This is a genomic window from Telluria sp. ZT3P26, from assembly GCF_059686035.1.
Genome location: NZ_JCASII010000002.1, coordinates 1 through 55,868, shown reverse-complemented (window position 1 = coordinate 55,868; position 55,868 = coordinate 1). Strand labels below are relative to the sequence as shown.

Below are 55,868 nucleotides of genomic sequence, written 5' to 3'. Positions count from 1 at the left end.
TTGTCGCTGTAGCGGCCGTCGTTCGGCACGCCGGACTGGTAGCCGTTGACCGGATCGCGCGGATCGATCTGCGGATTGAGCGGCAGTTGTGGCGCGCTGGCGTCGTACGCCCAGGTGTAGCCGCGGCCGCCAATGTGGACGCGCTTGTCGTGGGTGTAGCGCACGCCGCCGGTCAGGTGCCAGGCATCGGTGATGTTCCAGGTGGCCTGGCCGAAGACGGCCGAGTTTTCCACGGTCTGGTCAGGCTGGATGAACGAACCCTGCCATGCCACGGTGCCGTCTTCGGTGCCGTTCATGCCGCCGATGTCGAAGCGGATATTGTTCTTTTCCTTGCCGTAGTAGGCGCCGACCTGCCAGTCGATGGCGCGCGCGCCGACCGACTGCAGCAGCACTTCGTGGCTGTAGCTGCGGTAGTTGGAGTCGACCGTGGTGTGTTCCTGGAACTTCCCGCCCGAGATGATCGAGGTCGGGAGGACCGTGCCGCCGTCCTGGTCGAAGCGCATGTCGCCGCTGTACTTGGACCAGCCGGCCACGTATTGCAGCGCGAGGTCGGGGCTGATGTCCCAGCTCAGGCGGCTGCGCACATTGTCGCTGTCACGGTTGACCCATGGCGACGAGTCGGACAGCGTCGACCAGTGGTCCTGGCCCGCCCGCGGCGTCTGCATCAGGTTGGCGCTCGGGGTGCCGCGGTCGATGAATTTTTCGTAGGCGATGTTCCAGCGCAGGTTCGGCGCCAGGTGCCACAGCAGCGACATGCGCGCTGCTGTCTGGTCCTGGGCGCTGTACTTGTCGCCGCCAGAGACGTAGTTGTTCGGATTGATCGGGCGGAAGCCGGCAGCGGCGCCGCCGGCGGCCAGATAGGCAGCGCGCTGTTGCGCAATCGACGGGTTCGGGAATTGCTGGTAATCGACATAGCCATCATGACGCTCGTGCACGACGGCAAAGCGCAGTGCTGCGGTTTCTGACAGCGGCACATTGACCGCGCCGCGCGTGCCGATGCGGTTGTAGTCGCCGATACCGCCTTCCACATAGCCCGAGCGGCTGTTCAGCTCCGGCTTGACGGTCTGGATATTGACCGCGCCGACGGTGGAGTTGCGGCCCCACAGCGTGCCTTGCGGGCCGCGCAGCACTTCGATGCCTTCGACGTCGAACAGCAGGGCGGTGGCGCCTTCGGCGCGTGGCGAATACACGTTGTCGACGAACGACGCGACTTCAGGATCGGCGTATTCGGTCTTGGCGCTGTCGTTGCCGATGCCGCGCAGCGTCATCGTCGTGACGCCGTGGTCACCCTGGGCCGTGGCCTGGAAGCCCGGGACCAGCGCGACGACGTCGAGCAGGGTCTGCACATGGTTGTCGGCCAGCGTGGCGGCGGTCAGTGCGGTGACGGCGATCGGGGTGCGCTGCAGCGAGGTCGAGCGCTTGGTGGCGGTCACGACCACTTCGGCGATGCGGCCATTGTCGACGACGGCTGCCGGGGTGGCGGCAGCAGGCGACGCCGGATCGGCCGCCGATTGGGCGTGGGCTGTACCGATGCTGGCGAGCAGCGTCAGGATGGCCAGGCGGATGGGGGCGGACGAGGGCGTACGGACCCCTGCCAGTTGGGGCGTCATGGTTGTCATGCTTGTCTCCGATATAGTTTTATGGATGCTGCGTACTAACGTAGGGATTGATAAGAAATCGGTTTCATCAATCTTGAAAACGGTTTCATAGTAATTTCAACGGTAAAAAAATGTCAATTAGTATTTATGATAGGGAGTAGTGTGTTTGTTGCATGTCAACGACGGATTGTTTATGAAAGCGTTTCATAAGTATGGTTCAGCGACCGTTTTATCGGAAAGCTGCGTGATATACTTCAAGCAACAAATTGCCCCGGACCTGTCCAGAACGCTTCATGAAAAACATCGAGAGCGGTATCACCACGCTGTACCAGGTCGCCAGCCGGGCAGGCGTGTCGCCGGCCACCGTGTCGCGTTTCCTGAACGGCACCGCCAAGGTGTCGGACGACAAGCGGCGCACGATCGAGCGCGTCATCGACGAACTCAACTACAAGCCCAACCGCCTGGCGCAAAGCCTCAAGATGGGCAGTACCAACACCATCGGCGTGCTGACCCAGTCGCTCGAGAGCGGTTACTTCAACCGCGCCATGGTCGGCATCGAGGATGCGGTCAAGGCCTCCGGCTATGCGCTGTTGATCATGAGCGGCCACTGGCATGCCGACGAAGAAGCAGAGCGGGTCGAACTCCTGATCGGGCGCCGCGTCGATGGTGTGGCGATCCTGACCGGCAATATGAGTGACAAGCAGATCCTCGACTTTTCGCGCCGCGTACCGATCGTCGCGTTCGGACGCGAAGTGCAGGGCGAGCGCACGCAAGCCTTCTGCCTGGACAACTACGGCGGCGCCTGCGAAGCGGTGGAATACCTGATCAGCCAGGGGCACCGGCGCATCGCCCATATCGCCGGCCCGCCCGATCATCGCGATGCGCGCGAGCGCCTGGCGGGCTACAATGACACGCTGGCCAAGCACGGCATCGCAAGCGACCCGCGGCTGGTCGTGACGGGCGACTTCAGCGAGTCCAGCGGCCTGCTGGCGCTGAACAGCCTGCTGGTGGCCAATGTGCGTTTCAGCGCAATCTTCGCCGCCAACGACTTGACGGCCTACGGCGCGCGGCTGGCGCTGTATCGCCGCAATATCCGGGTGCCCGAAGACATTTCGCTGGTCGGGTTCGACGATCTGGAAAGCTCGATGTACACGACGCCGCCTCTGACGACCGTGCGCCAGCCGCTGTACGAAGTCGGTACCGGGATCGGGCGGCGCATGCTGGCGATGCTGGGGCACCAGCAACCGGCGGCCGATGTGCCGGGCCTGAGTCTGGTGGTGCGGGAGTCGGTGCGACTGGTGTAGGTGCGGTGCTGTCGGCATGTCCGCAACGTTCCACGATAAAATCGCTTGCTATTAAATAGCAAGCTATGTAATATGGTGTTCATGGCAGCGCCGAACGTACCCCACAACAGGGAAGCGGGTCGGCGGGCCAAGGCAACAACCCATTTAAATAGCGCGCTATCTAATAGCGCTTAATAATTGGCGGGCATCCGCCACCCTCTCAAGGAGTCTCATCATGGCAATCGAAAACGTTCTCTACCGCGCCAACGCCACCGCAACGGGTGGCCGCGAAGGCCGCGCCGTGTCGTCGGACAGCGCACTGGATGTGAAGCTGACCACGCCAAAAGAACTCGGTGGCAATGGCCTGGCTGGCACGAACCCTGAACAGCTGTTCGCTGCGGGCTACTCGGCCTGCTTCCTGGGCGCGATGAAATTCGTCGCCAACCGCGACAAGCTGAAGATTTCGCCGGACGTCGCAGTAGAAGGCACGGTCGGCATCGGCCCGATCCCGACCGGCTTCGGCATCGAAGTCCTGCTCAAGATCAGCCTGCCAGGCGTGCCAGCCGATGAAGCGCAAACGCTGATCGACCGCGCCCACATCGTGTGCCCCTACTCGAACGCCACCCGCGGCAACATCGACGTGACGCTGCAACTGGTATAAGCCGCGGTTGCCTGGGAAACCAGGACCATGCCATGACGAAACAGCCGGGGTCAGGTCTGACATTCGGACACGACCTCGACAGTCAGGTAGAGAAAGCCGGGGTCAGGTCTGACATTCGGACACGACCTCGACAGTCGAGTAGTCGAAACGGTTGATACCGGGCCAGTCTGAAACCGGACAAGGCACCGTTGGAAGTGGTTAAGGCTGAGGTCGTGTCCGAATGTCAGACCTGACCCCGGCTGTGACCTGTGCGAATGATTGAAGGCAAGGCCGCTTGGGAAACCAAGTCGTGCCGATGATGAAAAAGGCTGCCTGAGGGCAGCCTTTTTTCGTGCGCCCGCACTAAAAATGAATGTCATTTTTAAGTCAGGATTTAACAATTGGCCTGGACATTAGTTGGGGGTCTGCGCGATGCAAGGTAATTTCCTGAAAAAAACCTTTGCCGTGACACTTTCTTGTCTTTGGCAGGTCATCGGGCTGTCGCTTTGGCACCAGCATTTGCGCTTTTTGGTGCGACGCAGCAAATACTGAATGTGACTACCAACCCCTTTAATAGCGCAAGAGACGCAATAAATCGTTACATCTTTCACGATTTACAGGATTTTTCTGTGATTTTTGATATGAGATTGTTATTTGGTGATGTGTTCAAGCCAATGCTTTCATCATTTATGTGTGAATGCAAAACAACGCTTAAAAATATTTTTCCGTTTAGAAAACCATAGCGAAAAAAGGTGTTTAGAATTGCGCTCCATCAGATGCCTGAAGTAAATATTTCACGCGCGGCTGGCTTCTGAAGAGCACTTTGGCAATCCTTTGACACCTCAATAATTTAACAATTCACTGCTTTCATGCACACCCCTGTTTCCTCGCCGCGCCGTTCGTCGTTTGTCCTCGTCCAAGCCCAGCAATATTCCCTCCCGCTCGTCTTCGCACTGTTCGGCCTGATCATGGGATCGTGGGCTGGCCGTATCCCCGCGCTGGCCGCCGGCGTCAATGTGTCGCATGCGGCATTGTCGATGGTGCTGGTCTGCGGTGGCCTTGGCGCCGTGCTGTCGTATCCGGTCTCATCGTTCATGATGAAACGCTTCGGCGCCCGCAAGACCATCCTGCTCGCCGGCTTGGCGCTGCTGGGCGTGCTCGTGTCGATCGGCATGGCGCCGACGGTACCGCGCCTGATGATGTCGGTGCTGATGCTGGGCGTGACCGCCAGCATTTTTGACGTGGCAATGAATTCGGCCGCAGCGCGCCGCGAAAAAGTCAGTGGCAAGTCGGAAATGTCGCGTCTGCACGGCCTGTGCTGCGCTGGTGGCCTGGTCGGCGCCACGCTGGGCAGCCTGATGGCCAGCCTGAAGATTGCACCGGCAACCCACTTCCTGATGCTGGCCGGTCCGCTGGCTGTTGTGCTGTGGATGGCCCACAGCGTGCTGGAGGCTGATGAAGTCGGCGTCCATGTCGAGAAGAAATCGTTTGCACTGCCACGTGGTCCGCTGGTGCTGCTGGGCCTGCTGGGCTTCTTCGGTTCGATGGCCGAAGGCAGCATCGCCGACTGGAGCGGCATGTTCCTGAAAGAACACTTCGGCGCATCGGATGGCCTGGCGCCGCTGTCGCTGTCAGCCTTCTCGGTGATGATGCTGGTCTCGCGCATGTTCGGCGACAAACTGAAAGAGCGCCATGGCGCCAAGCGCCTGGTGAGCACCGGCGCCATGGTGGCGGCCGCCGGCCTGTTCTTCGCGGTGCTGGCGCCCAACGCCTACGTCGCGCTGATCGGTTTCGCGGTAGCGGGTGTTGGCCTGGCGCTGGTGTTCCCGTTCGTGTTCAGCGCGGCCGGCGCGCAGGGCCCGGCGGCTCTGGCCGCAGTGGCCAGCATGGCCTACAGTGGCAGCCTGATGGGTCCGCCGGCCATCGGCGCGGTCGCGCACTTCATCGGCATGCAGGCAGCCATCGCCTACATCGGCGGCCTGTCGATCGTGATCGCGATGGTGGCGTGCCGTACCCGCATGCTGAAGTGATTGTTGTGCGGCCCTGAACGGGCCGCTTGCCTGAAAAAACCAGACGCAGACGTATCCGCAAGGACCGTCTGCGTTGTCGTTTCTGGCTCAGCCCGCTGCTTGCTTGAGCCACTCGCGCGGCGACGCGCCCATCATGGTCGTGAAGGCGCGCGTGAACGTAGACGGGCTGGTGTAACCGGCGCGGCTGCTGACCTGCTTGACCGGCATGCCCTGGCGCAGCAGGCGGCTGCCGACACCGATGCGCCAGCGCGTCAGGTATTCGCCCGGCGGCATGCCCATCACGTCGCGGAAGCGTTCGGTGAACGCGGCGCGCGACATGCAGGCCACCTTGGCCAGCGATTGCAGGCTCCATGGTTCATGCGGACGCTCGTGGATGGCGGTCAGTGCCAGCGACAACTGGCGATCCGACAGGCCTGCCAGCAGGCCCAGCGACAGGCGCCCGCTGTCGAATTCGCGCCGGATCACCTGGATCAGCAACACATCGCACAGGCGATCCAGGATCACTTCGCGGCCCGGCTCGGTCTGGCTGGCTTCGCTGAACAACAGGTCGAGCGTCGAGCGCAGGCCGGGCATTTCGCTCAGCAGCATGACAAGGCAATTGGGCAGCACGCGCGACAGCGGATTGCTCATCTCGTCCTGGAACTGGATGTGGGCACACAGCAGGTTGGCGGTGTGGCCGGGATGCACCTGCAGGCGGTGGCTGGCGCCGCGCGGATAAAACAGCAGCGACGGTTCGGTCACCGTAATGACCTCACCATCTTCATGGATGAAATCGACTGGCCCCTCACGCACGACGTGCAGCTGGCCGGAGACACCGTTTTCGGTGAATTGATTGGTATCGCAAAACGCACCGTTATAGAAAATACGGGCGTTGAACGAATGGCGACCGACCAGTGATGACAGTTTGTCCATGACAGTACTATTTAGATAGATAGCTACCTATTCTGGACGAAAAGCGATATTTCTGTGTGGAAATTCGTTAGATTTCATCCGGAATACAACGATCTCTAGTCATCAAGTTCACACAATTTTCTCTAATAAATTAACGACTTAGACAATTATGACGTGTGGAAAAGGCCGCCCAGACCTTGGCATTGTGCAACATAACCTGTCTATACATATGTGGACGCATGTTCGCTGAAGCAACCGGTTCAACACCAGTTCACGATGTTCACGTACGCTCCCGGTTGATCTGGTTGATGACAGCGCAGGGCATACGTTTTCCTTGGACAGACAGGGCAGATACAGGAGCACCTGCCGCCTGATCCGGCCCGGTTCTCCAGCCAACGTGCCGGCAGCCGCCCCCGAATCCCGAACCATGAAAGGCGGTATCATTTGACGATCTCATTGACCGCCCATTCACCATGCTGCATACGCCTGCTTCCTTCACACCACTGTTTGCCCCGCACCCTGATCCGGCCCCATTGAACTTCCTGTTCCACAAGGGACAACTGCTGGTGCGTGAAGACGGGCCGACGCTGCCCGATGCCGCCGTCCTCGAACAGATCGGCGTCCTGCGCGAATATCTTCAGCCGCTCGGCCTGCTCGATGGGCGCTATTGCCAGACCGGCTGGCTCGATGCTGAACCGCTGCTGCCCGCAGGGTATGCCTGGCGTGGTCTGCGCGCGCTGTTTGGCGTGATGGATGAATCGCTGGTGGGCGTGGCCGGTCGCGCTGCCCAGGTCGCGGAATGGGCGCGCACCCACCGCTACTGCGGCGTGTGCGGCAGCGGCACGGTGCTGGCCACCGGCGAGCGCTGCTTCAAGTGCCTCCAGTGCGGCCACATGGCCTATCCGCGCATCTCGCCGGCCATGATGGTGTTGATCCGCAAGGGTGATCAGGTGCTGCTGGCCAAGCACGTGCTGCACGCAACGCAGCGCTTCGTGCCGCTGGCAGGGTTCCTGGAAGCGGGCGAGTCGATCGAAGAATGCATCGCGCGCGAAGTGCTCGAAGAAGTCGGCCTGCGCGTGCACAATCCGCGCTACTTCGCCAGTCAGTCATGGCCCTTTCCGCATTCACTGATGCTGGCCTTCACGGCCGATTATCTGGACGGCGACATCCGCGTGGACACGGCTGAAATCGCCGAGGCGCGCTGGTTCGGCCCCGGGGACGAGTGGCCGGAACGGGTGCCGCAGATGTCGATCTCGAGCGTGCTGATCGACGCACACCGGCCGCCCGGCACGTAACGCCTGACGTGGCGCTACGGCGCCGCTGGACCGGCATGATGCACCATGGCCTGCCCGACCTGCACCGGGGCCGGCTTGGTACCGGTGCTGCGCAGGTTGATTGCGCGCTGCAGGATGTCGAACCATAACGGGGCGCCAAAGAGTGTCGTGCTGGCCGTGATCAGCCAGCCGGCAACCTGCAGCGCGAATGCGGCATCTAGGACCGGCGGAAAGCTGTCCCAGCCGATCGGCAGCGTCGCCAGATCGCTCACCAGCCGCGCGTCGAGCGCGGCAGGCACGGCGCCGATGCCGGCAGCCAGGGCCGGATGCCGCCACAGCGTCTGGAACAGGTGGATGCTGTCGATATTGAGCAGGATTGCCAGCAGCAGCGCCAGCAGGAACGACACCAGCAGCTGGCGCCGCTTGTAGGCACCCGACAGGCGCGCCATCGTGCTGTCGAACCAGCCGCCGAGCGCCGTCTGGAAGCGCTGCACGTCGCCGCCGGCTTGCACGTACAGCGTGTTCAGCGTGCGCCGCAATTGCGGATCGGGCACGGCGGCGATGGCGGCATCGAGCGCGGCGCCGCCCGCGCGGATGGCGTCGATCAGGGCAAGCGCGAAGTTGGCCGGTTCGATGTAGGATGGGCCGGGATGGCGTGGCGGATTTGCGTCGGTGAGGTCGTCATGCGCACTGATCAAGAGGTGCGCATAGACCGCGCGCGCCGTGCCGGTGAATTGCGGGTCGCGCAGCATGCGCTGGATGCAGTCGCGCAGCATGCCGGCACGCAGGCCGAACGCGGCCGACAATGCCTCTTGCAAGGTGGTGACCGTCAGCGCCAGGGACCCGTAGCAGAATGCCATGCCGATGACGACTTCCATGACCGTGCTGCCGAACATGACGCTCTCCCCGAGTGGTGGCCGTGTTCAACGTTATGAGATATGTCGCATGCAGGGGATGATTTATCGCAAGAATAGGGCTGCCCCGACCGGGGCCAGACGTTTTCTATATACTGGCGGCAATCGTTATTTTAGGGTGCACCATGTCTGACAAAGAAGCTTTCACCGAACACGACTGGCGTCGTCTGCTGACATCGCTGGGCGAGAATCCGGACCGTCCCGGCCTGATCGAAACGCCTGCGCGCGTGACCAAGGCCTGGAAACACTGGACTTCGGGCTACCAACAGAGCCCGGTGGAAGTGCTCAAGGCATTCGAAGATGGCGCCGAAGAATACAACGAGCTGATCGTCGTGCGTGGCATCCCGGTCTACAGCCATTGCGAGCACCACTTGGCGCCGTTCTTCGGCAAGGCCACCGTTGGCTACCTGCCGAACGGCAAAATCGTCGGCCTGTCGAAGCTGACCCGCCTGGTCGATATCTTTTCCAAGCGCCTGCAGGTGCAGGAACGCATGACGATGCAGATCGCCAACGCGCTGATGGAAGTGCTGGAACCGAAGGCAGTGGGCGTGGTCATCAAGTGCCGCCACCTGTGCATGGAAAGCCGTGGCATCCGCGCCATCGGCGAAGAAACCATCACGTCGACCCTGCTGGGCGAGTTGCAGCCGAACCTGGCGCTGCGCACCGAGTTCCTGGCGCTGGCGCGAGACTAGCTTCGTTCAATAAAATTGGGTAGACTGTAAATACAGCGAGGGAACCTGTTCCAGATCCAGGCCTCCAAGCTGTTTTGGAGGTCACCATGGACCGAGCTGTCTACCCCAGCGATATTCCCCGCGAACACTTCGAGGGCGTGCGCGCCATGCTTGAAGCGGCGCGCCGCAAGACACGACCGCGCAAGCATGATCTGTACGACGTGTTCTGCGCCGTCCTGTACTTTTTGCACAACGGCGCCACCTGGCGCGCGATGCCGCCGGATTTCCCGCCGTGGCGCACGGTGCACGAGTATTTCACGCAGTGGACCATGCAGCGCGAGAACGGCCAGTCGCTGCTCGAAAACGTGCTTGAAAAATCAGGCCGCGAACTCGAGCTGACGCGCTTGCGCGCGTTGATGTACCGCTACTGAGTGCTTACTCCCTGGCGGCTTCCGGCTTCTCGAAACTGAGCTTGTTGTCGCTGTCCAGCGTGAAGATGCCCAGTGGCAGGCCGGTGACCGCATCCGCATCGGGCGCCTTCAGTTCACTGCAGGTCGTGGTGTCGATCTGCCAGGCCTGGTCGTCTGCGCGCAGCGTATAAACGTTGTTGCCGTTGCCGAACAGTTCGACCTGCAAGTCGGCCAGCCACACGGAGCCCAGCTCGTACTGGCGCTGGCAATCCGGCAGGCGCGACATGACGACGCGCAGCGTGCCTTCTTTCGTCCAGAAATTGTCCTTCTCCACCTTCAGCGTGATCGCGTGATCGGTATTCAGGTCGATCACGTACGTCGACGTCTCGATGAAGCAGCCGCTCAGCAGCAGCGGAGCCAGGAAGATGAGTGGAAGGCGCATGGAAGGTCCGTTGTTCATTGATGCAGTTGCTGCCGAGTATAGCAACTGGCCTATGCGTGCGGGCAATTCCGTGGCGGGCACACGCCTATCCTGCGAGCGACAGCAAATCTGCCGGTGTCCCGAACTCGCGCTCCGGCGCCACGCGGCGCAGCGATTCAATCGACGCATAGCCCCAGCCGACCGCCCCGAATGCGATCCCGGCCCGGCGCGCGGCGTCGCCATCGGTGGTCTGGTCGCCGACATACAACGCCTGGACCGCCGGCACCGTGGCGCGGCGCACGACCTTGCGGATGCGCGCCGCCTTGCCGAAGATCGACATGCCGCATTCGTAGTGCCCCACCAGCGTTGCCAGTTCCGGTCCCAGCACGTCGCGCACATTGTCTTCGGCATTGGACGAGACCACCGCCAGCCGCACGCCATTGCGATCGAGCTCGCGCAGCGTGTGGGCGATGCCGTCGAACAGCGCGATGCGGCCGGTGGCGCCGCGCATGCGGTCGATGAACGAGCGCGAGGCGATCGGCAGCTTCCAGGCCGGCATGCCGACATGGCGCATGATGTCGCGCGGGCCGTAGTGGCGCAGCTGCTCGGCCTGCGCGGCATCGACGCGCCGGAAACCGTGCTGATCGGCGATCTCGTTGAACACGCTCATGAAGAAGGGCCACGAGTCGGCTAGCGTGCCATCGAAGTCGAAGATCGCCAGGCGATAGCTCATGCGCGGGCCAGTAAAGTGGAAGTCATGCGGCGATTATAGAGACCGCAGCGCCAGCACGTCGCCGTCAGCGCATCGCCTGCGTGCCGTCCGCCTGCAGCGACTGGCGCAGCCGCGTTGCATCGCGCCCCGGCGACATGCCGAAGAGCCGCGCGTACTCCCGTGAAAACTGCGAGCTGCTTTCGTAGCCCACCGCGTGGCCTGCGCTGGCCGCGTCGGTCGACCCGGCCAGCATCAGGCGCCGCGCCTCTTGCAGGCGCAGCTGCTTCTGGTACTGCAGCGGACTCATCGAGGTCACGGTCTTGAAGTGCTCGTGCAGCGTCGACGAACTCATGCCCACCTCGCCGGCCAGGCGCTCCACGCTCAGTGGCCGGTTGTAATGGTTCTTGATCCAGCAGATCGCCCGCGTCACCTGTGCCATGCGGCCGTCGCCGCGCGCGCAATGGCGCACCGTGTCGGCCTGCTCGCCCGTGAGCAGGCGGTAGTGGAATTCCTTCAGCAGCAGCGGCGCGAGCACCGCGATGTCGTGGGGCACATCGAGCAGGCGCACCAGGCGGCTGGCGACATCGAGCAGTGCAGGCGTGGTCTCGCTCAGGAACAGTCCGCGCGCCGGGGGCGTGCCGCGCGCGGCCGGGCGCGCCGGTAGTTCCAGCTCAAGCGTGGCGAGCAACTGCGCATCCAGATCGATCCGCAGGCACAGATAGGGTTCGTCCTCGGTCGCCAGCGTCACGCAACCGGTCACCGGCAGGTCGACCGACACCACGAGAAACTTGGCCGTGTCGTAGCGGTAGTCAGTGCCGCCCAGCGAGACCAGCTTGGCGCCCTGCGCGATGATGCACACCGCAGGCGTATGCAGGACGCGCAGCGGTTTGGTGGTCTGGCCGCTGCGGATCAGCCACATGCCCGGGACTGGGCTCTCGTGCAGGCCGTCGTCAGGGGCGTGCTGCGCAATCTGGGTGGCGAGGTCGCGGATCGCTTGCATGGGCAGTTTCTCGGGTCGGTGGACAACGTGCCATTAGACCACCGGTGGGGCGTGTGATGGTCCGGGAAGATTGCACGATCCTCCGGCAAGGCAGCCGCTGCCGACAATACTCACACGCAAGGCGTGCCGTTGACCAGCAGGCAGATAGTGGCCACTTGTGCGCGCTCGACATAATCGGCCCGTGGCACGCTGCTGGTGTCCGGGCATGTATTGCCAGTACCGTTGCAGGCCACGGCTTCGATCCGGTAAATGCGTTTGACCACCGGAGACGAGTTATTGCTGGCGTCAATCGTCTCGCCTTCGTTATAGGCGCGGAACGAGCAGCTGACACTGACCAGGAATCCGGCATCGGCACGAAAGTCATTGAGATGGTTGAACGGTCCCGCTGGCGCTGCATTGCTGGTTGATAGCGGGGCCTGGAAACAGCGCTGCGCCGGGTTGTTGAAGACCCATTCAATGCCGCCGCGCGCCGCCAGGCTGGCGCGCGCAGCCAGCAAGGCCTGGTTGACGGTGCTCTGCTGCGTATCGGTCAGCCGCAACAGCACGACCGCGATGCCGGCAATCACCACCAGAAAGATCACGGCAGCGATATAGGCGAAGCCCGCCTGGCGCCGGGGAGGGATGGGAGAGCGGCTCATGGCAGGTTGTCGATGTGGGTGCCGATCGTGAGCGGGACCGATTCACCGCGCTCGGTCAGCGTGAGCTGGAGCTGTACGAAGCCGCTGTCCTGGGTCGCGCCCTGGTTGGTGTAGACGACGAAGCTGCAGGCCGATACCCGAGTGGCCACGATGGCCGATGTGCCGGCCGGCGCAGTGCACGTCGTTGCGCCAAACGTATTGCGGGAAAAGCGTCGCAGCGTGCCGTTGCCGCTGCCGGTCGCTTGATCGATGCCCTGCGTACAAAGGTAAGTAACGACGCGCTCGTCTCTTGGCACGACCAGGAAGCGGCCGCCATCGTACCCTTGGGGAATCTGGATCGGGGCATTCAGCGCGATGCGGCTGATGCCGGCCTGCGCATTCGGCGATGGGCCAGCCGCGGTGCTGACCGTGCCGACATTAGATCCGTTGTACACATCGTCCGGACTGCGATTGCCGATCACGATCGCATCGCCTGGCGTAGGCATGGCATTGAGCGGCGTGAGCACATCGAACGCTGCACCGGCTTCGGCATCGTTGATATGGGCGTCGTCGGGGTTGACTGTGTCGGGGCCCATCCGGTAACGGCCGCCATCGCGGGTCGGCACGAGGTCCAGGCATTGCGGATTATTCAGGCGCAGCGAATTGGGTACGGCGGCGCGCACCTCGGTGGTCATCCTGCGCAGCGCGGTGTCAGCCTGACTCGTCAGGCCTGCGCGCTGGCTGACCAAGAGGTAACTCTGGATGGCCGGGGCCAGCTGCATCGTGAGCACGCCGCCGATGATGCCGATCAGGACGATGACCAGGATCAGCTCGACCAGCGAGAAGCCGCCATCGCGCTGCACGCCCCGGCGCATGGAATGGCGCATGGAATGGCTCATGGACGCGTCCTCCAGCCGACCAGACGCAGATCCTCGGCACCGGGCGCGCGCACGGTGACCTGGACGCGCAGGGCATCGGCAGCGGCCACGCCGGTCATGCCCTGCTGGCTGACCTGCACCTGTACGGTATAGCGTTCCAGGCCGGAGACAGGGTTGCCGTTGACATTGGTGATGGCGACAGGCCCGTACCCGTTGTAGTCCATGAGGTCATTGAAAAACAGGCGGCCCGCCTGATTTTGTTGCGCGACGAACGGCTTTTGCATGACCTCTTCCATCATCGATTCGGCGATCGCCAGCATCTGCTGGGTAATCAGGGGATCGGTCGAGGCGATATTGGCACGGTTGTAGGCAGCCACGAGTCCCGCCAGGGCGGTGCCCACGATCACGATCGCAACGATCAGTTCGATCAGCGTGGTGCCTGCCATGCGTTTAATGGACATAGCCAGTGCCTCCGTCGAGCGTGATGGTGCGCCGGATGGCGTCAGCACCCTTGATGGCGATGTCGACCCTGCCCAGGCGTACGCCGTTGCCGTCATCGATGGTGCCATCCGGCCGGAACAGCAGCAGCGGGGGCGCGCTGTTCATGACAATGCCCGCCTCCTTGCTGTCGTACATGCCATCGGTGATGCCCTGCAGCTGCGCGTCGCAGGGTCCGTTACCGACGGCGGTACGCACGCGAAGCGTCAGCGTGGTTGCCGTCGTGGTCACGCATACCGTGCGGCGCCGCGCGACCGCACTTTTCTGGGCCATGCGCAGGGCACTGGCCACCTGGTCGCCATACAGGGCCGCGCCGGTCGTGCTGTCTCCCATCAGACGTGGGACTGCGAAGGCTGCCAGCACGCCGATCAGCACCATCACCGTGATCAGCTCAACCATCGTGAAACCCTGCTGGCGGCTCAATTGAACACCTGACGCACATGGATGATGCGACGCTCTTCAGCCGATTGCTCGCCGAAGGTCGCACGCGCCGACGGATCGGCGCAGCCCGTGGGCAGGCGCAGCCAGGCCAGCCGGGCGCCACTGCTCGTGGGATACGCGGCCTTGTTGCACGGCAGGGGCTGCGTATCGTTGCCCAGATTGATCGCCAGATCGATCCAGCCTGCCCGGTCACCCGTCAAGTCGACTTGCCCGCGGCCACTGGCCAGCGTAACTGCACTCTTCACTGCGACAATTGTCGGCGCCACGCCGCCCGTCATGTTGGGACGGGCCGCTTGCACGAACGCGCTGGCAGGAATCACGGTGAAGTCATCCTTCTGATTGAACAGCCAGCTTTTACCGGTCCAGTAATAGGCTTCAATGCGCATCGGTAGTGGCGTGTTGATGCGACCGAATGCATTGCCGATGCGCAGGCGACCACTGTGGACCGCTGGCCGTGCGTTTTCATACGTTCCCTTGCCATCGCCCGACGTGACCGATCCTGCGCTGTTGCCGGCCCTGAGCAGAATGCTGGCAGCGATCGGTGCCGTGGTTTTGGGCCCGTAGGCCGGTGTGGCCTGCGCGACGCCGTCCTTGAAGGCACTTGGGGGCACGGTGAAGTCTTTCAACTCGGCGCTGGCGTCCTGGATTGCCGCATAGTCAGTGGGATTGCGCACAGTGAGCGCTACCGTTTCGCTCAGGCCCAGATCGCCCGAATAATTGCTGGTGACACCCGCTTGCGCATTCATCGCTGCCACCCTGACAGGAATCGGCTCGCCGGCGTAATAGAACGTGCGCTTGCTGTTGGCGGCCTGGTAATCGACGACGTAATACTTGGGGATGAAAGGGCCGACGTTCGGCGTGCACTCGGGTTTGGCGCCACTGGTCCCAGTCACATCGACCTTGCTGCCCAAGAAATCGCTCAATGTCGCCTTCAGGTCCAGCGTGCCAACGTTACCCCACGCCAGCGTCGGTACAGCGACACCGCTGCCGAATTCCGTCCTGGCGCTGGTAAACAGGCCGGCGCTTCCCTTGCCCACGCAGGACACTGCAATGTCGGTGAGCGTGGCGCCCGCCACCAGCGCGCTTTGGTTGAAACTTGGTGTTGCGGCGCCGGCCTTGTTGACTGCGGTGACAGTGACCTGAAACTTGTCGCCCGCGCGAATGGGCGCGGATGGCAGCTTTGAAAAGCTGAAGGTGTAGGGCGCAACGGTCACGGTGGTGTCGCCCTGGGCGTCGTCGAACGACGCCAGCAGTTTGAGTTTGCCCACATCCTGGTAGGCCAGCGTCAGTTGCGCCTTGCCGTCGGCATCGAACTGGCTGCTGACGGTTTGGGCCGCACCGGTGGAACACGCCAGCGTGGCGGCGCGTTTGGTCGTGGTATCGGTCAGCAGCAAACCCTTGGTGTCGACACTGGTCGTGACATGCTGGCAGGCGTACGCGATATCCTTGCTGGTGTTTTTGAAGGCCGCCACGCACTGGCCGGTGGCAGGGTCGGGCGCGAGTGCCGTGACGATTGCGCCCGCGCTGTCACCGGCCTTGTGGTGGCTTGCGTCGATCCGGAAGCTCACGCCGCTGGCGAACGTCATCGCGCAGCTGGTGGTCTTGCTCGTGCTGTTGTAGCAGGTGGTGGCCGGTTTGGCACTACCTTGCGTCAGTTGCAGGGTGTCCGTGCCTGCCGTGTTGCGCGACACCTGCGCCAGCGTGGTGCCGGAGCTGTCGATGGTGGCCGCCACCGAACCCGGCGACAGCGTGATCTGCGCGCCGCCCTTGTACAAGGCGCTGCACGACTCGTTGGCGCAAGCCGTCACGGTCACGCTTTCCGGCGCACAGGTGCGGCCGCTGCCATCATGGGTGATCTGAAAGTGGTGCAAGGGTGCCGTCGCCGGCTTGGCCGACTCGCAGGTCGGCCCTTTCGCACTGTTGACCGGATTGCCGCTCTGGTTGTCCACGCAGTCGCACTCGCCGGGGCGCGTGCCCGATTTGCAGATGATCTTCTTGGCCACGCGGCCATTCCAGTCCAGCTTTGCAAAATCGACCGCTGCGTTGCCCGTGATGAGCGCGTCCGAGGCCTGCAGCGTCATCTGGCCGGTGTCGACGTTGCCGTCGATCGTGCTGCCCGAGCCCAGGAACAGGCTCGTGGACGCGTTGACGTCGCCCGTGATCCTGACCGGCGTGCCGATGGAGACCGTGGTGCCGGTGACGGGGCCGGTGATCGTCGTGTTCGATCCGATGGTGACCGGCCCGGTGGACACCAGCGTGCCGGTGATCTGCAACGTCGACCCGCTGCCCAGCACCAGCGACGCAGCGCTGATGTCGGCCTTGAAGGTCTGCACCTGGTTGCCTGCGGTGAAGGTTTTGGCAGAGCTGAAGGAACCACCGGTCACATTCAGGTTGCTGGGCGGAAGATCAGCGATGCTCAGGTTGCCCGTACTGGTCAGGCGGGCGGTGCCCGACATCGTCAGGCCCTGGTTATAGCCGAACGTGAAATCGGACCGCACGCTGACCGTGTAGCCCGAGTCGATGATGATCTTGTCGTCCGCTGCGATACCCGCACTGCTGGGGCAGGTGTACACCTTGCCCGACAACGAACAGCCGGGTATCGCCGCGCCGCCGAAGCGGTACGTCGCGCCGGCCTGGGCGGTGCCGGTCGCGAGCAGCAGGCTAATCAGGGCCAGCGCCGTGCGCACGATCAGCGGGAGCGGGAAGGTGAAATACACAAGGAAACCTGCATGAAACGGGATGAGCGAAAGTGTGCACTGGATTGCCGTGCGGCCACAATAGATTTTTCACTCAGGCAACCATTCGGCAGCTTTCCGCGCACCGGGTGCGTGCTATGGACAACGGTGTGTGGCTATCGTGCAAACAGTCTTACAATAGTTTCTATCTTATTAACGTTAGCGGACACCATGGCCCATATCCAACCAAGCGGCTGGCGCGAACTGTCCGTCACGGGCGCCGCCGCCCGCGAAATCGAGACGCTCGCCTACCTGGAGCAGCGCCTGGCCGACACGCCCTACGTGATCTATCACGGCGTGCACTGGACGAACGTCGAGCAGGGTTACTCGGTGTATGGCGACGTTGACTTCATCGTGCTCGCGCCGAACGGCCGCATCCTGGTCATCGAGCAGGTGGCCGGCTTTCTGAACGAGACGCCGGAAGGCCTGGTCAAGAGCTACCAGGGCAAGCCGCGCAAGGTCCGCACGCAGATCCTGGCCACGATCGAGGGCCTGGCCAAGCGTTTCCAGGGAAAGCTGTCGATCGACTACCTGCTGTACTGTCCCGACTACATCGTGCGCGACCAGCCGCTGGCCGGCATCGACGCCGACCACATCATCGACGCATCGAACAAACCCAAGCTGGCGCGCGTGATCCGCGAGGCGCTGCCCATCACCGAGCGCACCGACGACTTCGACAAGGTCACGCGCTTTCTGGGCGACACGCTGAACCTGCGGCCCGATCCGAGCGCCATGATCGGCAATGCCGACGCGATGGTTACGAGGCTCTCGGGCGGCCTGGCCACCTGGGCGCGACGGCTCGACTTCTCGCCATTCCGGCTGCACGTGATCGGCACCGCCGGCAGCGGCAAGACCCAGCTGGCGCTGGCCGAATACAGCGCCGCCATCGACGCCGGCCTGCGTCCGCTGTACGTCTGCTTCAACCGGCCGCTGGCCGACCACATCGAACGGCTGGTCCCGGCCGGCGGGCGGGTGGCGACCTTCCACATGCTGTCGGACGCCTGGCTGCGCGCGCAGGACATCACGCCCGATTACGCGGCGGCCGACGTCTGGGAAAAGATCGAAGCATCGATGGCCGACGCTACCTTGCCCGAGACCTGGCAATTCGACGTCGTGATCGTCGACGAGGGCCAGGATTTTTCGGTGGCGTGGCGCGACATCGTGCTGCGCATGCTGAAAGAGGGCGGGCGCGCGATCTGGATGGAAGACCCGGACCAGAACCTGTACGGCCGCGGGATGGTGCCGCTGCCGGGTTGGGTGACGCTGCACTCGCATGTCAATTACCGCAGCCCGCGCCAGATCGTCGACATGCTCACGTCCATCGGCGCATCGCACCAGCCGGTGGAGGCAGGCAGCCCGTTCAAGGGCGCCGACATCGAAGAGCTGACCTATCCCGAAGGCGACGTCGAAGCGATGCTGGCGCAGACGCGGCGCGCCGTGACGTCATGCCTGGCGGCCGGCTTCGGGCGCCAGGACATCGCGATCTGCGCGTTTCGCGGCCGCGAAAAGTCGGCGATTTTGCAGCTTGATCGCCTGAGCGATGCGCACTCGCTGCGTTCGTTTACAGGAGAGTATGACTTGTTCGGCACGCCGGTGTTCCGCGAAGGCGGGCTGCTGGCCGAATCGGTGTATCGCTTCAAGGGGCAGTCGGCGCCGGCGCTGATTTTCACTGAGATCGATTTCGAGGCGCTCGACGAGCAGACGCTGCGCAAGCTGTTCGTGGGGATGACGCGCGCACGGCTCAAGCTCGTGCTGGTGATGAGCGAGCGTGCGTCGTTGCAGATTGTGGATCGGATGAGTGGGCGGTGAATCACCTTGGGTTGTGGTGGCGGTGGGCTCACCTTGGGTCCCCGCCTGCGCGGGGACGACGTGGTTGGTGAGGGGGCGTCAGCCTGAACACCGTCGCTCCCGCGAAGGCGGGAGCCCAAGTGACATCGTTACGCCGCCAATGCGTCCGAATTCGGCTCGGCACTCACCACATGGCGGTTCACCGCCGACAACACCGACTTGAACGACGCCGTCACGATATTGCTGTCGATGCCGACACCGAACAACGTCGGCCCGTTCCCCACCCGCAGCTCGACGTAGCACGCCGCACGTGCATCGGCGCCCGAGCCGATCGCATGCTCGTGGTAATCCATCAGGCGAATCTCCAGCCCCAGCGCGGTGACGAATGCATCGATCGGCCCATTGCCGCGGCCCGAGAACACCTGCGGCGCATGGTGGCGCGCCACGTCGACTTCGAGCTGCACGTCATGCGCGCTGTCTTCGGTCATGCGGTGCGCGAGGTAGTGATACGGCTCTTGCTGATCCAGGTACTCGCGCGCAAACAGCGCGTGCAAATCGGCCGGGTTGATTTCGCGACCGCTCTCGTCGGCCTGGCGCTGCACGACGCGCGAGAACTCGATCTGCAGACGGCGCGGCAGTTGCAGGCCGTATTCCTGCTCGAGCAGGTACGCCATACCGCCTTTGCCCGACTGGCTGTTGACGCGGATGACCGCATCGTAGCTGCGCCCCAGGTCGGCCGGATCGATCGGCAGGTACGGCACTTCCCAGATGGCGTCGGCCTGCTGCTTCGCAAAACCCTTCTTGATCGCATCCTGGTGCGAACCCGAGAACGCCGTGAACACCAGGTCGCCCGCATACGGATGGCGCGGATGCACCGGCAGCTGGTTGCAATCCTCGACCAGCTGGCGCACGGCGTCGATGTCCGAGAAGTCCAGGCCCGGGTGCACGCCCTGCGTGTACAAATTCATCGCCAGTGTGACGAGATCGACGTTACCGGTGCGCTCGCCGTTACCGAACAGGCAGCCCTCGACGCGGTCGGCGCCAGCCATCACCGCCAGTTCGGCGGCGGCAACGGCGGTGCCGCGGTCGTTGTGCGGGTGGACGCTGATGACGAGCGACTCGCGGTTGTTCAGGTTACGGCACATCCACTCGATCTGGTCGGCGTAGACGTTCGGCGTGGCCGCTTCGACGGTCGACGGCAGGTTGACGATCATCTTGTTCTGCGGCGTCGGCTGCCAGACGGCGCTGACCGCATCGGTAATCTGCTTCGAGAAATCCAGCTCGGTCGTCGAGAACGATTCCGGCGAATACTCCAGGCCCCACTGGGTCTGCGGATGCTGGGACGTCAGGTCCTTGATCAGCTGCGTGCCCTTGACCGCGATCTGCACGATCTCGTCGCGCTCCATATTGAACACCACGCGGCGGAACACCGGCGCGACCGAGTTGTAGACGTGGACGATCGCGCGCTTGGCGCCGACGGCCGATTCGACGGTGCGGCGGATCAGCTCATCGCGCGACTGGGTCAGCACGATGATGGTGACGTCGTCCGGGATGTGCTTGTCGTCGACGAGCATGCGCACGAAATCGAAGTCGGTCTGCGAGGCGGACGGGAAGCCCACCTCGATTTCCTTGATGCCGATCTTGACCAGCATCTTGAAGAAACGCAGCTTCTTCTCCGGACTCATCGGCTCGATCAATGCCTGGTTACCGTCGCGCAGGTCGGTGCTCATCCAGATCGGCGGCGTGGTGATGGTGCGGCTAGGCCACTGGCGGTCTGCCAGGTCGATGGCAGGGAAGGGACGGTACTTGGCGGCGGGATTGGTCAACATGATCGGGTGCTCCTGATTGGTTTGGTCACTGGGCGGCGCGGATGCGCCTGAGGGTGGCGGAGGCTGCCGGGCGGGCCACGAAACGCGAGGCCCGGCAACCGGTCGGTAGGTTTAGCGCCAGTGCAAACTGGACGCAAGCGCTCGCCGCCAGGATGGACCCGGTGAGGAAAAACGATGAAGCGAAAATTGGCGTGGTAGACATCTGCGACTTTCCTGCTGCTGTGGGGACCGGCGTGTGCCGGGCGTACGGCCGAACGATCAGGCGCGTAGTAGCAGTGCAGCTGGCGATAGCGCGCCAGCGGCAGGGAGAGTGTTCGACAGATGCAGGGTGAAAGACATAATTTCGACTTTAAGGAACTGGGCGCCGTATGTCAAGCGGACAATGGGCGCCTGTGGAAAAGAAAGTACGGGAATTCCGGGTGGCATCCTTCTCTCATGCAAGCAAAAACGTCGTTCCCGCGAAGGCGGGAACCCAAGTACGTCGCCTGTCTCCGACACGCCGCAGGGGAATGCCCGGTGCAGTTTATGCACCAGCCATCACCGGCAGCATCACCGGGCATAAAGGCCCGTGATAGCATCGTTTGCGATTCTTTCTAAAGGTTTTGACAATGCGCTGCCCTGATAACGATGTGTCCCGTTCGCGCCTGAATCTGCTAGGCGCCTTTGGTTTGATGGCGCTGCTGGCCGGTTGCGGCGACGGCATCCCAAAGGATAAGGACAAGGACGATGACAAGCCGCCACCAGCACAAACGTCGGCGCTGTCGGTGTTCGCAGGCGATCCGACTGCCGACGGGACCATGGACGGTACCGGCACGGCGGCGCGCTTCAACAATCCGCACGGGCTGGCGATCGACAGCAGCGGCAACGTCTACGTGGCGGATCGCGGCAACTACGTCATCCGCAAGATCACGCCGGACGGTGTGGTGACCACGCTGGCCGGCGGCGCGGGGCAGAGCCGGCTGACCAACGGCGCTGCCGCCAATGCGCGCTTCGTCAATCCGGTTGCGTTGACGGTTGGGAGCGGCGGCACGGTGTATGTCGCGGATGACTTAAATATCCGCAGCATCACAACGGGTGGCCAGGTCGCGACGGTGACCACGATCCCGGTTGGCAGTAACGTCGCGGCAGCGAGCCGGCCTGACGTCACGCCAGGGGCGATTGCCGTCGACGCCAACAACAATCTCTACATCACCAACAACTACGGCACGCGCCGCTTTGCCATCGGTGCGGGAGGGACGGGGATTCTGGAAGGGCAGAACACGGTGGGCGACATGTTCGGCACGCGCACGCTGGCACCGCGCGGGGTGGCGGTGGACAGCAGCAATGTCGTGTACTTGTTCGATCTCGAGCGTGAGATCAGTCGCTGGAATCCAACGGCAAATTTTGGGTCGGACAATCTGTTTACGATTGCTGGTGCGCCGAACGTTCGCGGCGCGGTGAACGGCACCGGCAACGCGGCGCGCTTCGAGCAGGTGTTGGCGCTGACGGTTGATCCTCAGGGCAATCTGTATACGGCCGATGCGGTGAATAATCTGGTGCGCAAGATTACGCCGGCGGGTGTGGTGACGACGGTGGCGGGGACGACACGGGCGACGACATTACGGGTTGGGGATTTGCCGGGGAGCCTGGGCGATGTTCGCGGCATCGTTACGGACGGCAAAGGTCTGCTGTATGTGACGTCGGGGAATGCGGTGGTCAAGATTCGGCTGCGGTAAGCGGCACGTCAGCGATAGGGAGGTTAATGGAAACGTTTGTCCTCGTCCCTGTTCTTCTCTTGCTCTCCTTCTCGCCCATTTTTGCAGCGGAAAAGCTGCCAAACGATGTCAGGCAGTTCATTGCACAACGCGACGCGTGCGATCACTTTCGTGGCGAGTTCCCCGATCCTGAAGAGGCCGAGCGAATGCGCGAAGTCACTGGCCAGATCGAGAAACGCTGTCGCGGTACCGATCGGCGACTGCGCTCCCTCAAAAAGAAATATGGCAGCGATGCCAAGGTGAAAAAACGGCTGAACGTGTACGACGGACAAATCGAGCCGCGAGACAATCAGCCTAAGCTGGCACGTTAATCCAACGCCGGCACCTCAAAGATCAGCCGGATTGCCGTCCAAGTCGTGAACGACGTCTGATCGCTGAAGGCAAATTAAACAGGATGGCCGGTTAGACGGCCAGCCATCCCGAATACTGACCGCTCAAGCCGGCATCATGACAGCCTGAGTACCATACACAATCATCCGACCACCATGCTGGCGCTGCCACGCAGCAGCCGTAGGCTGGTCTGCAAACCAGACATGCTCATGGTCGCCGAACGCGCCGAGGTCGAGCCGGAAGCGATCCAGAATCTCGCTCGGGCGACGATCGATATCGCGTTTGCAGGCATCCCAACTCGCATAGCCAAGTTCTGCTGCCAGCGTGCGAAACATATGCTTGAGCTGTAGATTGGCGCGACCATGGTAAAGCTCGGTCAGTCGTGGCATCGGAAACGCGCGCGCCGTGTGGACACGGCGGACGATAGGGAGTGCCTTGCTGGGTTGGTCCGAGTGCGCGCTTCGCAACATGCCACGGGCGTGGCGGCGCAAAAAGTCTGTGTTGGTGTCGAGCGGGATTTGTTGCTGAGTTTGGGGGCGCATGCCTGATCCTATTCACATGGTGTTGCCGCTCTCGCTACGGCGACTGTGATTGAACAGGTATGACTCCTGAAACGGGTTTTTCCTGGGCAGGTGCGTTGGCTTTCGCGAGAGCTGGGCGGCCTGCACTGCCCAGCGTCAATACTAGCACGGGTGGTACGCCATGTAACGGTGCTCCAATGAAAAAGGGCCAACCGAATGGTTAGCCCTTTCTGAACGATCGTTCAAGTAACCATCTTAAACGTCGATATTCCCCGCCCGCAGTGCATTCGCCTCAATAAAGTTCCGACGCGGCTCCACGTCATCCCCCATCAACGTCGTAAAGATCTGATCCGCCGCGATCGCATCATCGATCTGCACCTTCAGCAGACGACGCACGGTCGGATCCATCGTGGTTTCCCACAGCTGCGACGGATTCATCTCGCCCAGCCCTTTATAACGCTGCTTCGACACGCCGCGTTCGGCTTCTTCACGCAGCCACAGCATCGCTGCGTGGAAGTCGCGCACGGCGAATTCCTTCATGCGCTCGCCTTCGCCGCGGCGCACGATCGCGCCTTCGCCCATCAGGCCCTGGAACGTGGCTGCCGAGTTGGCCAGCACTGCGTAATCGGCGCCCGCCACGAAGTCGGCATCGATCGACGTCACCTGCACGTTGCCGTGGTAGATGCGTTCGATGCGCAGCGCGTGCTTTTCGGACAGGTCGTCCGAGCGCACCTTGACCTTGACGGCCGGGTCGTTGATCGATTTTTCCATCGCCTGCGCCGATGCTTCGGCGTTCTCGAGCGTGGTCAGGTCCAGTGCCACGCCGCCGCTGAAGATCGCGGTCAGCGCTGCCCGGTCGATCACGCGCGTCAGGCGCATCATGATGGTGTTGGCCAGGTTGTACTGGCGTGCCAGTTCGCCCAGTGCTTCGCCACTGATCGGCTCGGCGCCATCGCGCGGGATGAGCGACGCGGTATTGAGCGCGAACGTCATCATGTAGCTGGCTTCTTCGATGTCGTCCTTCAGATAACGCTCGTCGCGGCCGGCCTTGACCTTGTACAGCGGCGGTTGCGCGATGTAGATGTGGCCGCGCTCGACCAGCTGCGGCATCTGGCGGTAGAACAGTGTCAGCAGCAGGGTGCGGATGTGGGCGCCGTCGACGTCTGCATCGGTCATGATGATGATGCGGTGGTAGCGCAATTTCTCGACGTTAAATTCGTCTGGGCCGATCGACGTGCCGAGCGTGGCGATCAGGGTCGTGATCTGCTCCGACGACAGCATCTTTTCAAAGCGCGCCTTTTCCACGTTCAGCACCTTGCCGCGCAGCGGCAGGATGGCCTGGAATTTACGGTCGCGGCCCTGCTTGGCCGAGCCGCCTGCCGAGTCACCCTCGACGATGTACAGTTCGGCCAGCGCCGGGTCGCGTTCCTGGCAGTCGGCCAGTTTCGACGACAGGCCCAGGCCGTCCATGACGCCCTTGCGGCGCGTCAGGTCGCGTGCCTTGCGCGCGGCTTCGCGGGCGCGGGCGGCTTCGACGATCTTGCCGCAGATGATCTTGGCGTCGTTCGGCTTTTCGGCCAGGAAGTCGGTCAGGGTCTTGGCGACGATCTCTTCGACCGGGCCGCGCACTTCGGACGACACCAGTTTATCCTTGGTCTGCGACGAGAATTTCGGTTCCGGCACTTTCACTGACAGCACGCAGGTCAGGCCTTCGCGCATGTCGTCGCCAGAGATTTCGACCTTGGCCTTCTTGGCGAATTCGTGTTCGTCGATGTACTTGTTGATCACGCGCGTCATCGCCGCGCGCAGACCCGTCAGGTGGCTGCCGCCGTCGCGCTGCGGGATGTTGTTGGTGAAGCACAGGACCTGCTCGTTGAACGCGTCGTTCCACTGCATCGAGACGTCGACCGAGATGTTCGTGTTCTGGTCCGACATGCGCTCGCCGGTCGCCTGGAAGACGGTCGGGTGCAGCACGTTCTTGGCCTTGTTGATGTACTCGACGAAGCCGCGCGTGCCGCCTTCGAACGCGAACATTTCTTCCTTGCCCGAGCGCTGGTCGGTCAGCTTGATGCTCACGCCATTGTTCAGGAATGACAGTTCGCGGATGCGCTTGGACAGGATTTCGTAGTGGAACTCGACGTGGTTGAAGATGGTCTCGTCGGCCCAGAAGTGCACGTCGGTGCCGCGCTTGTCGGTTTCGCCGATGACCTTGATCGGGGAGACTTCAATGCCGTTGACCATCGCCAGTTCGCGATTTTGCGGCACGCCGCGCACGAATTCCATTTGGTGCACTTTGCCGTCGCGGCGGATCGTCACGCGCAGCAGTTTTGACAGTGCATTCACGCACGACACGCCCACGCCGTGCAGGCCACCGGAGACTTTGTACGAGTTCTGGTCGAACTTGCCACCGGCGTGCAATTCGGTCAGGACGATCTCGGCCGCCGAGCGTTTTGGCTCGTGCTTGTCGTCCATTTTCAGGCCGACCGGGATGCCGCGGCCGTTGTCGGTGATCGAAATCGAATTGTCCGAGTGGATCGTGACGTGGATTTCGGTGCAATGGCCGGCCAGCGATTCGTCGATCGAGTTGTCCAGCACTTCGAACACCAGGTGGTGCAGGCCGGTGCCGTCGGACGTGTCGCCAATGTACATGCCCGGGCGCTTGCGCACCGCTTCCAGGCCTTCCAGGATCTGGATCGAGGAGGCGCCATAATCATCCACCGGGATGGTGGGGATATTTTCTGCTGGGGTATTCTCGGACATGGACTACTTTCTATAAAACGGGTGGATCCGGGACGGCGCAGGCTGCAACTTCTGGCCTGCGACCCCGGAACCGTCATTCCCGCGCAGGCGGGAATCCAAGTGTGCGTGAACGCCAGCGAACTTGGGTTCCCGCCTGCGCGGGAACGACGGGGTTGGGCTAACTTGTGACGCTAGGTCGCCGGTCAGCCAGCCTTCTTAAATACGCATCGGCATGACGACATACTTGAAGTCGCCGACCTCGGGAATCGAGATCAGCGCCGACGAGTTCGAGTCGCCCAGGGCGATGTTGACCTGGTCGCACTTCAGGTTGTTGAGCACGTCGAGCAGGTAGGTCACGTTGAAGCCGATGTCGATCGAATCGCCACCGTAGTCGATCTCGAGTTCTTCGACAGCTTCTTCCTGGTCGGCATTGGTCGAGCTGATCTTCATGACGCCCGGCTCGATGATGCAGCGCACGCCCTTGAACTTGTCGCTGGTCATGATCGCGGCGCGCTGCAGCGAACGCAGCAGTTCATCGCGGCTGATCGTGAAGTCGTTCTTGTAACCCTTCGGGATCACGCGCGTGTAGTCAGGGAACTTGCCCTCAACCAGCTTCGAGACCAGCTCGATGTCGGCGAAGGTCAGTTTGACTTGCGACGCAGCGATGTCCAGGCGGACTGTTTCATCGCTTTCTTCCAGCAGGCGCTGCAGTTCGATGATGGTCTTGCGCGGGATGATGACTTCCTGGCGCTCGAACTGCTGTTCGGTTTCCACCGAGCAGAAGGCCAGGCGGTGACCGTCGGTCGCCACGGCAATGATGTTGCTGCCGTCGAGCACCAGCAGCAGGCCGTTCAGGTAATAACGGATGTCCTGCTGCGCCATCGAGAAGTACACCATGTTGAACAGGTGCTTGAGCGTCTTTTGCGGCAGCGTGACCGATGCGTTGTACGTGTCGGCGATCGAGACGGTCGGGAACTCTTCGGCCGCGAGCGTCTGCAGCGCGAAGCGCGACTTGCCGCTCTGCACGGCCAGGCGCTTGTTTTGCAGCGTCATCGTGACGTCGCCCGATTCCGGCAACGCGCGCAGGATGTCGAGCAGCTTGCGCGCGGCAACCGTCGTACCGGCAACTTCGTCGCCGGCGCCGATATTGGCGTGCGTGGTGATCTGTACTTCGGTGTCGGTCGACAGGAACGACACGTTCTGGCCATCTTTGCGAATGAGGATATTGGCCAGAATCGGCATAGTGTGCCGACGCTCGACAATACCACTCACGATCTGCAGTGGCCGGAGAAGCGTATCTCGGGTGGATTTGACCAGTTGCATTTTATCCTCAGTACGTTTGATTGGTTAATTATTACTAAAACGATATTGTGCCATTGCCTGCGGCAAACACAAGGCGTCTGCCCGGCTGCTGCCGGATTACCCTTTCAGGGTCTGTTCCAGCACGTGCAACTCGTGATTGCATTCGGGATTCTTCTGGCGGTCGCCCGCGATCTTGCGCACGGCGTGCAACACCGTCGTGTGGTCGCGTCCGCCGAACAGCTCGCCGATTTCCGGCAAGCTCTTTTGCGTCAGTTCCTTCGCAAGGTACATGGCGATCTGGCGCGGGCGGGCGATGTTGGCCGGCCGGCGCTTTGAGTACATGTCCGCGACCTTGATGTTGAAGAAGTCAGCCACAGTCTTCTGGATGTTTTCCACCGAGATCTGGCGGTTCTGCACCGACAGCAGATCTTTCAGCGCTTCTTTGACGACGTCGATCGTGATGTCCTTGCCGTGGAAACGCGAGTACGCCAGGATCTTGCGCAGCGCGCCTTCGAGCTCGCGCACGTTCGAGCGCAGGTGTTTTGCGACGAAGAAGGCGACGTCGTCCGACAGCGTCACGTCTTCGGATTGCGCTTTCTTGAGCAGAATCGCGACGCGCATTTCCAGCTCCGGCGGCTCGATCGCCACCGTCAGGCCGGAATCGAAACGCGAGATCAGGCGGTCGTCCATGCCCGTGATCTCTTTCGGATAGGTATCCGACGTGATGATGATCTGTTTCTTCGCGGCGATCAGCGCCTCGAACGCATAGAAGAATTCTTCCTGCGTGCGGCTTTTGCCGCCAAAGAACTGAATATCATCGATCAACAGCATGTCGAGCGAGTGATAGTAGTGCTTGAAATCGTCGAAGCCCTTGCGTTGATAGGCGGTGACGACGTCGCGCACGTACTGCTCGGCGTGGATGTAGCGGATGCGCGCGTTCGGCTGGTCGGCCATGACCTGGTTGCCGATCGCATGGATCAGGTGAGTCTTACCCAGGCCGACGCCACCGTAGAAGAACAGCGGGTTGTACGACACGCCCGGGTTGTTCGCCACCTGGATCGCGGCGGCGCGCGCCAGCTGGTTGGCCTTACCGGTCACGAAGCTGTCGAAGGTCAGCTCGGTGTTGATGCGGCTTTGCTCGCGTTTCGGCGAGTTGGCGATGTTCAGGTTCTGGTTGTGGCTCGGGCCGTTGCCGCTGTTCGGGCTCGGGTGTTCAGCGCCGGGCGCCGGGCGCGGGGCGTTGAAGTCGACGGTCGCGGTCGAGCCGGACGCACCGGCGCTGACCGTGTTGCGCGACGGATGCGTTTTGGGGTCGAGCACGAACTGCACCTCGACCGGCGCTTCCCAGTACTGGGCTGCCAACTCCGTGATGCGGGTGGCAAACTGTGTCTTGACCCAGTCGAGCTTGAAGCGATTCGGCGCGGCCACGCGCAGCTTGCCGTCTTCGTAGTCGAGGGCGACCAGCGGTTTGATCCACGCGCTATATTGCTGTGGCGTGAGCTCGAGCTCTAGCTGCGCGGAACAGGTCTGCCAAAAATTTTCCATTACTTCGCTTGTTGATACGTAACACGCTATTTTACCCGCACCGGACAAAGTTATCCACAGGCGACGCACATATTTTCCACCGAAACGGTCTGTCGGGGCGCCCGGCAACCGGGCCGGGAAGGGCGAGAAAGGCGGCTTGCGAAACAACATCAACCTTGACACTGAGGCGCGAATTAGAGTCTAATTCAGGGTTCCCCGTCCGTGCACCGTGTCAGGCTGATAATTTCAGCGGCTGGTAGTCGGGCGAAGAGAGACCTGTGGCATGACGCGAGCTTAATCTGCGAAATTGTCATCGGCGCCGAATCTGACCCAAGTCAGACCCGATTTTGCATCTTATTTTGCTTTAAGCGAGACCACCATGAAACGTACTTACCAACCTTCCGTCGTCCGTCGCAAGCGCACGCACGGCTTCCGCGCACGTATGGCTACCCGTGGTGGCCGTCAAGTCCTGAACGCTCGCCGCGCCAAAGGCCGCAAGCGTCTGGCTGTCTAAGTCACACACCGCACGTTGCGGTCAGTGATGACAGGCGAAGGTTCGCACGACTTCGCGCGCGTTCGGCGCATCGTTAAAACGGATGAATTTTCATCCGTTTTTCGTTTGCGGCCAGCGCAAAAAACGGCGCATTTCGTGCTCTATACGCGACCGAACGCACTGCCGCATGCGCGGCTGGGCGTCGTTGCGGCCAAGCGCTTTGCGCCGCGCGCGGTCACGCGCAACACGATCAAGCGCATCACGCGCGAGCTGTTCCGCACCACCGGCCTGCCGCCTGTCGATTGCATCGTCCGCTTGTCGCGGCCGGTCAATGGCAAGGATGGCCCGGCCACGAACCGGGCCCTGAAGGCCGCGTTGAAGGTGGAACTGACGCGCCTGTTCGCGTCGCAGCTGCGGCGCCCGGCGCCGGTGGATGCGGCATGAAAGCGCTGCTCGTCTCGCTGTTTGTCGGGATCCTGCGCGGTTATCAACTGCTGATCTCGCCAATGCTCGGGCCGCGCTGCCGTTTCTATCCCAGTTGTTCCAATTATGCGATCGAAGCGTTGCGCGTCCACGGCGCTGCACGCGGCTCATGGCTGGCCGCGCGCCGCGTGGGCCGCTGCCATCCGTGGCACGCCGGCGGCCTCGACCCGGTGCCGCCTCACGGCGCCAAGGAATCCCATTCAGCCGCTTGCGGTTGCAACCACTCCTGAAGACTCCAATGGAATTCAATAAACGTACTGTCCTGTGGATCGTGTTCGCCATTTCCCTGATTGTTCTCTGGAACAATTGGATGGTGGCTAACGGCAAACAGTCGATGTTCTCGCCGGCGCGTCCGGCGCAGGTTGCCCAGCAAAAGACTTCCGATGTGCCGGCTGCACCGCAAGCGGGCAGCAATGCCGTGCCCGGTGTGCCGGCCACGGCAGGTGCCCCTGCTGTTCCTGGCGGCGCGCCAGTGGCGGCCGTCGCAAGCCCGGTCGTCACCGTGACCACCGACGTCGTCAAGGTCGACATCGACCCGGTCGGCGGCGTGATCAAGCGCCTCGAGATGCTCCAGTACCGCGATCACTTCGACAAGACCAAGAATCAGGTCCTGTTCAGCGTGAACGGTCCGAACGTGTATCTGGGCCAGACTGGCCTGATCGGCACCACCGCTGCTGGCGTGCTGCCGAACCACACCACGGCCTTCACCGTGCGTCCTGGCGTGCGTACGCTGGGCGCCAATGGCCAGGTGCAGGTCGTGATGGATGCGGAGCAGGGCGGTGTGCGCCTGACCAAGACGCTGACGTTCCGCAAGGGCGACTACCTGATCGGCGTGCGTCACGATGTGACCAATATCGGCACCGCGCCGGTCCAGCCATCGCTGTACCTGCAGCTGCAGCATGACGGCACCAAGCCGGCCACCGATTCGTGGTTCATGCCAAGCTACACCGGTCCGACGCTGTACACGAGCACCGACAAGTACCAGAAGCTGACCTTCGAGCAGATCGAAAAGGGCAGTGCGGATCACGCGCTGAAGGCCGACAACGGCTGGGTCGCGATCTCGCAGCACTTCTTCGTCTCGGCCTTCATTCCGGCTGACCGGGCGCCGCGCGACATCTTCACCAAGAAGATCGCCACCAACCTGTATGCGATCGGTACCGTGCAGTCGATGGGCACCGTGGCACCTGGCGCGACCGTGTCGGTTGACTCGCGCCTGTATTCGGGTCCGCAGGACGAGCGTACGCTGGAAACCATCACCCCGGGCCTCGAGCTGGTGAAGGACTATGGCATGCTGACCGTGATCGCCAAGCCGATCTTCTGGGTCATGACGCAGCTGCACGCGATGCTGGGCAACTGGGGCTGGACCATCGTCGCGCTGACCATCCTGATCAAGCTGGCGTTCTTCCCGCTGTCGGCGGCAGGTTATCGCAGCATGGCCAAGATGCGTGTGGTCACGCCAAAAATGCAGGCGATCCGTGAACGCTTTAAAAGCGATCCGGTCAAGATGCAGCAAGCCACGATGGAGCTGTACAAGACCGAGAAGATCAATCCGCTGGGCGGCTGCCTGCCGATCCTGGTGCAGATGCCGGTGTTCTTCGCGCTGTACTGGGTGCTGCAGGCGTCGGTCGAGATGCGCGGCGCACCATGGATCGGCTGGATCCAGGATCTGACGCAGCCTGACCCGTTCTACATCCTGCCGGTCATCTACGCGGTGTCGATGTTCATCACGACCAAGCTCAATCCGCAGCCGACCGATCCGGTGCAGGCCAAGATGATGCTGTTCATGCCGATCGCGTTCTCGGTGGTGTTCTTCTTCTTCCCGTCCGGCCTCGTGCTGTACTGGGTGGTCAACAACATCCTGTCGATCGCGCAGCAGTGGGTCATCACGCGCAAGTTCGAGACGGCCGCAGCGAAGTAAGCTGCCCTGGTCTTTGCGAAAAACCCGCGCCGTGTGCGCGGGTTTTTTTTTGCGTGTGCGGTGGACTTGGATTCCCGCCTGCGCGGGAATGACGTGTTGGCTTTACGGAGCATGGGTCGTGTCGCAGCCCGCTGCTTGAAAACCGTCGTTCCCGCGAAGGCGGGAACCCAAGTCATCCCCCATACCCATCACCCGAATCCCTTACAATCGCTCCATGAAACTCGATACCTCACCCATCGCCGCCATCGCCACCGCCCCGGGCCGCGGCGGCATCGGCGTCGTGCGCGCCTCCGGCAAGGAACTCGGCGCGCTGATCGCCGCGCTGTTCCCCGGCGTGACCCTCGCGCCGCGCCACGCAACCTATATCCCGTTCAAGGCCGCCAACGGCGACATCATCGACGAAGGCTTGGCCCTGTACTTCCCGGGTCCGCATTCGTACACCGGTGAAGACGTGCTGGAGCTGCAGGGCCACGGCGGCCCGATCGTGCTGCAGATGCTGCTGGGGCGTGTGCTCGAAGCGGGCAGCAGCATGGACCTGCGCCTGGCCGAACCAGGCGAATTCACGCGCCGCGCGTTCCTGAACGACAAGCTCGACCTGGCCCAGGCCGAAGCGGTGGCCGACCTGATCGACGCCTCCACCGAAGCTGCCGCCAAATCGGCGTCGCAGTCGCTGTCGGGCGCGTTTTCGCAAGTGGTGCACACGCTGGTGGACCAGACGACCAATCTGCGCATGCTGGTCGAGGCCACGCTCGACTTCCCGGAAGAAGAAATCGACTTCCTCGAAAAATCGAACGCGCGCGGCCAGCTCGCTGGCATCATCACCGCGCTGGAGCACGTGTTCCGCCAGGCGGCGCAAGGCGCGCTGCTGCGCGAAGGGTTGAATGTCGTGCTGGTCGGGCAGCCGAACGTGGGCAAGTCGTCACTGCTGAACGCACTGGCCGGCGCCGACGTCGCCATCGTCACGCCGATTGCCGGCACCACGCGCGACAAGGTCAGCGAGACGATCCAGATCGAGGGCATCCCGCTGAACATCATCGACACTGCCGGCATCCGCGCGATCAGCGACGAGATCGATGTGGTCGAGCGCATCGGCATCGAGCGCACCTGGGGCGAAGTCGGCAAGGCCGACGTGATCCTGCACCTGCTGGACGCGAACCTGGGCCCGAGCGCAGCCGACGAAGCCATCGTCGCCGCTTTCCCGGCCAACGTGCCGGTGGTGCGCATCTGGAACAAGATCGACCTGTCGGGCCACAAGCCATCAAAAGATGAAAGCACGGACGCCGTGCACCTGTATCTGTCGGCGCACGAAAAGCTTGGCATCGACCTGCTGCGCGCGGAACTGCTGCGCATCGCCGGCTGGCAGCAGACGGGCGAATCGCTGTTCCTGGCGCGCGAGCGGCACCTGATTGCACTGCGGGCCGCCAACGACCACCTGGAACTGGCGCGCCAGCATGCGATGCAGGACGATCAGTCGCTGGACCTGTTTGCCGAAGAGCTGCGGCTGGCGCAGGATCAACTGTCCAGCATTACCGGGCAGTTCACGCCGGATGATTTGCTGGGAGTGATTTTCGGGCGATTCTGTATCGGGAAATAACCATTCGCCGCTGATTGATCACCGGACGAGCGTGGAGGCGGCTGACCTTGCGCTCGTCAAGTCAATTCACCTGGTGATTGCTTGCGGATGCGACGAAAAACGAATTCATTGCAGGCGAGCCCGCCGCCGTGTGTTTTCAGTACTTCCAGCGTGTAGCCACACGCCTTGTAAAAGTCGAATATCTGCTCGGGCCTGGACACTTCAAATGGGTAGCCGCCTATCCAGTCAATCTTATCGTGCCACCAAGACATTCCCCTGTTGCGGCTATAGTGAAGTATGCCAAAAACATATTCGTGCGGCTTTCGTCGGATCAGGTGAATCAGGAAAGACCTTGCTTCCAGCGGTAGATAGACAAGACATGCGAAACATGGTTTGAGACAGGCTGGCAAATGATTGTAGAGTTTCTTGATCGTATGCCAGCGCCCGGAGGCACCGCCTTGGTCGTTGTACAAAGCGATGAACAACTGCCCATTATCAGCCACCTTGTCACTGACATTGGCCAATGCGCCCCACAAGTCCCCGGTGTGGTGCAGTACGCCCCAGGAGTAGACAATATCGAACTCTCCAAGTGTTTTCATATAGGCCGCATCCAGGACCGAGCCGTGTTGCACTTTCCAGTGGATATTATTTTCAGCATAACGTGCTTTTAATTCTTTCGTGCACGCGACTGACTTCGGGTCATAATCAAATGACACCACGCTTGCCCCGAGCTTGTTTGCCGCAAGAGAAAACAAGCCACTGCCACTACCGATATCCAGAAACGATTTTCCGTTCAAGCTATCGACCTTCAGTGTCGTCCTGAGACTCTGCACCGCTTCCTGGATTTTTGTTTCATCGAGAGACTGCAAGAATTTGGTCCAATTGTCGCCAAATGCAAAGCGTTCCCCTTTGTCAATTTCCTTTTGATGATTTTTTGCCAGAGCATCGGATGATGTGGTCATATAAATTCCTTTCGCAACAATGCCAAGGCGCATGAATGCGGTGATGTGCCCACATAATGAATGTGGTTAAAAGCGTCATTATGTCGTCGGTGAATTCATTGGCTTTGACTTTATTCAATTGAAGTTTTATGCGCTTATTCGATTTGAAAGCCACGCCATCAATGCGTGCGAAGAAGCGCTCTCGGCGCGGTCACGAACTTCTGTCTTGACAGCACGCGTCGCGCGCGCCGCCGCCGCCGCCCGGCATGCTAGCTGCCCATCCTGACTTTAAGTTAGGGGCATCAAGGCATCGATTACAACTCACCACTGCTATCTATGCGGCTTACGGGCAACAATTATGCTCTACCTATCCAACGATAAGACATTCATTACGATTCGTTTTAATTACACAAGTTAGTACACAAAAACGATAGGCCATGGCGTAAGCGCCGTGGCCTATCGCTGTCTTCCAGTTGCTTCTGTATCGAAATAGTTAGCCGGCAATGGTTGATTCGATCACCGCAGCGGCCAAAACCACACCTCTTTGCTAGTCCAGTAACACGCCGACCCGCACACCTGCATCCCGCCGAGCTGAGGCGCGACGATGTCGATATGGCCGCGCTCGTAGATGCCAGGACTCAACCGGAAGAACGACACGATGCCGCTACGGTGGCCGACATCTTCGATCATCCCGCTGCCGCTCAACTTCTCGGGCTTGCCCAGCATGGTGGGGCGTGACAGGATCATCGACAGCTTTGCCTGTCCCGGCTCGATCATCTTGCCCTTGAGTGCCCCAGTCCTGATGGGAATGCGACCACCGGGGATGGTAATGCCCGACCGGATCAGCGCCAAACTGACGCGGATCGCGCAAGTATTGCCGTAGTCGGAATTTTTTATCAGGTCATCCCATCCGATCTGCTGGAACAACGTATCGCGGCTGACGACGCGGTTACTCGGGTAGTTTTTCATCAGTACGCCAAATGGGACTCGCATGTCATCTCCCGTCGGCGCAAGGGAAGCGAGCCACATACAGCGCTATCAGCTCGGCGGCTGCATTGCCCGGCATCGAGCCAGCGCGCCCGCGCAGCTCGTCCCATATACGATCATCGATTTCCAGCGGCTTCATACCGGGCGGCGCGCACCACAGCCGCCCCTGCGTTGCATCGACAACCCCGGCCTGATAGCCCTCTGCGTACCGCTGCTGGAACGCCGCATCGGGCTGCTGGCTCCATTTATCCACGCCTGGCTGTCCGGCCACCTTTGCCACGAACCTATCGCCCGACAGGTGCCATGTGAATGCGCCAAGCGGCTGCGCCGCAGCGCCGCATATCAGCGTCAGAACAGCGCATAGAACTGCACACCTCATACGATTCGCCATACCCACCTCCGATGAATTGTGAGTGGGTATTGTGTCGTCCAAAACTTGGGAAGGTCTTGCGCGTCGCCAGCGCATCAACTGTATGAAATGCCTGTGCGAATAGCGGTAGCTGTCCAAAGCGCAACGGCTCGCATTTGCGCATCGCTCACCGCCGTTGTCGCTACGCGTCGCGCGCCAACACCGCCGGGCATGCTAGGCTTGCTGCTATGAACACGCGAATCACGACCCTTGCCCCCCATCCTGCGCGCCGCATGCTGTTTCGGCTCGCCGCCATGCTGGCTGGCGCCACTTTGTTGTCATCCTGCGCCAGCGTCCTTGGCCCGCGCCAGGTCGAGCTGCCGCTGCACAAGCTGCAATCCAGCCTCGACAAGCGTTTCCCGATCAACGAGCGCCTGCTCGACATTTTTGACGTCCAGCTTACGCGGCCGCACCTGTCGCTGGTGCCGGATCAGGACCGGGTCGCGCTTGCCGTCGATGCGTCGGTCGCGCCGCCGTTTGCACGCGCCTGGGCGGGCAACGTTGCGTTCTCGGGCCGCCTGTACATCGATCCCGGTCGCGCCGCCGTCATGATGGCCGAGCCGCGCGTCGATCGCCTGCAGCTTGGTAATCCCGATGCCGAGCGCCGGCTGGCGCGCGTGGCCAATACGCTGATCGACACCGTCGCGCGCGACATGCCGGTGTATGCGTTCGACCAGAAGGACTTGCGCTATGCCGGCGTGCAGTTTGTCCCGACCCGCATCCAGACCACCCGCACGGGCCTGTTGGTCACGCTCGAACCGGCGAAGTAACGCCACCCGATCTGCATGTTGCAGTTGCGTCAAATTGCATCGCCACGGCAGATCAGGGATTGCACCCGCATTGCATTGGGCGCACACTGATACGCAACGAATCGCAGGATGGGTTCGCCAGTTGGGCTCCCGCTTGCGCTTTCTCATGGGCACGGAGTTCCACTGAAGTAATCTTTCTCTGACTTCAGGTTGCCGTATCAGGGGGTGGATCTTGGAAACGACTTATGAGACTTTTCCGAACAGTGGCCGGTCGCTGCAGGCGCCGCCCGTCTCGGTTATCGCCGCCGTGAGCGCCTCGCCCACCCGCGCCAATCTGCCCGCCAAGGGCTCGTGCTGGTACTGCGAAAAGCCGCTCGACAGCGTACGGCGGTTCTGCGGCAAGCCCTGCGCCGACGCCTTCGACGAAGAGGCCGAGTTTACGCGTTGAGGTCAGGCGCCGATGTGGCGCCTGCATGGGCCAGCAGCCGCAACGCCTGCTCGAAATCGAAGCGCCTGACTGCTGTTTCCAGCGCCGCCAGGCGGTCGGCGCCCAGCGTGACCAGCAGGCGTGGCCGCAACAGCGCCACCAGCTCGGGCGCGCGGCCATCGCCGATATCGAGCATCGCGCGCAGCCGCGCCAGGTCACGCGCATCGACCGGCAGCGTCGATGGCATCGCCGGCAAGGCGTGTGCGTCTGGCGCCTCTGGCAGCCTGTCCACTTCCACCAGCACCCGCGTCAGTTCCGCGTCCAGCGCAGCGATCAGCGTGGCCGGCGCGACGCCGTCCGTCTTGAGCGCCAGTTCGGTCTCGAGCGCCAGGCGGCGCAGCGGAAGTGCCTCGATCATGCCGGCCGCGCCTTTGAGCGTGTGAGCGATGCGCTGCGCCAGCACGGCGTCACCGGCATCGATGGCGGCTTGCAGGCGCGCGATCAGGTCGCGGTAGTCGCTTGCGAAGCGCGCCAGCACGCGCAGGAACATCGCGCGGTCGCCCATGACCCGGTCCAGGCCTGCTGCCAGGTCGATGGCGGCGGCGGTGTCGCCGCTCGGGGCGCCCGTCACCGGGTGGTGAACGACCAGGTGCGCGTGACGGCCGCGCCATTGACCGTGCCGGCGAAGCTGACGTCGTAGACGGTGGCCCCCCGCAGCGGCTGGAGCGGGATGATGGCCGCGGCAGGCTTGTTGTCGGACAGGGGCGCGATGCGCAGCACGGTCAGGTCGCTGCCGCCGCGCGGGCGCACGGTGAAGCTGGTAACCGTGACACTGGCATCGAGATTGGTGTGCACGCTGATCGGATAGCCCACTTCGTTGGCATTGGGGACCGGGTCGGGCTGCTCGGTATTGCTGAAGAAGTTCGGCACGACCTGGGTCTGGCCATTGAACGGCCAGGTGACGAGCGTACCGCGGGCGATGCCGGGGCCGAAGCCGTCGCGGCTGGCAAAATCGGCGGTGAAGTAGCGGTAGCCGCTGCTGGCTGTGGCGGCGCCGGTGCCGATCTCGCGGAACATCGGCTCGAAGATCACGAAGCGGTGGTAGATCGCCGTGATCAGTTCTTCGGCCATGTAGAAGCCGGAGCCGTTGCTGCTGCCCGAAATGACTTCGCCGTACGCGTAGCCGCGCTCGGGGTTGAGCATGTAGCCCGCCGCGCTCAGGCGCGCACCCAGGTCGGCGCCGGTAAAGCCCTGGCGCCCGGCGACCTGGTCGTGACTCATGATGTTATTGACGCGCAGGTACTCGGAATGCCCGAGCGCAGCGTTGTTGATCTGCGTGTTCTGGGATACCTGCGGCACGCCAATCTGGCCGCGCCGGTAGTTGATCCAGTTGCGCCCGTCGACGGCGATATTGCCGGTCTGCGCCGGCGCCGCGACGCCGACAGGATCGGTGGCCACCGATGAGTCCGGACTGACGGCGGTGCCGCCGGTGACCTGGCCGGACGGCGCCGAGGTGTCGCTATCGCTGCTGCCGCAGGCAGCCAGGCCCAGCACGGCAGCCAGGGCTGGGATCATCAACTGCCAACGGAGCGTGTAGCTCATTTTGCAACTCCTGTCAATACGTGCTTAATTCGATATTCTAGGGCAAATCCGGACGGCATGGCGGGTGGTGACGTCAACGCGCAACCTCCTTGATTTGCAGCCTGTAGAATAAGCCATCATTTATCTTGTCGAGTCGTCCATTGAAGCCTATTAACCAACAACGCCTCGCACGCGCCAAGTTCGCCCTGCCGAGTTCCGTCACGTTGCTGTCGATTGCCTGCGGCTTCGCCAGTATCGTGATCTCGGTCGACAACGCGCGCGTGGGCGACCCGGCGGACTTCCGCCTGGCCGCGATCCTGCTGGTGCTGGCCGGCGTGTTCGATGCGCTCGACGGCTTCGTGGCGCGCGCCACCAATACCCAGTCCAGCTTCGGGATGCAGCTCGACTCGATCGCCGACGTGATGAACTTCGGCTGCGCACCGGGCCTGCTGCTGTACTGCTACGGCTTCACGCAACTGAACGACGTGCATCCGACGCTGGTGCGCATGGGCGGCCTGGCCTGCTTCGTGTTCGTTACCTGCGGCGCCCTGCGCCTGGCGCGCTTCAATATCAGCCAGGGCCGCACCGACCCGCGCTATTTCGTCGGCATGCCCATCACGGCGGGCGCGGCCTGCGTGTCGGCCGTGGTCGTGGCCTGGCCCGATCCGGTCACCCAGATGCCCCAGGCGTTCATGGTGGCGGCCCTGATGGTAGTGGTTGGTGCGCTGATGGTCTCGACCATCCGCTTCCCCAGCTCCAAGCACCCGAGCGGCAAGCTGATGATCGTCATCGTTGCCGTCTGCGCGGCCTTGCTGGCCGTGCTGCAGACGCGCTTCTTCGTGCTGTTCTTCCTGGTGTACATCAGCCTGACGCTGCTGCTCAATATCGGCTGGAAGATGGGCTGGCGCGGCGTGGCGCAGCCAAAAGTCTACGACGAAGAGTGAACCGGCGGCCCTGACAAGGGCCGTTTTTTCGTTCAGGCGAACTTGTCGAGCATCGCCGCCAGATGCGCAGCCCGTTCGCGCGCTTCCGGCAGATCGGCCGCGCCGCTTGTCTGGGTCACAATCGACGCGGTCAGCAACTGCACGAACGAGCGGTCGAGCGCCTTGCGCGCTGCTGCCATCTGCTGCGCCACCGCGTCGCAGTCCGACGGCGTATCGGCCAGCGCGATCAGTTTCTGCACGCCGCGCAGCTGGCCTTCGATCCGCGCCAGCCGGTTCAGCAGATCCTTCTTTTGCGGTGCCGTCAGCGCCTTGCCTTCGACGATCCTGACATTCGCTTCGAGCATCAGGCCACCTCGTGACCGCGCGCGGCGCGCAGGATCTGGAACCAGTCTTCGCGGGTCAGTTCAATCGTGGTGCCCGCCACCGCGTCGGCAATCGCCGCGATGCGGCCGGTGCCCGTCAGCGGAATCGGCCGGCTTGGCAGGCGCATGATCCACGCGAACACCACGCTGGCAAACGGCTGGTTCAAACGATCGGCAATGCCCTGGATCGTCTGGCGCAGCACGGCCGCGCGCTCGTTGGCCGGGTCGAACAGGCGCCCGCCACCCAGTGGCGACCACACCATCGGCGCGACGCCCAGGTCTTGCCGGCCGTCGAAGGTTTCGTCGAACAGTGGCGCAGTCACCAGCGGCGAAAACTCGACCTGGTTGGTGCTCAGCGCCACGCGGCGATTGAGCGACTCGAACTGGTGGCGCGTGAAATTCGATACGCCCACGTGCCGCACCTTGCCATCCGCTTGCAGCCGTGTAAACGCTTCGGCGATCTCGTCGAAATTCATCAACGGATCGGGGCGATGGATCAGCAGCAGGTCGAGGTGATCGGTGTGCAGGCGGCGCAGCGATTCTTCGGCCGACGCGATGATGTGCGCCGCATCGGTGTCGTAATGCTGGATCGTGTGGCCCGGATGTTTGGCCGACATGAGCCGGATGCCGCACTTGCTCACCAGTTCGATGCGCGCGCGCAGCGATGGCTGGGCGCGCAGGGCCTCGCCGAACAGCATCTCGACGCCGTAGTCGCCGTAGATGTCGGCATGGTCGAACGAGGTCACGCCCAGCGCGATGCATTGTTCGATGAACTCGACGCGCGCCGCGACCGGCATCGCCCATTCGGTCATGCGCCACATGCCGGCGACGATGCGCGAGAGCGCCGGGCCGCCTTCGCGCGTGAGGATGCGGGGGCAGCGCAGATCGGCAGGCAGGGCAGGCGACATCGTGTTTCTTTCGTCATGACAGGATTACACGATTATAGCGGTAGCCGATGCGCACCGTTTCGGGGTACAAAAAAGCCCGCCGGCGGCGTTGCGCGGGCGGGCTTGTCAAACACCGACGACCGGATTACTGCATCCAGAGACGCATCGAATCCCAGGCGCGGCCAAAGATGCTCGCTTCCTGGACTTCTTCCAGCGCGACCACCGGCAGCACCAGCAGCGGCTTGCCGTCGACCGTCATCTTGAGCGTGCCGACCGCGCCATTGCGCGCCAGCGGCGCGACCAGCGGATCGCGGCGCTCCAGCACCGGCTTGAGCTTACCGGCCACGCCCTTCGGCACGGTCACCAGGATATCGCGCGTGAAGCCGATCTTGACGGTCGGCTGCGAGCCCTTCCAGATCTGCGGGGTCTGGATCGCCTGGCCTTTCGAATACAGCTTGACGGTGTCGAAGTTCTGGAAGCCCCAGTTCAGCAGCTTCTGGCTTTCTTGCGTACGCACTTCGGTCGAGCTGGTGCCCAGCACGACGGCGACCAGGCGACGCTCACCGGTGCTGCCGTTCGGACGGCGCGCCGACGAGATCATGCTGTAGCCCGACGAATCGGTGTGGCCGGTCTTCATGCCGTCGACGGTCGGATCGAGCCACAGCAGGCGGTTGCGGTTCTGCTGGGTGATCTTGTTGTACGTGAACTGCTTGATCGAGTCGATCTTGTAGAACTCGGGGAAGTCGCGGATCACGTGCGAGGCCAGGTTGGCCAGGTCGGCAGCGGTCGAGTAGTTGTTCGCGTCCGGCAGGCCGTGCGGGTTGGCAAACCGTGTGCTCTTCAAACCCAGGCGCTGCGCTTCGCGGTTCATCAGCGTGACGAAGGTCGCTTCGTCGCCAGCGACCGCTTCGGCGATTGCGACGGCGGCGTCATTACCCGACTGGATCATCAGGCCATGCAGCAGGTCGCTGACCGAGACCGGCACGCGCGGGTCGATGAACATCTTCGAGCTGCTGCTGTCGACTTTCCAGGCGCGCTCGGACACATTGACCATCTGGTTCATCGACAGGCGCTTGTCGCGGATCGCCGAAAACGCGACATACGCGGTCATGATCTTGGCCAGCGATGCCGGCTCGATGCGCATGTTCTGGTCTTGCGACGCAATGACCTGGCCGCTCGTGGTGTCGAGCAGCAACCACGACTTGGCGGCGATGGATGGAGCCGGTACGGTTTGCGCACTGGCCGAGATCATTACCAGGCTGGCGGCGAAGGCCGCTAACAGTTTTTTCATGGAAACGTTCGTCATTGTAAAAGGTGAAGCGGTGGTAGAGCGCAAGGCAATGCCCGGGGGCACTGCCTCAAGAGAAGGGAATGATTATAGGGGACTGTGACGCTTAAATGTCACGGCGCCACAGTTGAATGACCAGATTTTTAATATGGCCAAGCTTGCGATGGAAGAAATGGTCGGCCCCCGGAATGATTGTCACGGGGATATCGAGCGGGCGCGCCCAGTCGAATACCTGCTGCATCGTGATCGTGTCGTCCTGCTCGCCGTGGATCAGGATCGTGTCTTGCGGCACGGCCGGCATCGGCCATTTGCCAGCCGCAGTGCCTACCAGCACCAGGCGCTCGGGCGCGCGGCCTTCGGCTTCCAGGCGCAGCGCGAACTGCGCCTGCACGAAGGTACCGAACGAAAAACCGGCCAGCGTGACCGGCAGGTCGGGGTAGCGCGCACGCATGTGCTCGTACATGATAGCCATGTCGTCCACTTCGCCCTTGCCGTCGTCGTACACGCCTTCGGATTCACCGACACCGCGGAAATTGAAGCGCGCCACGGCGTAACCCAGCGTGACGAAGGTGCGCGCCAGCGTTTGCGCGACCTTGTTTTCCATGGTGCCGCCATACAGCGGGTGCGGGTGCGCGACCAGCGCGATGCCGCGCGGGGCGTCGTCGGGCAGGTCGAGCAGGCATTGCATCTTGCCGGCGTCGCCGTCCAGATAGAATTTTTGCGAGTGGATGTTCATGGTCAGATCTTGAGACGGTCGACGACCTTGCCGCCGACCAGATGGGTATCGATGATGTCGTCGATGTCTTCATTATCGACATAGGTGTACCAGACGCCTTCCGGGTACACGACGAGCACGGGGCCTTCTTCGCAGCGGTCGAGGCAACCGGCCTGGTTGATGCGCACCTTGCCTTCGCCGCTCAGGCCCAGTTCCTTGATGCGCTTCTTGGCGTGTTTCTGGGCTTTTTCAGAGCCGCACTTGCCGCAGCTCTGGCGCGCATCCTTGCCTTCGCGCTCGTTCATGCAGAAAAACACGTGGTGCTGGTAAAACGGTTGGTCGGTCATGGCGTTCTCGTCGAAAAAGGCAGAAGTATTATCTTACTGGCGATTGAGTTTATGTGACGGCAGCAGCAGGAACCAGAGCGCGAAGAATGGCCAGCTCAGTGACAGGAACCACGCGGCGCCATTGAAGTTCAGGAATTTGCCCTGCACCCAGCCTTGCAGCGTGGACGAGAAATACGGATTCACCGGAATCGTGTTGACAACCACCAGCGCCAGTATCAGCGTCACCACCGCCAGGCGCCGCTGCGCCACCTGCGGCGCAAACACCAGGCCCGAGAGCATGATCATGCCGATCAAAAAGCCGCCTTCGGCGCCCGGCGTGACCCAGACCAGCGCATTGTCGGGCCGGAACAGCAGCGAGCTGGCAAACGCCTTGAGCACCAGCGCTGATGCCAGCAGGGCAAGCATCAGCCAGAAGCGCGGGGCGCCGCGCCGCACGAGGCACATCAGCGTGAGCGCCGCGCCGGTCATGCCACAGGCGGTGATGATCGTCTCGGACAGCCAGTACTGCTCGACGCTCATCGTCACGCCGGGGCGCAGCATCGCCACCAGGTCGATCTCGGTATCGAACCACGACGACAGCCAGCCGGAGACGATCGGCAGCACCTGGCCGTGGCCGAACAGGTAGCTTTGCGGGTAGATCTGCGCCAGCGGCCACATGGCCACCAGCACCAGGCCCTGGCTTGCATGGGGCGCGAACCAGCGCTGGCGCAGCTTGAACAGGCGGCTGCGATCGAGCAGGCCAGGCGCCCACAAGGCGCCCAGTACGGCGCCGATCAGCGCGCCGCCCGCGTTGGTCACGAAATCGAGGTTCGACGGTACGCGGCTGGGCAGGAAGTTCTGCACCGTTTCCATGACGCCGGTGGTGAAGATGCCGATCAGCGCGGCCAGCAGCACCGCCCAGATGCCGCGCACACGCGGATAGAACGACAGCACCAGCAGCATCCCGAACGGGATGTAGCCGACGATATTGACGCCGACGTCGAAGCCCGTGAAGTAACGCTGTTTGACGAGGTTCAGAAACGCCAGCGGCGCCACGCCCGTATCGCGCCAGCCCGTGAACGGGAACCAGCTCGCGTAGATGATCAGCAGCAGATACGCCAGCAGCGCGGCGCGCACGATCGGCGAGCCGCGCGAGCGGCCGGCCGCGACTTCGGCGGAGATGGCCCCGTCGCTCATTTGCCCTGCAGGTCGAGGGTCGACAGCCAGTTCTTGAGGTCGAGCGCGATCCGGTCGGTGCCGGCGGCCAGTGCGGCCACGCCACCGGCCGCGTCCTGCGTGGGCGCGGGCGCGTTGTGCGCAAAGCTTTTCTGGGCTACCAGGCGATGGTCGGCCAGGACCGACGCGCGCAGCAGGATCTGTCCTTCGCTTGCGCTGGTGCTGGAAAACGCGTGCACGAAGTCGTCGACCTCGATGCGCAGGATCGGCACGCGGTTGGCCGCGTCGGTGGCCGACAGTACCGTGACACCGGCCTGCGCCAGGCGCACCTTCAGGCGCCGCGTGACCAGGTCGAGCGGCGTACCACTCCAGCGGCTGCCGGCATAGGTACGGGCTTGCAGCGGGTCGGCGTAGTTCAGCCGGTACACCATGCGCTCGTTGTCGAGGACTGCGCCGCCGGTGGCGTCCATCACGACGATCGGGGGCAGTGACGCCGGTTGTACGGGCGTGGACAGCTGGGCCGACGGCGCGCCAAAGTCATAGATGGTATTGGGCGCGCCCTTGTTGCTGGCGCAGCCGGCCAGCAGCGCGGCGCCAGCAACGGTAGCGGCAACGGCGAGGCGGTAGGGGCGGAGATTCACGGTGGTCCTCATTTGGTCGGGGGCGCGAAGCCCGGCTCGCCCGGGCCGGGCGCGTCGCCCGGTGTGCCGAACAGGATGCTTTGCGGGCGGTCGGAGAACGAATTGGCGGTGCGGCGCACGGCGCGCAGCGAGGCGCGTGCTTCGTCCGTCATCTGCACCACGTGCGGCAGCGTTTCCAGTTCCAGCTCGCTGGTGGCCGCGCCGAGCGCGCCGATGGTGCTGTTCAGGCGTTCGATCGGGCCGTCCGGCGCTTGCAGGCGCGTGGCCAGGTTGTCGTAGTTGCGCGTCATCGACGTGGCGCTGGTGGCCAGCGTGTCGATCGAGTCCATGCTGCGGTCGACTTTCGTGATCAGTGACGGCAGGCGATCGAGCACCGGATCGAGCCGCTGCGGGATTGCCGCGTAGGCGTCGGCGGCGCGGTCCACGCTCTCGAAGGCGCCGAGCATCGTGGCGCGGTTCTCCGGGCTGAGCAATTCATCGAGGCTGGTCGTGATCTTCTCGGCCTTGTCGAGGATCGCCAGGCCGCGGTCCTCAAGCTGGTCGAGCAGGCCGGGACGCAGCGGGATGCGCGCGATGCGCTCGCCGCCGGTGGCCAGGCGCGGCGATCCGGTGCGCTCGTCATTGAGCTGGATGAAGGCAATGCCCGTCACGCCCTGGTAGCCAAGCGACGCATAGGTGGTGCTGGTGATCGGCGAGGCTTCGTCGACCGACAGGCGAATCAGGATCTGGCCGGTGACGCGCGGATCGAAGATGATCGAGTCGACGCGGCCGATCTCCAGGCCCCGGTAGCGCACCGTGGCTTGCGGATTCAGGCCGGGAATCGATTGCGTGGTGACGATCTCGTACGGCACCAGTTCAGTCTTGTCGCGGTTAAACCAGAGGCCGATCAGCACCGTCGCCACCAGGAGAGCGATCGTGAAGATGCCGGTCATCAGCGCATGTGACCTGTTTTCCATACTAGTGTGTCTCCGATTCGTTCTGGGCCTGGCGCTCGTCGAGCACTTCCAGTGCCCGCTGGCCGCGCGGGCCCAGGAAAAAGTGTTTGATGAACGGGTGCTCGACCTTGAGCACATCGCACGACGGCCCCACCGCCAGCACGTGTTTTTCGGCCAGCACCGCGATGCGCGAGGACAGCGCGAACAGCGTGTCCAGGTCGTGCGTGACCATCACCACGGTCAGTTTCAGTTCGCGGTGCAGCGTCTGGATCAGCGTGACGAAGGCATCGGACAGGTCGGGGTCCAGGCCTGCGGTTGGTTCGTCGAGAAACAGCAGTTGCGGCTCGAGCGCCAGTGCCCGCGCCAGCGCCGCGCGCTTGACCATGCCGCCGGACAGGTCGGACGGCATCTTGGCCGCATGCTCCGGCCCCAGGCCCACCATGTCCATCTTGAGCAGCACCGCATCGCGGATCACGTCTTCGGGCAGCGCATGCAGCTCGCGCATCGGCAGGGCGATGTTGTCGAACACGTTCAGCGCCGAGTACAGCGCGCCCTGCTGGAACAGCATACCCCAATGGTTGCGCATGCGTTGCAGCTGCTCCGGCCTGGCCGCGCTGATGTCTTCGCCGAATACGTGCACGCTGCCCTGCGACGGGCGCTCCAGGCCCAGCATCTGGCGCAGCAGCACGGTCTTGCCGGTGCCCGAGCCGCCGACGATCGACAGGATCTCGCCGCTGTAGATTTCCAGGTTCAGGTCCTGGTGTACGACGGTGCGGCCGAACCGGGTCCACAGGTTGCGGATCTCGACGACGGGTTTGCCCACTTCTTCGTCGGGCCGCAGGTTCAGGCGCTGGGGGGATTGTGCTTGGGTGTCGGCCATCAGAATCCCGTGCTGCTGAAGATGATCGCGTAGACCGCGTCGGCCAGGATCACCACCGTGATCGCGGTGACGACCGAGGTCGTGGTGCCGCGTCCGAGGCTTTCGGTATTGGGCTTGATGCGCAGGCCGAAGTGGCACGCGATCAGCGCGATCAGCACGCCGAAGGTCGCGCCCTTGAGCAGGCCAATGGTGTAGTTCACGAACGGCACCGCATCGGGCAGCTTTTGCAGGAAGTAGCGGAACGACATGCCCATCTCGATTTTTGCCGACACCATGCCGCCCAGCAGGGCCATCGCATCGGTCCAGACCACCAGCAGCGGCATCGAGATCGCCAGCGCGATCACCTTCGGCAGGATCAGGCGGTAGCCGTGCGAGACGCCCATCACCAGCATCGCATCGAGTTCCTCGGTCACGCGCATGACGCCCAACTGCGCCGTGATCGACGAGCCGGAACGGCCGGCCACCAGGATCGCGGCCAGCAGCGGGCCCAGTTCGCGGATCACCGCCATGCCGAGGATGTTGACCAGGTAGGCGTCGCCACCGAACATGCGCAGCTGCTGCGACGACAGGTATGACAGCACGATTCCGATCAAAAAGCCCACGATCGCCGTGATGCCCAGCGCCTGGAAACCGGAGTGATAGATATTGGCCGAGATCTCGCGCCAGGGCCCGGTGGCCGGGTGGCGCACGAAGCGCCACAGGTCCTGGACCACGATGCCGATCAGGCCAATGAAGCTGCGCAGGTGCGTGAAGAAATCGAGCATGCCGGCGCCCAGCTTGATCAGCCAGTCGAAGGGGCTGACGCGCTGGCGCGGCAGCGTGATCTTGCTCGCTGCTTCGATGCGCTTGAACAGGTCTTCCTGGCGCGGGTCGAGCGTGAGGCGCTGCGGGCGCTGCTTGTTCCAGGTATTCCAGAACATCTGGGCGCCGATGTGGTCGAGGCTATCGACGCCGGACAGGTCCCAACTACAAGCACCCTTGTCCTTCAGGCCGGCCAGCTGCTGCGTGATGCCCTTCAATACGCCGCGCTGCGACAGGCCGTGGACTTGCCAGACCCCGCTGGCGATGACAGATTGGCCTGCACCCTGGCCGGCCTGTTGAATGGTTAATGTTGGCGCATTTTCAATCTGCATTGCGGCAGTGTAAAAGAGATTCGCGCCTCCTGCCACAAAGTTGGCTTGATGAATCAGGCAAATCAGGCGGCCAGATGGCGCGCCTGGCGCGACGGGGCCACTGCGCGCGCGGTATCCGGGGCCGCTTGCGGTGCGCGCGCCGGCGCGTCGACCTTGCCGGCGTAGTCGCTGGCGAGCAGGCTGGCCGCTTCACCGGCCGCCATGCCGCGCACCTGCAGATACTCGGCCACCAGCTTGGCCAGGCGATCGAGCGCGATGCGGTGCGTCGCATCCGTGCGCGTATAGATCCAGTCCGAAAACGCCATGAAGTTGTCGAACGGCGCCTCGCCCAGCAGCACCGGCGTGGTGTTGGCGAAGCGCCCCGAGTTGGCCACCAGGTCCCAGTAGCGCGCAAAGCGCACCAGACGCTGCATGGTCGCGAAGTCGATCTTGTCCGTCGCCAGCACGGTGTAGGGCGGGTACGGATCGTAGACCATGCCGAAGGCTTCAGTGTGGCGGATGATGGGCGTGCCGCGCAGGCGCTTGAGGATGCCGAACTGGATTTCCTCGGCGCCCAGCCCCACCAGCTGGTCGAAGCCGCGCGCGAAGCTGGCCACGTCTTCGCCCGGCAGGCCGGCAATCAGGTCGACGTGCAGGTGAGCGGTGGCATGCTGCGTGAGCCAGCGGATGTTCTCGGCCGCCTTCTCGTTGTTCTGGCGGCGGCTCACGAGCGCCTGCACCTCGGGGTTGAAGCTCTGGATGCCGATCTCGAACTGCAGCGCGCCAGCCGGGAATTTGGCGATGGTGTCCTTCAGCGCATCGGGCAGGTGGTCGGGGACCAGCTCGAAGTGGGCGTAGATCGGGTCATCCGGATACTGCGCGATCTTGTCGAGGAAGAAGTCCATGATGCGCAGGCTCGTCTTGACGTTCAGGTTGAACGTGCGGTCGACGAATTTAAACAGGCGCGCGCCGCGTACGTACATTGCCTCCATCTCGGCCAGGAAGGCGTCGAGCGGGAAAGGCCAGGCGGTCTTGTCGAGCGACGACAGGCAGAACTCGCACTTGAACGGGCAGCCGCGCGAGGCTTCCACGTACAGGGTGCGGTTGGCGATGTCGTCGTCGTTGTACAGCGCATAAGGCAGGGCGATCGCGTCCATCGGCGGCTGCACGCCGGCGTGGATCTTCATCAGGGGCTTGGGGCCATTGAGGATCTCGCCACACAGCTTGGGGAACGTGACGTCGCCCCAGCCGGTGATGACATAGTCGGCCAGCCCGACGATTTCCTGTTCGCCCGTCTCGTGCGAGACTTCCGGGCCGCCCAGGATGATCTTCACGGCGGGCGCGACGCGCTTGAGCATTGCCACCAGGCGCGTGGTCTCTTCCACGTTCCAGATATACACACCGAAGCCGACAATGCGCGGCGCGTGCGCCAGGATGCGCTCGACCAGATCGGCGGTCTTGGCGCCGGTGACGAATTCCTGGATGCGGGTCTGGTCCTGCAGCGGGCCCATATTGGCCAGCAGGTAGCGCAGTCCGAGCGAGGCGTGCGTGTAGCGGGCGTTCAGGGTGGTGAGCAGGATCGACATGGTGGCGGCAGGCTGAGGGGAGGTGAAGGCGGTATTTTACTGTGATGCCGCAGTCATTCGCGTGACTATGCAGTCGACATTGCTTCTAATAAAGATCGGCGCCTACAATCGCTGACTCCTTACTTAGAAAGTGCCTTCCATGTTCATGACCAATATCGAAACCGTTCCGGGCAAGACCATCACGGCGTGCCACGGCGTTGTCTCCGGCAGTTCGGTGCGCTCCAAGCACGTGGGCCGCGACATCATGGCGGGACTGAAGAACATGGTTGGCGGCGAGCTCAAGGGCTACACCGAGTTGCTGGAAGAATCGCGCGCGCAGGCCACCGAGCGCATGCAGGCGCAGGCCACGCAGATGGGGGCCAATGCCGTCGTCAATGTGCGCTTCTCGACCTCGTCGGTGGCGGCTGGCGCGGCCGAGATCTATGTCTACGGCACTGCGGTGACGGTGGGCTGATGGACATTATCTTCCTGATTGTCTTCTGGACGGTGCCGATTGCGCTCGGCTACATCTTCGGACGCATGGCTGAAGCCCGGCATTACCGCTCGATCATCGCCAGGGAAAAAACGTGGTTGCGCTTGCCGGCCACGTCGCTCAAGACATTGCTCGGGTCTGGGCCGGTGGCGCGCACCGAACTGGTCACGGGCAGCGTGGTGGTGGCGGTCGATCATTTCAAGAAGGCGGCGTCGGCGCTGCGCTCGCTGGTGGGCGGGCCGGTGCAGTCGTATGAAACGCTGCTCGACCGCGCCAAGCGTGAAGCGGTGCTGCGCCTGAAGGAAAGCTGCCCGGGCGCCCACGAGATCGTCAACGTGCGCCTCGAAACGATGCCGCTCACCGGCAACCAGCGGCAGATCAATGGCGTCGAGGTGCTGGCCTACGGCACCGCCATCTATTACGTGGAACAGAGCGCCGCACCATGAAATACCAGGCGTCGCTGCCCGAGCACAACGACAACGTCACGCCCGGCCATCCGCTCAAGGATTTTGTGCTGATCCTGGCCGGGCTGTCGGCGGCGGTGGTGGTGGGCTACCTGGTGCTGGGCTGGCTGGTGGACGTGGTGGTGGACCGGATGGGGCCGGAGACCGAGGCGCAGCTGACGCAGATGGTGGCATGGACACCGCCCGCGAGCGAGCCGGCGATGCGCACGCGCGAAGCCTGGGCCCAGGGCCTGGTCGATGGCATGCGTCAATGCGCCGGCGTCAGCGGGCCGGTCACGGTGCGCGTGAACCGCTCGGACACGCCCAATGCGATGGTCGCCCCGGGCGGCGTGGTGGTGGTGTTTTCGGCGCTGTTCGACAGTGTGCAATCCGAAAATGGCATGGCGTTCGTGCTGGCCCATGAGCTGTCGCACATGGCCAACCGCGATCACCTGCGCGCCGTCGGCCGGCGGGTGGTGCTGATTGCTGCTGCCACCGTGCTCACGGGCGACGGCAGCGGGACGGCAGGCGTACTGGTGCCGGCGCAGCATCTGGGGGAGTCCGGGTATTCGCGGGGCCGTGAAGCTGCTGCCGATGCGAAGGCACTGGCGATCCTGCAATGTCGCTACGGCCATGCTGGCGGCGCTACCGAATTGTTTACCGCCTTGCAGCGCGAGGAGGGCGCAACGCCGGCCGTGGTGCATTACCTGGCGTCGCATCCGTCGATGGCCGCGCGCATCGAGGCCGTGCAGGTGGCGATGCGCCAGGCGGGCTTGCAGGCTGGCCCGGTGCAGGCCTTGCCGCGTTTTTGACGGCGTGTGCGATAAAGCTGGCGGTATCGGACATTGCTTGTTAGAATGCGAGCCGGAATTCAGGAAGCCTGTTGCCCAGTAGAGGAACAGTTTTCCAGCAAGTTATGCCTGATGACCATAGCAAATCGGTCCCACCCCTTCCCATCCCGAACAGGACCGTGAAACGATTTTGCGACGATGATAGTGCTGCAACCAGTGTGAAAGTAGTTTATCGTCAGGCTAGTTATATAGAGAAAGCCCACCAGGTGTCTGGTGGGCTTTTTTGCTTTGGAGCGCCGCTTTTGTCGCGTCGATGCCGCACCAATGCGAGAGAAATAGCACGTCGGAACTATTTTAAGATTAAAGTATTGCATTAGTTTTACTTCGTCATGGTCCGATCGTGCGGCGCCCGCCGCAGAAAGCGTCTCTCATGCAACGTCGTCATCCTGCTGCGCCCCGTCGCCTCCTTGCAATCTCCCTCATGCTGGCGCTGGGCGCCTGTAGTAGCGGTCATGATGACGAGCCGGCCGTTCTGCCGCCGCCCCCAGCCACTGCCGCCCGCATCAATGTCGACGTCGCCCGCACCGCGCATGGCGTGCCGCATGTGCGGGCTGACGACTTCCGCAGCCTCGGGTATGGACTGGCGTATGCCTATGCCCAGGACAATGTCTGCATGTTCGCCGATGCCGTGCTGACCGTGCGCGGTGAGCGCTCGCTGTTCTTTGGCGGCGATGCGCGGCCACGCCAGCGCACGGGTGACGAGTATGGCGGCGGCAGCGGGTTCATGGATCTGAACAACGAGGACAGCGATTTCTTCTTCAAGGGCTACCTCGACATCGAGCAATTGCGCGCGGGGTATGCCAGCGGCACGCGTGAGCCACGCGACCTGCTTGAAGGCTATGTCGAAGGCTATAACCGGTACCTGAAGGATGCGGGAAGCAAGTTGCCGGCGGCCTGTGCCAACACGAAATGGGTGCGCCCGATTTCACTCGACGACATGATGCTGGTGGTGGCGGAAAAAGCGCTGCACGCATCGGGCCAGGCCTTTGCACGCGACTTCGTTGCGGCTGGCCGGGTTCCCGGCGTACCTGTGACGCTGGCCAAATTGGCGCCGCGAAAGATCGACGCGTCGTCGCTGGTCGCGCAGCTCGATCTGCTCAACCGGCAAGGCTTCGGCAGCAATGCGCTGGCGGTGGGCAAAGACTTGTCCGCCAATGGGCGCGGGCTATTGCTCGGCAACCCGCACTATCCGTGGACCACGACCGACCGCTTTTATCAGGCCCACCTGACCGTGCCGGGGCGTTACGACGCGATGGGTGTGATCATCGGCGGCGTGCCGGCTGTCGTCATCGGCTTCAACCGCGACGTCGCCTGGAGCCACACGGTCACGTTCGCCAATCACTTCACCACGTTCCGGCTGGCGCTGGACCCCGGCGACGCCACTGGCACCACCTATCTGTATGACGGGGCGCGGCGCACGATGACATCAAAAACGGTGACGGTCGAGGCGCTGCTGCCCGATGGCCTGATCGGGCGGCGCACCAAGACCTTTTATTTCAGCCATCAGGGCGCCGTCATCAGCCGGCCGGCGGCGGGCCTGACCTGGACGGCCCAGGCCGCCTATGTGCTGGCCGACCCGAATCGCAGCAATACCCGGATGCTCGAGCAATGGCTGGGCATCGGCACCGCCACCAGCGTGCGCACGCTGAAGGATTCGCTCGACAAGGTGGTGGGGTTGCCATGGGTGAACACGGTGGCGGCCGACCGCGACGGCAATACGCTGTACGCGGACGCCAGTGTCGTGCCGCACATGAATGCGGACAAGTTCGGGAATGGTTGCCTGTTGCTGCAGGCGGCGCTGCTGTTCGACGGGTCAAAGAGCAGCTGCGGCTGGGGGCAGGATGTGGGCGCACCGGCCGGCATTTACGCTCCGGCCACGGCGCCGTGGATGATGCGCACCGATTACGTTGGCAATTCGAATGACAGTTACTGGCTGACCAATCCGAAGGCACTGCTTACTGGTCCGGCGCCGCTGGGTTATTCGCCGCTGTATGGGCGCGTGAATGCCGAGCAAAGCCTGCGCACGCGGATCGGGTTCCGCCAGGTCGAGGATCTGCTGGCCCAGCGCAACAAGTTGACCCTCGCTGACATGCAGGCACTGGCGTTCTCGAACCGCGTCTATGCGGCCGAGCTGGTATTGCCGGAGTTGTTGACTGCCTGTGCCAGCGCGAGCAGCACTCTGATGCATCAGGCGTGCACGACGCTGCAAGCGTGGGACCGGCGCGCCGATCTGGACAGCCGGGGCGCAGTGCTGTTCCGCGAATTCTGGGCGCTGGCCACAGTGATCCCGAACAAATGGGCACGGCCGTTCGATCCGGCGGATCCGGTCAATACGCCGGCCGGCGTGGCGCAGGCGGCCATGCCCGCCATGCTGGCGGCGCTCAGGACGGCGGCCGACAAGCTGCAGTCGCTTGGCGTGCCCCTGGATGGCCGCCTGGGCGACTACCAGGTCGAACCACGCAATGGCGTGCGTATTCCGCTGCATGGCGGTAATGGCAATCAGGAAGGGACGTATGGGTCACTGACGATGCGGAGTAGCTTGACGGCGCAAGGCTATGTCGGCGCGCACTGGGGCCAGAGCTATCTGCAGACCGTGACCTTCGACGAGCAGGGGCCGGTGGCGCAGGCGATGCTGACGTATGGGCAGTCGGTCGACCCCGCCTCGCCGTGGTATGCCGACCAGACGCTGCTGTATTCGCGCAAGAGCTGGCCCAGCCTTCCCTTTACGCAAGAGACGATCAAGGCCGACCCGAATTACACGACCGTCACGCTGCGGGAGTAGCGATACCGTCCAGCGCCGTCATCGCATCGTCCGGCAGCACCAGTTGCGCGGCAGCCAGGTTCTCGCGCAAGTGCACCACGGACGAGGTGCCCGGGATCAGGAGCAGGTTCGGCGCGCGGCGCAGCAGCCAGGCGATCGCCACCTGCATCGGCGTTGCGCCGAGCTGTTGCGCCACGCCGGACAGGGCATCCGACTGCAGGGGCGTGAAGCCGCCCAGCGGGAAGAAGGGCACGTAGGGGATCCCTTTCGCGGCCAGCTTAGTAATGAGCGCGTCATCCTGGCGGTGCGCCAGGTTGTACATGTTCTGCACGCAGGCGATTGGCACGATGCGCTGGGCGTCTTCCACCTGCTGCTGCGTGACGTTGCTCAGGCCGATGTGGCGGATCAGGCCGCGCTGGCGCAGTTCTGCCAGTTTGGCCAGGGGCGCCTCGAGCGACCCCTCGGCCGGTTTGAACATGTCGAACATCGCGCGCAGGTTGACCACATCGAGCACGTCCAGTCCCAGGTTGCGCAGATTGTCGTGCACGGCCTGTTCGAGCTCCGGCGCCGAGAAGGCCGGTAGCCAGCTGGCATCCGGACCCCGACGCGCCCCGATCTTGGTCACGATTACCAGGTCGTCGCGATAGGGATGCAGCGCTTCGCGGATCAATTGATTGGTCACGTGCGGACCGTAGAAATCAGACGTGTCGATGTGGTTCACGCCGAGCTCGACGGCCTCGCGCAGCACGGCGCGGGCCGCGTCCGCATCCTTCGGTGGACCGTACACGTGGGGGCCAGCCAGTTGCATGGCGCCGTAGCCAAGGCGGCGTACGGTGCGGCCGCCGAGTGGATAGGTGCCTGCCTGATCGACGATGGACATGGTGTTGTTCCTTGGTGTGGGTAAGTAAAGCCACGATACGACCCATGCGTCTGTGTGACAATCCAGGTAAATCCACACAGGTTGTACGAAAAAACGAACAATGAAAACTGATCTGGGAGAGTTGTCTGCATTTGTGTCAGTGGCGCGTGCCGGGGGTTTTCGTGAGGCAGCGCGCGCGACGGATGGCAGCGCATCCGGTTTGAGCGAAGCGGTGCGGCGTCTGGAAACGCGGCTTGGTGTGCGTTTGCTCAATCGGACCACGCGCAGCGTGACGCTGACCGAGGCGGGCAGCAGCCTGCTGGCGCGGCTCGATCCCGCGCTGCATGAGATCGATGCCGCCCTGGATGTGATCAATGGCTTTCGCGACAAGCCGACGGGCGTATTGCGCCTGAATGTCCCGATGAGTGCAGCACGGCTGGTGCTGCCATCCATCGTGCCGCGGTTTCTGGCCAGGTATCCCGAGATCCGCCTGGAGGTCGTGGCGGACGAAAGCTTCATTGATGTGCTTGCCGCCGGGTGCGACGCCGGCATCCGCTATGAAGAGCGGCTCGAGCAGGACATGATCGCCGTGCCGATCGGCCCACGTATCCAGCGCATGGCAGCGGCGGCCTCGACCGCTTATCTCGACCGCCATGGCCGGCCGGGCCACCCGCGGGAACTGCCGCCCGGCGCCTGCATCCGCTCGCGGTTTGCCAGCGGGGCCATGGCCCGGTGGGTATTCGAGCGTGGTGAGGAAGCGATCACGATCGAACCCAATGGGCAATTGCTGGTGCAGATCGGTGGTGCGCTGGACCTGGCGATCGATGCAGCCGTGCAGGGGCTGGGCGTGGTGTATCTGTTCGAGGACTGGCTGGCGCCGTACGTCGCGCAGGGACTGCTGGAGCCAGTGCTGCAGCCATGGTGGCCGCAGTTCTCCGGACCGTTCCTGTATTACCCGGGCCGCAAGCTGGTGCCGGCGCCGCTGCGTGCTTTCGTCGATTTCATCCGCAGCGAGGATGAAAACGCGCCAGATTTGTCACACAACTGAAAAATAAGCTGTTGACGAAGCTCATCACGTCGAGCATAATCTCATTCCTCTGCTGCAGCGAACAAAACGATTCGAAGCAAACGGCAGATGAAGCAGCACCGAATAAGTTCTTTAAAAATTAACAGTCGATAAGTGTGGGCGTTTGATGAAGGTGCCAAGAACTTCGGTTCTTGATTACTTAAATTATCAAATGTTCACAAAAAAGAAATACGTTGCTCAGC

At 62.9% G+C, this 55,868-nt stretch carries 54 protein-coding genes, 1 rRNA gene and 1 pseudogene (1 of these 56 running past the window's edge); 23 read left to right on the top strand and 33 right to left on the bottom strand.

The features are described from left to right. Positions 1-1,619, bottom strand: partial view of a TonB-dependent receptor gene (locus AC56LN_RS08115; RefSeq protein ID WP_499570834.1) — the 5' portion only. The gene continues 805 nt to the left of window position 1, outside the view; the window shows 1,619 of its 2,424 coding nt (coding positions 1-1,619); the start codon lies at positions 1,617-1,619; its stop codon lies off the left edge, out of view. Between the two features lie 272 nt (positions 1,620-1,891). On the opposite strand from AC56LN_RS08115, the gene AC56LN_RS08110 reads away from it, so the two are divergent. The 3 genes from AC56LN_RS08110 (at position 1,892) to AC56LN_RS08100 (ending at position 5,551) form a co-directional block, all read left to right on the top strand. Continuing rightward, the gene (locus tag AC56LN_RS08110) at positions 1,892-2,902 is read left to right on the top strand and encodes a LacI family DNA-binding transcriptional regulator (protein ID WP_332531334.1); all 1,011 of its coding nucleotides are present in this window, start codon (positions 1,892-1,894) and stop codon (positions 2,900-2,902) included. Between the two features lie 214 nt (positions 2,903-3,116). After that, positions 3,117-3,542: an organic hydroperoxide resistance protein gene (locus AC56LN_RS08105; RefSeq protein WP_183555210.1), complete on the top strand. Its 426-nt coding sequence runs from the start codon at positions 3,117-3,119 to the stop codon at positions 3,540-3,542. Between the two features lie 848 nt (positions 3,543-4,390). After that, positions 4,391-5,551, top strand: coding sequence for an MFS transporter (locus AC56LN_RS08100; protein WP_499570833.1), 1,161 nt, complete (start codon positions 4,391-4,393; stop codon positions 5,549-5,551). Positions 5,552-5,638: 87 nt separating this feature from the next. On the opposite strand, the gene AC56LN_RS08095 is transcribed toward AC56LN_RS08100, so the two are convergent. Continuing rightward, positions 5,639-6,463: an AraC family transcriptional regulator gene (locus tag AC56LN_RS08095; protein WP_499570832.1), complete on the bottom strand. Its 825-nt coding sequence runs from the start codon at positions 6,461-6,463 to the stop codon at positions 5,639-5,641. A 452-nt stretch (positions 6,464-6,915) separates the two neighbouring features. On the opposite strand from AC56LN_RS08095, the gene nudC reads away from it, so the two are divergent. Continuing rightward, a complete protein-coding gene (nudC, locus tag AC56LN_RS08090) occupies positions 6,916-7,737 on the top strand; it encodes an NAD(+) diphosphatase (RefSeq protein WP_499570831.1) in 822 nt (273 codons plus the stop codon). A gap of 14 nt (positions 7,738-7,751) precedes the next feature. On the opposite strand, the gene AC56LN_RS08085 is transcribed toward nudC, so the two are convergent. After that, a complete protein-coding gene (locus AC56LN_RS08085; RefSeq protein ID WP_499570830.1) occupies positions 7,752-8,612 on the bottom strand; it encodes a hypothetical protein in 861 nt (286 codons plus the stop codon). A gap of 143 nt (positions 8,613-8,755) precedes the next feature. Between AC56LN_RS08085 and folE the strand changes: the two genes are divergently transcribed. Both folE and AC56LN_RS08075 read left to right on the top strand, forming a co-directional pair. Beyond that, on the top strand, positions 8,756-9,322 hold the full coding sequence (folE, locus tag AC56LN_RS08080; RefSeq protein WP_482896576.1) for a GTP cyclohydrolase I FolE: 567 nt from the start codon (positions 8,756-8,758) through the stop codon (positions 9,320-9,322). 86 nt (positions 9,323-9,408) lie between these two features. Further along, positions 9,409-9,684: pseudogene (locus AC56LN_RS08075) on the top strand (transposase); the annotation flags it as partial. Positions 9,685-9,736: 52 nt separating this feature from the next. On the opposite strand, the gene AC56LN_RS08070 reads toward AC56LN_RS08075, so the two are convergent. The 8 genes from AC56LN_RS08070 to AC56LN_RS08035 all read right to left on the bottom strand — a co-directional run bounded on the left by AC56LN_RS08070 (position 9,737) and on the right by AC56LN_RS08035 (position 16,995). Then, complete coding sequence (locus AC56LN_RS08070) at positions 9,737-10,153, bottom strand: hypothetical protein (RefSeq protein ID WP_482896575.1); 417 nt, start codon at positions 10,151-10,153, stop codon at positions 9,737-9,739. A gap of 85 nt (positions 10,154-10,238) precedes the next feature. After that, positions 10,239-10,865 carry an HAD hydrolase-like protein gene (locus AC56LN_RS08065; RefSeq protein WP_499570829.1) on the bottom strand — a complete coding sequence of 209 codons (627 nt, stop codon included), beginning with the start codon at positions 10,863-10,865 and terminating at the stop codon, positions 10,239-10,241. Positions 10,866-10,929: 64 nt separating this feature from the next. Further along, positions 10,930-11,844 carry an AraC family transcriptional regulator gene (locus AC56LN_RS08060; protein WP_499570828.1) on the bottom strand — a complete coding sequence of 305 codons (915 nt, stop codon included), beginning with the start codon at positions 11,842-11,844 and terminating at the stop codon, positions 10,930-10,932. A 110-nt stretch (positions 11,845-11,954) separates the two neighbouring features. Next, entirely contained in the window at positions 11,955-12,482 is a 528-nt protein-coding gene (locus tag AC56LN_RS08055; protein ID WP_499570827.1) for an MSHA biogenesis protein MshP, read from the bottom strand. Continuing rightward, entirely contained in the window at positions 12,479-13,360 is an 882-nt protein-coding gene (locus AC56LN_RS08050; protein ID WP_499570826.1) for a prepilin-type N-terminal cleavage/methylation domain-containing protein, read from the bottom strand. The genes AC56LN_RS08055 and AC56LN_RS08050 overlap by 4 nt, the downstream gene beginning before the upstream one ends. Beyond that, complete coding sequence (locus AC56LN_RS08045) at positions 13,357-13,800, bottom strand: type IV pilus modification PilV family protein (RefSeq protein WP_499570825.1); 444 nt, start codon at positions 13,798-13,800, stop codon at positions 13,357-13,359. The genes AC56LN_RS08050 and AC56LN_RS08045 overlap by 4 nt, the downstream gene beginning before the upstream one ends. After that, positions 13,790-14,260, bottom strand: a complete 471-nt coding sequence (locus AC56LN_RS08040) for a pilus assembly FimT family protein (protein WP_499570824.1) — start codon at positions 14,258-14,260, stop codon at positions 13,790-13,792. The genes AC56LN_RS08045 and AC56LN_RS08040 overlap by 11 nt, the downstream gene beginning before the upstream one ends. Then, positions 14,257-16,995, bottom strand: coding sequence for a DUF6701 domain-containing protein (locus AC56LN_RS08035; protein WP_499570823.1), 2,739 nt, complete (start codon positions 16,993-16,995; stop codon positions 14,257-14,259). The genes AC56LN_RS08040 and AC56LN_RS08035 overlap by 4 nt, the downstream gene beginning before the upstream one ends. 189 nt (positions 16,996-17,184) lie before the next feature. Here AC56LN_RS08035 and AC56LN_RS08030 point away from each other — a divergent pair, with 189 nt between their 5' ends. Next, complete coding sequence (locus AC56LN_RS08030; protein ID WP_499570822.1) at positions 17,185-18,822, top strand: ATP-binding domain-containing protein; 1,638 nt, start codon at positions 17,185-17,187, stop codon at positions 18,820-18,822. A gap of 128 nt (positions 18,823-18,950) precedes the next feature. On the opposite strand, the gene leuA is transcribed toward AC56LN_RS08030, so the two are convergent. Next, entirely contained in the window at positions 18,951-20,633 is a 1,683-nt protein-coding gene (gene leuA / locus AC56LN_RS08025; protein WP_499571594.1) for a 2-isopropylmalate synthase, read from the bottom strand. A gap of 605 nt (positions 20,634-21,238) precedes the next feature. On the opposite strand from leuA, the gene AC56LN_RS08020 reads away from it, so the two are divergent. After that, positions 21,239-22,345 carry an NHL repeat-containing protein gene (locus tag AC56LN_RS08020; RefSeq protein ID WP_499570821.1) on the top strand — a complete coding sequence of 369 codons (1,107 nt, stop codon included), beginning with the start codon at positions 21,239-21,241 and terminating at the stop codon, positions 22,343-22,345. Between the two features lie 26 nt (positions 22,346-22,371). After that, entirely contained in the window at positions 22,372-22,695 is a 324-nt protein-coding gene (locus AC56LN_RS08015; protein ID WP_499570820.1) for a hypothetical protein, read from the top strand. Between the two features lie 123 nt (positions 22,696-22,818). On the opposite strand, the gene AC56LN_RS08010 is transcribed toward AC56LN_RS08015, so the two are convergent. From AC56LN_RS08010 to dnaA, 4 genes are all read right to left on the bottom strand, one after another. Next, positions 22,819-23,256: a hypothetical protein gene (locus AC56LN_RS08010; protein WP_499570819.1), complete on the bottom strand. Its 438-nt coding sequence runs from the start codon at positions 23,254-23,256 to the stop codon at positions 22,819-22,821. Between the two features lie 234 nt (positions 23,257-23,490). Continuing rightward, positions 23,491-25,995: a DNA topoisomerase (ATP-hydrolyzing) subunit B gene (gene gyrB / locus AC56LN_RS08005; RefSeq protein ID WP_482896562.1), complete on the bottom strand. Its 2,505-nt coding sequence runs from the start codon at positions 25,993-25,995 to the stop codon at positions 23,491-23,493. A 195-nt stretch (positions 25,996-26,190) separates the two neighbouring features. Continuing rightward, entirely contained in the window at positions 26,191-27,297 is a 1,107-nt protein-coding gene (gene dnaN / locus AC56LN_RS08000; protein ID WP_183555233.1) for a DNA polymerase III subunit beta, read from the bottom strand. A gap of 96 nt (positions 27,298-27,393) precedes the next feature. After that, a complete protein-coding gene (dnaA, locus tag AC56LN_RS07995) occupies positions 27,394-28,821 on the bottom strand; it encodes a chromosomal replication initiator protein DnaA (protein WP_183555234.1) in 1,428 nt (475 codons plus the stop codon). Between the two features lie 358 nt (positions 28,822-29,179). Between dnaA and rpmH the strand changes: the two genes are divergently transcribed. The 5 genes from rpmH (at position 29,180) to mnmE (ending at position 33,288) form a co-directional block, all read left to right on the top strand. Then, a complete protein-coding gene (rpmH, locus tag AC56LN_RS07990; RefSeq protein ID WP_040378179.1) occupies positions 29,180-29,314 on the top strand; it encodes a 50S ribosomal protein L34 in 135 nt (44 codons plus the stop codon). 27 nt (positions 29,315-29,341) lie between these two features. Next, complete coding sequence (gene rnpA / locus AC56LN_RS07985) at positions 29,342-29,737, top strand: ribonuclease P protein component (protein ID WP_258838052.1); 396 nt, start codon at positions 29,342-29,344, stop codon at positions 29,735-29,737. Further along, positions 29,734-30,006, top strand: a complete 273-nt coding sequence (gene yidD / locus AC56LN_RS07980) for a membrane protein insertion efficiency factor YidD (protein WP_183555235.1) — start codon at positions 29,734-29,736, stop codon at positions 30,004-30,006. The genes rnpA and yidD overlap by 4 nt, the downstream gene beginning before the upstream one ends. A gap of 8 nt (positions 30,007-30,014) precedes the next feature. After that, entirely contained in the window at positions 30,015-31,694 is a 1,680-nt protein-coding gene (yidC, locus tag AC56LN_RS07975; RefSeq protein WP_499570818.1) for a membrane protein insertase YidC, read from the top strand. A gap of 214 nt (positions 31,695-31,908) precedes the next feature. After that, positions 31,909-33,288, top strand: coding sequence for a tRNA uridine-5-carboxymethylaminomethyl(34) synthesis GTPase MnmE (mnmE, locus tag AC56LN_RS07970; protein ID WP_499570817.1), 1,380 nt, complete (start codon positions 31,909-31,911; stop codon positions 33,286-33,288). 56 nt (positions 33,289-33,344) lie between these two features. On the opposite strand, the gene AC56LN_RS07965 is transcribed toward mnmE, so the two are convergent. The 3 genes from AC56LN_RS07965 to AC56LN_RS07955 form a co-directional block, all read right to left on the bottom strand. After that, a complete protein-coding gene (locus AC56LN_RS07965) occupies positions 33,345-34,229 on the bottom strand; it encodes a class I SAM-dependent methyltransferase (RefSeq protein ID WP_499570816.1) in 885 nt (294 codons plus the stop codon). A gap of 495 nt (positions 34,230-34,724) precedes the next feature. After that, positions 34,725-35,177, bottom strand: coding sequence for a T6SS effector amidase Tae4 family protein (locus AC56LN_RS07960; RefSeq protein ID WP_499570815.1), 453 nt, complete (start codon positions 35,175-35,177; stop codon positions 34,725-34,727). Between the two features lie 25 nt (positions 35,178-35,202). After that, complete coding sequence (locus AC56LN_RS07955) at positions 35,203-35,586, bottom strand: Rap1a/Tai family immunity protein (RefSeq protein WP_499570814.1); 384 nt, start codon at positions 35,584-35,586, stop codon at positions 35,203-35,205. A 206-nt stretch (positions 35,587-35,792) separates the two neighbouring features. Here AC56LN_RS07955 and AC56LN_RS07950 point away from each other — a divergent pair, with 206 nt between their 5' ends. Together AC56LN_RS07950 and AC56LN_RS07945 are read left to right on the top strand one after the other, a co-directional pair. Next, the gene (locus tag AC56LN_RS07950; protein ID WP_499570813.1) at positions 35,793-36,374 is read left to right on the top strand and encodes a DUF1439 domain-containing protein; all 582 of its coding nucleotides are present in this window, start codon (positions 35,793-35,795) and stop codon (positions 36,372-36,374) included. A gap of 211 nt (positions 36,375-36,585) precedes the next feature. Continuing rightward, complete coding sequence (locus AC56LN_RS07945; RefSeq protein ID WP_499570812.1) at positions 36,586-36,801, top strand: hypothetical protein; 216 nt, start codon at positions 36,586-36,588, stop codon at positions 36,799-36,801. On the opposite strand, the gene AC56LN_RS07940 is transcribed toward AC56LN_RS07945, so the two are convergent. After that, positions 36,791-37,411: an Hpt domain-containing protein gene (locus AC56LN_RS07940; protein WP_499570811.1), complete on the bottom strand. Its 621-nt coding sequence runs from the start codon at positions 37,409-37,411 to the stop codon at positions 36,791-36,793. The genes AC56LN_RS07945 and AC56LN_RS07940 overlap by 11 nt on opposite strands. Further along, complete coding sequence (locus tag AC56LN_RS07935) at positions 37,408-38,382, bottom strand: CAP domain-containing protein (protein ID WP_499570810.1); 975 nt, start codon at positions 38,380-38,382, stop codon at positions 37,408-37,410. The genes AC56LN_RS07940 and AC56LN_RS07935 overlap by 4 nt, the downstream gene beginning before the upstream one ends. A 140-nt stretch (positions 38,383-38,522) precedes the next feature. Here AC56LN_RS07935 and pssA point away from each other — a divergent pair, with 140 nt between their 5' ends. Next, positions 38,523-39,305, top strand: coding sequence for a CDP-diacylglycerol--serine O-phosphatidyltransferase (pssA, locus tag AC56LN_RS07930; protein WP_499570809.1), 783 nt, complete (start codon positions 38,523-38,525; stop codon positions 39,303-39,305). Between the two features lie 32 nt (positions 39,306-39,337). On the opposite strand, the gene AC56LN_RS07925 is transcribed toward pssA, so the two are convergent. The 11 genes from AC56LN_RS07925 to AC56LN_RS07875 all read right to left on the bottom strand — a co-directional run bounded on the left by AC56LN_RS07925 (position 39,338) and on the right by AC56LN_RS07875 (position 49,213). Further along, positions 39,338-39,649 carry a metal-sensitive transcriptional regulator gene (locus tag AC56LN_RS07925; protein ID WP_482896553.1) on the bottom strand — a complete coding sequence of 104 codons (312 nt, stop codon included), beginning with the start codon at positions 39,647-39,649 and terminating at the stop codon, positions 39,338-39,340. Continuing rightward, positions 39,649-40,575, bottom strand: a complete 927-nt coding sequence (locus tag AC56LN_RS07920) for an aldo/keto reductase (RefSeq protein WP_499570808.1) — start codon at positions 40,573-40,575, stop codon at positions 39,649-39,651. The genes AC56LN_RS07925 and AC56LN_RS07920 overlap by 1 nt, the downstream gene beginning before the upstream one ends. A gap of 124 nt (positions 40,576-40,699) precedes the next feature. Continuing rightward, positions 40,700-41,845, bottom strand: a complete 1,146-nt coding sequence (locus tag AC56LN_RS07915; protein WP_499504058.1) for a D-alanyl-D-alanine carboxypeptidase family protein — start codon at positions 41,843-41,845, stop codon at positions 40,700-40,702. 103 nt (positions 41,846-41,948) lie between these two features. After that, entirely contained in the window at positions 41,949-42,578 is a 630-nt protein-coding gene (locus AC56LN_RS07910) for an alpha/beta hydrolase (protein WP_482896551.1), read from the bottom strand. Between the two features lie 2 nt (positions 42,579-42,580). Then, on the bottom strand, positions 42,581-42,904 hold the full coding sequence (locus tag AC56LN_RS07905) for a (2Fe-2S) ferredoxin domain-containing protein (protein WP_183555244.1): 324 nt from the start codon (positions 42,902-42,904) through the stop codon (positions 42,581-42,583). A 33-nt stretch (positions 42,905-42,937) separates the two neighbouring features. Next, positions 42,938-44,080: a VanZ family protein gene (locus tag AC56LN_RS07900; RefSeq protein WP_499570807.1), complete on the bottom strand. Its 1,143-nt coding sequence runs from the start codon at positions 44,078-44,080 to the stop codon at positions 42,938-42,940. Then, positions 44,077-44,700, bottom strand: a complete 624-nt coding sequence (locus AC56LN_RS07895) for an ABC-type transport auxiliary lipoprotein family protein (protein WP_499570806.1) — start codon at positions 44,698-44,700, stop codon at positions 44,077-44,079. Before AC56LN_RS07895 ends, AC56LN_RS07900 begins: the two co-directional genes overlap by 4 nt. 8 nt (positions 44,701-44,708) lie before the next feature. Next, a complete protein-coding gene (locus AC56LN_RS07890) occupies positions 44,709-45,656 on the bottom strand; it encodes an MlaD family protein (protein ID WP_499570805.1) in 948 nt (315 codons plus the stop codon). Position 45,657: 1 nt separating this feature from the next. Then, positions 45,658-46,515 (bottom strand): ABC transporter ATP-binding protein, encoded by an 858-nt coding sequence (locus tag AC56LN_RS07885; protein ID WP_499570804.1) that lies wholly within the window; start codon positions 46,513-46,515, stop codon positions 45,658-45,660. Then, complete coding sequence (locus AC56LN_RS07880) at positions 46,515-47,648, bottom strand: MlaE family ABC transporter permease (RefSeq protein WP_499570803.1); 1,134 nt, start codon at positions 47,646-47,648, stop codon at positions 46,515-46,517. Before AC56LN_RS07880 ends, AC56LN_RS07885 begins: the two co-directional genes overlap by 1 nt. A 62-nt stretch (positions 47,649-47,710) precedes the next feature. Next, positions 47,711-49,213, bottom strand: a complete 1,503-nt coding sequence (locus tag AC56LN_RS07875; protein WP_499570802.1) for a B12-binding domain-containing radical SAM protein — start codon at positions 49,211-49,213, stop codon at positions 47,711-47,713. Positions 49,214-49,352: 139 nt separating this feature from the next. Between AC56LN_RS07875 and AC56LN_RS07870 the strand changes: the two genes are divergently transcribed. The 5 genes from AC56LN_RS07870 to AC56LN_RS07850 all read left to right on the top strand — a co-directional run bounded on the left by AC56LN_RS07870 (position 49,353) and on the right by AC56LN_RS07850 (position 53,761). Next, complete coding sequence (locus AC56LN_RS07870) at positions 49,353-49,667, top strand: YbjQ family protein (RefSeq protein ID WP_183555251.1); 315 nt, start codon at positions 49,353-49,355, stop codon at positions 49,665-49,667. Beyond that, complete coding sequence (locus AC56LN_RS07865) at positions 49,667-50,131, top strand: YbjQ family protein (protein WP_499570801.1); 465 nt, start codon at positions 49,667-49,669, stop codon at positions 50,129-50,131. Before AC56LN_RS07870 ends, AC56LN_RS07865 begins: the two co-directional genes overlap by 1 nt. Then, a complete protein-coding gene (locus AC56LN_RS07860; RefSeq protein ID WP_499570800.1) occupies positions 50,128-50,940 on the top strand; it encodes a M48 family metallopeptidase in 813 nt (270 codons plus the stop codon). Before AC56LN_RS07865 ends, AC56LN_RS07860 begins: the two co-directional genes overlap by 4 nt. 107 nt (positions 50,941-51,047) lie before the next feature. Further along, positions 51,048-51,160: ribosomal RNA gene (gene rrf / locus AC56LN_RS07855) — 5S ribosomal RNA — on the top strand. A 189-nt stretch (positions 51,161-51,349) separates the two neighbouring features. Beyond that, positions 51,350-53,761, top strand: coding sequence for a penicillin acylase family protein (locus AC56LN_RS07850; RefSeq protein WP_499570799.1), 2,412 nt, complete (start codon positions 51,350-51,352; stop codon positions 53,759-53,761). Here the strand turns inward: AC56LN_RS07850 and AC56LN_RS07845 are convergent. Beyond that, the gene (locus AC56LN_RS07845; RefSeq protein WP_499570798.1) at positions 53,745-54,620 is read right to left on the bottom strand and encodes an aldo/keto reductase family oxidoreductase; all 876 of its coding nucleotides are present in this window, start codon (positions 54,618-54,620) and stop codon (positions 53,745-53,747) included. The two genes, AC56LN_RS07850 and AC56LN_RS07845, sit on opposite strands and share 17 nt — an antisense overlap. Before the next feature lie 100 nt (positions 54,621-54,720). On the opposite strand from AC56LN_RS07845, the gene AC56LN_RS07840 reads away from it, so the two are divergent. Next, the gene (locus tag AC56LN_RS07840) at positions 54,721-55,647 is read left to right on the top strand and encodes a LysR family transcriptional regulator (protein WP_499570797.1); all 927 of its coding nucleotides are present in this window, start codon (positions 54,721-54,723) and stop codon (positions 55,645-55,647) included. Positions 55,648-55,868: the final 221 nt, after the last annotated feature.

Excerpts from the sequence above, each read along its gene's own strand:
- AC56LN_RS08110 (WP_332531334.1), top strand. The coding sequence starts at position 1,892 with ATGAAAAACATCGAGAGCGGTATCACCACGCTGTACCAGGTCGCCAGC.
- AC56LN_RS08105 (WP_183555210.1), top strand. The coding sequence starts at position 3,117 with ATGGCAATCGAAAACGTTCTCTACCGCGCCAACGCCACCGCAACGGGT.
- AC56LN_RS08100 (WP_499570833.1), top strand. The coding sequence starts at position 4,391 with ATGCACACCCCTGTTTCCTCGCCGCGCCGTTCGTCGTTTGTCCTCGTC.
- AC56LN_RS08095 (WP_499570832.1), bottom strand. The coding sequence starts at position 6,463 with ATGGACAAACTGTCATCACTGGTCGGTCGCCATTCGTTCAACGCCCGT.
- nudC (WP_499570831.1), top strand. The coding sequence starts at position 6,916 with ATGCTGCATACGCCTGCTTCCTTCACACCACTGTTTGCCCCGCACCCT.
- AC56LN_RS08085 (WP_499570830.1), bottom strand. The coding sequence starts at position 8,612 with ATGTTCGGCAGCACGGTCATGGAAGTCGTCATCGGCATGGCATTCTGC.
- folE (WP_482896576.1), top strand. The coding sequence starts at position 8,756 with ATGTCTGACAAAGAAGCTTTCACCGAACACGACTGGCGTCGTCTGCTG.
- AC56LN_RS08070 (WP_482896575.1), bottom strand. The coding sequence starts at position 10,153 with ATGCGCCTTCCACTCATCTTCCTGGCTCCGCTGCTGCTGAGCGGCTGC.
- AC56LN_RS08065 (WP_499570829.1), bottom strand. The coding sequence starts at position 10,865 with ATGAGCTATCGCCTGGCGATCTTCGACTTCGATGGCACGCTAGCCGAC.
- AC56LN_RS08060 (WP_499570828.1), bottom strand. The coding sequence starts at position 11,844 with ATGCAAGCGATCCGCGACCTCGCCACCCAGATTGCGCAGCACGCCCCT.
- AC56LN_RS08055 (WP_499570827.1), bottom strand. The coding sequence starts at position 12,482 with ATGAGCCGCTCTCCCATCCCTCCCCGGCGCCAGGCGGGCTTCGCCTAT.
- AC56LN_RS08050 (WP_499570826.1), bottom strand. The coding sequence starts at position 13,360 with ATGAGCCATTCCATGCGCCATTCCATGCGCCGGGGCGTGCAGCGCGAT.
- AC56LN_RS08045 (WP_499570825.1), bottom strand. The coding sequence starts at position 13,800 with ATGTCCATTAAACGCATGGCAGGCACCACGCTGATCGAACTGATCGTT.
- AC56LN_RS08030 (WP_499570822.1), top strand. The coding sequence starts at position 17,185 with ATGGCCCATATCCAACCAAGCGGCTGGCGCGAACTGTCCGTCACGGGC.
- AC56LN_RS08020 (WP_499570821.1), top strand. The coding sequence starts at position 21,239 with ATGCGCTGCCCTGATAACGATGTGTCCCGTTCGCGCCTGAATCTGCTA.
- AC56LN_RS08015 (WP_499570820.1), top strand. The coding sequence starts at position 22,372 with ATGGAAACGTTTGTCCTCGTCCCTGTTCTTCTCTTGCTCTCCTTCTCG.
- AC56LN_RS08010 (WP_499570819.1), bottom strand. The coding sequence starts at position 23,256 with ATGCGCCCCCAAACTCAGCAACAAATCCCGCTCGACACCAACACAGAC.
- gyrB (WP_482896562.1), bottom strand. The coding sequence starts at position 25,995 with ATGTCCGAGAATACCCCAGCAGAAAATATCCCCACCATCCCGGTGGAT.
- dnaN (WP_183555233.1), bottom strand. The coding sequence starts at position 27,297 with ATGCAACTGGTCAAATCCACCCGAGATACGCTTCTCCGGCCACTGCAG.
- dnaA (WP_183555234.1), bottom strand. The coding sequence starts at position 28,821 with ATGGAAAATTTTTGGCAGACCTGTTCCGCGCAGCTAGAGCTCGAGCTC.
- rpmH (WP_040378179.1), top strand. The coding sequence starts at position 29,180 with ATGAAACGTACTTACCAACCTTCCGTCGTCCGTCGCAAGCGCACGCAC.
- rnpA (WP_258838052.1), top strand. The coding sequence starts at position 29,342 with ATGACAGGCGAAGGTTCGCACGACTTCGCGCGCGTTCGGCGCATCGTT.
- yidD (WP_183555235.1), top strand. The coding sequence starts at position 29,734 with ATGAAAGCGCTGCTCGTCTCGCTGTTTGTCGGGATCCTGCGCGGTTAT.
- yidC (WP_499570818.1), top strand. The coding sequence starts at position 30,015 with ATGGAATTCAATAAACGTACTGTCCTGTGGATCGTGTTCGCCATTTCC.
- mnmE (WP_499570817.1), top strand. The coding sequence starts at position 31,909 with ATGAAACTCGATACCTCACCCATCGCCGCCATCGCCACCGCCCCGGGC.
- AC56LN_RS07965 (WP_499570816.1), bottom strand. The coding sequence starts at position 34,229 with ATGACCACATCATCCGATGCTCTGGCAAAAAATCATCAAAAGGAAATT.
- AC56LN_RS07960 (WP_499570815.1), bottom strand. The coding sequence starts at position 35,177 with ATGAAAAACTACCCGAGTAACCGCGTCGTCAGCCGCGATACGTTGTTC.
- AC56LN_RS07955 (WP_499570814.1), bottom strand. The coding sequence starts at position 35,586 with ATGGCGAATCGTATGAGGTGTGCAGTTCTATGCGCTGTTCTGACGCTG.
- AC56LN_RS07950 (WP_499570813.1), top strand. The coding sequence starts at position 35,793 with ATGAACACGCGAATCACGACCCTTGCCCCCCATCCTGCGCGCCGCATG.
- AC56LN_RS07935 (WP_499570810.1), bottom strand. The coding sequence starts at position 38,382 with ATGAGCTACACGCTCCGTTGGCAGTTGATGATCCCAGCCCTGGCTGCC.
- AC56LN_RS07925 (WP_482896553.1), bottom strand. The coding sequence starts at position 39,649 with ATGCTCGAAGCGAATGTCAGGATCGTCGAAGGCAAGGCGCTGACGGCA.
- AC56LN_RS07920 (WP_499570808.1), bottom strand. The coding sequence starts at position 40,575 with ATGTCGCCTGCCCTGCCTGCCGATCTGCGCTGCCCCCGCATCCTCACG.
- AC56LN_RS07915 (WP_499504058.1), bottom strand. The coding sequence starts at position 41,845 with ATGAAAAAACTGTTAGCGGCCTTCGCCGCCAGCCTGGTAATGATCTCG.
- AC56LN_RS07910 (WP_482896551.1), bottom strand. The coding sequence starts at position 42,578 with ATGAACATCCACTCGCAAAAATTCTATCTGGACGGCGACGCCGGCAAG.
- AC56LN_RS07905 (WP_183555244.1), bottom strand. The coding sequence starts at position 42,904 with ATGACCGACCAACCGTTTTACCAGCACCACGTGTTTTTCTGCATGAAC.
- AC56LN_RS07900 (WP_499570807.1), bottom strand. The coding sequence starts at position 44,080 with ATGAGCGACGGGGCCATCTCCGCCGAAGTCGCGGCCGGCCGCTCGCGC.
- AC56LN_RS07890 (WP_499570805.1), bottom strand. The coding sequence starts at position 45,656 with ATGGAAAACAGGTCACATGCGCTGATGACCGGCATCTTCACGATCGCT.
- AC56LN_RS07885 (WP_499570804.1), bottom strand. The coding sequence starts at position 46,515 with ATGGCCGACACCCAAGCACAATCCCCCCAGCGCCTGAACCTGCGGCCC.
- AC56LN_RS07880 (WP_499570803.1), bottom strand. The coding sequence starts at position 47,648 with ATGCAGATTGAAAATGCGCCAACATTAACCATTCAACAGGCCGGCCAG.
- AC56LN_RS07875 (WP_499570802.1), bottom strand. The coding sequence starts at position 49,213 with ATGTCGATCCTGCTCACCACCCTGAACGCCCGCTACACGCACGCCTCG.
- AC56LN_RS07870 (WP_183555251.1), top strand. The coding sequence starts at position 49,353 with ATGTTCATGACCAATATCGAAACCGTTCCGGGCAAGACCATCACGGCG.
- AC56LN_RS07865 (WP_499570801.1), top strand. The coding sequence starts at position 49,667 with ATGGACATTATCTTCCTGATTGTCTTCTGGACGGTGCCGATTGCGCTC.
- AC56LN_RS07860 (WP_499570800.1), top strand. The coding sequence starts at position 50,128 with ATGAAATACCAGGCGTCGCTGCCCGAGCACAACGACAACGTCACGCCC.
- AC56LN_RS07850 (WP_499570799.1), top strand. The coding sequence starts at position 51,350 with ATGCAACGTCGTCATCCTGCTGCGCCCCGTCGCCTCCTTGCAATCTCC.
- AC56LN_RS07845 (WP_499570798.1), bottom strand. The coding sequence starts at position 54,620 with ATGTCCATCGTCGATCAGGCAGGCACCTATCCACTCGGCGGCCGCACC.
- AC56LN_RS07840 (WP_499570797.1), top strand. The coding sequence starts at position 54,721 with ATGAAAACTGATCTGGGAGAGTTGTCTGCATTTGTGTCAGTGGCGCGT.